This is a genomic window from Aeromonas diversa CDC 2478-85 (genome assembly GCF_000819805.1).
In the GTDB taxonomy this organism is placed as follows: Bacteria; Pseudomonadota; Gammaproteobacteria; order Enterobacterales; family Aeromonadaceae; genus Aeromonas; species Aeromonas diversa.
This window is the reverse complement of sequence record NZ_CDCE01000011.1, coordinates 3028-60114: the sequence shown is the minus strand read 5'-3', so window position 1 is coordinate 60114 and position 57087 is coordinate 3028. Positions and strand designations below refer to the sequence as shown.

Annotated in this window: 56 protein-coding genes; 33 read left to right on the top strand and 23 right to left on the bottom strand. The window is 61.7% G+C overall.

Annotation, left to right across the window (positions count from 1 at the left end; genetic code table 11):
- Positions 1-366: anion permease (locus BN1121_RS02765; RefSeq protein ID WP_043597146.1), on the bottom strand; the 366-nt coding region annotated here is incomplete at its 3' end.
- 66 nt (positions 367-432) lie between these two features.
- Between BN1121_RS02765 and BN1121_RS02760 the strand changes: the two genes are divergently transcribed.
- Positions 433-1236 (top strand): AraC family transcriptional regulator, encoded by an 804-nt coding sequence (locus tag BN1121_RS02760; RefSeq protein ID WP_043157006.1) that lies wholly within the window; start codon positions 433-435, stop codon positions 1234-1236.
- A gap of 29 nt (positions 1237-1265) precedes the next feature.
- Here BN1121_RS02760 and BN1121_RS02755 read toward each other — a convergent pair whose 3' ends face one another.
- From BN1121_RS02755 to BN1121_RS02740, 4 genes are read right to left on the bottom strand one after another with little or no spacing between them, the layout of a single operon-like run.
- Entirely contained in the window at positions 1266-1766 is a 501-nt protein-coding gene (locus BN1121_RS02755; protein WP_005346538.1) for a protein disulfide oxidoreductase, read from the bottom strand.
- Complete coding sequence (locus BN1121_RS02750) at positions 1763-2479, bottom strand: DsbA family protein (protein ID WP_005346535.1); 717 nt, start codon at positions 2477-2479, stop codon at positions 1763-1765. The genes BN1121_RS02755 and BN1121_RS02750 overlap by 4 nt, the downstream gene beginning before the upstream one ends.
- Positions 2476-4464 carry a protein-disulfide reductase DsbD family protein gene (locus BN1121_RS02745; protein ID WP_043597142.1) on the bottom strand — a complete coding sequence of 663 codons (1989 nt, stop codon included), beginning with the start codon at positions 4462-4464 and terminating at the stop codon, positions 2476-2478. The genes BN1121_RS02750 and BN1121_RS02745 overlap by 4 nt, the downstream gene beginning before the upstream one ends.
- Before the next feature lie 47 nt (positions 4465-4511).
- Positions 4512-4892, bottom strand: a complete 381-nt coding sequence (locus BN1121_RS02740; RefSeq protein ID WP_005346527.1) for a hypothetical protein — start codon at positions 4890-4892, stop codon at positions 4512-4514.
- A gap of 143 nt (positions 4893-5035) precedes the next feature.
- Here BN1121_RS02740 and BN1121_RS02735 point away from each other — a divergent pair, with 143 nt between their 5' ends.
- The 4 genes from BN1121_RS02735 to pspG all read left to right on the top strand — a co-directional run bounded on the left by BN1121_RS02735 (position 5036) and on the right by pspG (position 7077).
- On the top strand, positions 5036-5758 hold the full coding sequence (locus BN1121_RS02735; RefSeq protein ID WP_005346524.1) for a 1-acylglycerol-3-phosphate O-acyltransferase: 723 nt from the start codon (positions 5036-5038) through the stop codon (positions 5756-5758).
- Positions 5759-5955: 197 nt separating this feature from the next.
- Positions 5956-6621 carry a PspA/IM30 family protein gene (locus BN1121_RS02730; RefSeq protein WP_005346522.1) on the top strand — a complete coding sequence of 222 codons (666 nt, stop codon included), beginning with the start codon at positions 5956-5958 and terminating at the stop codon, positions 6619-6621.
- Positions 6618-6824 (top strand): PspC domain-containing protein, encoded by a 207-nt coding sequence (locus tag BN1121_RS02725; protein WP_005346519.1) that lies wholly within the window; start codon positions 6618-6620, stop codon positions 6822-6824. The genes BN1121_RS02730 and BN1121_RS02725 overlap by 4 nt, the downstream gene beginning before the upstream one ends.
- A 34-nt stretch (positions 6825-6858) precedes the next feature.
- Entirely contained in the window at positions 6859-7077 is a 219-nt protein-coding gene (gene pspG / locus BN1121_RS02720; RefSeq protein ID WP_005346516.1) for an envelope stress response protein PspG, read from the top strand.
- Positions 7078-7183: 106 nt separating this feature from the next.
- Here pspG and tolC read toward each other — a convergent pair whose 3' ends face one another.
- Positions 7184-8509 (bottom strand): outer membrane channel protein TolC, encoded by a 1326-nt coding sequence (gene tolC, locus BN1121_RS02715; RefSeq protein WP_043157005.1) that lies wholly within the window; start codon positions 8507-8509, stop codon positions 7184-7186.
- Between the two features lie 325 nt (positions 8510-8834).
- On the opposite strand from tolC, the gene nudF reads away from it, so the two are divergent.
- Genes nudF through BN1121_RS02695 form a run of 4 tightly spaced genes read left to right on the top strand, consistent with a single transcriptional unit; the run spans position 8835 to position 11321 of the window.
- Positions 8835-9470 (top strand): ADP-ribose diphosphatase, encoded by a 636-nt coding sequence (gene nudF, locus BN1121_RS02710; RefSeq protein WP_005346508.1) that lies wholly within the window; start codon positions 8835-8837, stop codon positions 9468-9470.
- Between the two features lie 42 nt (positions 9471-9512).
- Positions 9513-9905, top strand: a complete 393-nt coding sequence (locus tag BN1121_RS02705) for a DUF1249 domain-containing protein (RefSeq protein WP_043597180.1) — start codon at positions 9513-9515, stop codon at positions 9903-9905.
- A gap of 21 nt (positions 9906-9926) precedes the next feature.
- The gene (gene cpdA, locus BN1121_RS02700; RefSeq protein ID WP_005346504.1) at positions 9927-10745 is read left to right on the top strand and encodes a 3',5'-cyclic-AMP phosphodiesterase; all 819 of its coding nucleotides are present in this window, start codon (positions 9927-9929) and stop codon (positions 10743-10745) included.
- Positions 10746-11321, top strand: a complete 576-nt coding sequence (locus tag BN1121_RS02695) for a YqiA/YcfP family alpha/beta fold hydrolase (protein WP_005346500.1) — start codon at positions 10746-10748, stop codon at positions 11319-11321.
- A gap of 72 nt (positions 11322-11393) precedes the next feature.
- Here the strand turns inward: BN1121_RS02695 and BN1121_RS02690 are convergent, their stop codons facing one another.
- The gene (locus tag BN1121_RS02690) at positions 11394-12257 is read right to left on the bottom strand and encodes a Tim44 domain-containing protein (protein WP_005346497.1); all 864 of its coding nucleotides are present in this window, start codon (positions 12255-12257) and stop codon (positions 11394-11396) included.
- Between the two features lie 332 nt (positions 12258-12589).
- On the opposite strand from BN1121_RS02690, the gene dnaB reads away from it, so the two are divergent.
- The 4 genes from dnaB (at position 12590) to BN1121_RS02670 (ending at position 16159) form a co-directional block, all read left to right on the top strand.
- A complete protein-coding gene (dnaB, locus tag BN1121_RS02685; RefSeq protein ID WP_005346496.1) occupies positions 12590-13984 on the top strand; it encodes a replicative DNA helicase in 1395 nt (464 codons plus the stop codon).
- Between the two features lie 177 nt (positions 13985-14161).
- On the top strand, positions 14162-15235 hold the full coding sequence (gene alr / locus BN1121_RS02680) for an alanine racemase (protein WP_005346495.1): 1074 nt from the start codon (positions 14162-14164) through the stop codon (positions 15233-15235).
- Complete coding sequence (locus tag BN1121_RS02675) at positions 15235-15654, top strand: secondary thiamine-phosphate synthase enzyme YjbQ (protein ID WP_005346494.1); 420 nt, start codon at positions 15235-15237, stop codon at positions 15652-15654. The genes alr and BN1121_RS02675 overlap by 1 nt, the downstream gene beginning before the upstream one ends.
- Before the next feature lie 70 nt (positions 15655-15724).
- Positions 15725-16159, top strand: coding sequence for a VOC family protein (locus BN1121_RS02670; protein WP_005346493.1), 435 nt, complete (start codon positions 15725-15727; stop codon positions 16157-16159).
- A 36-nt stretch (positions 16160-16195) separates the two neighbouring features.
- On the opposite strand, the gene fumC is transcribed toward BN1121_RS02670, so the two are convergent.
- From fumC to nadB, 4 genes are all read right to left on the bottom strand, one after another.
- The gene (fumC, locus tag BN1121_RS02665; RefSeq protein ID WP_005346492.1) at positions 16196-17590 is read right to left on the bottom strand and encodes a class II fumarate hydratase; all 1395 of its coding nucleotides are present in this window, start codon (positions 17588-17590) and stop codon (positions 16196-16198) included.
- A gap of 154 nt (positions 17591-17744) precedes the next feature.
- Positions 17745-18470, bottom strand: a complete 726-nt coding sequence (pepE, locus tag BN1121_RS02660; RefSeq protein WP_005346491.1) for a dipeptidase PepE — start codon at positions 18468-18470, stop codon at positions 17745-17747.
- Between the two features lie 317 nt (positions 18471-18787).
- Positions 18788-20164: an endonuclease/exonuclease/phosphatase family protein gene (locus BN1121_RS02655; RefSeq protein ID WP_043157003.1), complete on the bottom strand. Its 1377-nt coding sequence runs from the start codon at positions 20162-20164 to the stop codon at positions 18788-18790.
- Positions 20165-20317: 153 nt separating this feature from the next.
- Positions 20318-21925: an L-aspartate oxidase gene (nadB, locus tag BN1121_RS02650; protein ID WP_005346487.1), complete on the bottom strand. Its 1608-nt coding sequence runs from the start codon at positions 21923-21925 to the stop codon at positions 20318-20320.
- 181 nt (positions 21926-22106) lie between these two features.
- Here nadB and rpoE point away from each other — a divergent pair, with 181 nt between their 5' ends.
- The 13 genes from rpoE to BN1121_RS02585 all read left to right on the top strand — a co-directional run bounded on the left by rpoE (position 22107) and on the right by BN1121_RS02585 (position 32793).
- Complete coding sequence (gene rpoE, locus BN1121_RS02645; RefSeq protein ID WP_005346486.1) at positions 22107-22688, top strand: RNA polymerase sigma factor RpoE; 582 nt, start codon at positions 22107-22109, stop codon at positions 22686-22688.
- A 21-nt stretch (positions 22689-22709) separates the two neighbouring features.
- The gene (locus BN1121_RS02640; RefSeq protein WP_005346483.1) at positions 22710-23294 is read left to right on the top strand and encodes a sigma-E factor negative regulatory protein; all 585 of its coding nucleotides are present in this window, start codon (positions 22710-22712) and stop codon (positions 23292-23294) included.
- Positions 23295-23299: 5 nt separating this feature from the next.
- Positions 23300-24280 (top strand): MucB/RseB C-terminal domain-containing protein, encoded by a 981-nt coding sequence (locus BN1121_RS02635; protein WP_005346481.1) that lies wholly within the window; start codon positions 23300-23302, stop codon positions 24278-24280.
- A gap of 5 nt (positions 24281-24285) precedes the next feature.
- Positions 24286-24747 (top strand): SoxR reducing system RseC family protein, encoded by a 462-nt coding sequence (locus BN1121_RS02630; RefSeq protein ID WP_043157020.1) that lies wholly within the window; start codon positions 24286-24288, stop codon positions 24745-24747.
- Positions 24748-24866: 119 nt separating this feature from the next.
- Complete coding sequence (gene lepA / locus BN1121_RS02625; protein ID WP_005346477.1) at positions 24867-26660, top strand: translation elongation factor 4; 1794 nt, start codon at positions 24867-24869, stop codon at positions 26658-26660.
- A gap of 6 nt (positions 26661-26666) precedes the next feature.
- On the top strand, positions 26667-27578 hold the full coding sequence (lepB, locus tag BN1121_RS02620; RefSeq protein ID WP_005346475.1) for a signal peptidase I: 912 nt from the start codon (positions 26667-26669) through the stop codon (positions 27576-27578).
- On the top strand, positions 27578-28249 hold the full coding sequence (gene rnc, locus BN1121_RS02615; protein ID WP_005346473.1) for a ribonuclease III: 672 nt from the start codon (positions 27578-27580) through the stop codon (positions 28247-28249). The genes lepB and rnc overlap by 1 nt, the downstream gene beginning before the upstream one ends.
- Complete coding sequence (era, locus tag BN1121_RS02610) at positions 28246-29151, top strand: GTPase Era (RefSeq protein ID WP_005346469.1); 906 nt, start codon at positions 28246-28248, stop codon at positions 29149-29151. The genes rnc and era overlap by 4 nt, the downstream gene beginning before the upstream one ends.
- A 17-nt stretch (positions 29152-29168) precedes the next feature.
- Positions 29169-29906, top strand: a complete 738-nt coding sequence (recO, locus tag BN1121_RS02605) for a DNA repair protein RecO (protein ID WP_005346466.1) — start codon at positions 29169-29171, stop codon at positions 29904-29906.
- 3 nt (positions 29907-29909) lie between these two features.
- Positions 29910-30647: a pyridoxine 5'-phosphate synthase gene (pdxJ, locus tag BN1121_RS02600; RefSeq protein ID WP_005346463.1), complete on the top strand. Its 738-nt coding sequence runs from the start codon at positions 29910-29912 to the stop codon at positions 30645-30647.
- Between the two features lie 70 nt (positions 30648-30717).
- Entirely contained in the window at positions 30718-30936 is a 219-nt protein-coding gene (locus BN1121_RS02595; protein WP_005346459.1) for a hypothetical protein, read from the top strand.
- A gap of 172 nt (positions 30937-31108) precedes the next feature.
- Positions 31109-32038 carry a sugar ABC transporter substrate-binding protein gene (locus tag BN1121_RS02590; protein ID WP_005346456.1) on the top strand — a complete coding sequence of 310 codons (930 nt, stop codon included), beginning with the start codon at positions 31109-31111 and terminating at the stop codon, positions 32036-32038.
- Positions 32039-32046: 8 nt separating this feature from the next.
- Complete coding sequence (locus BN1121_RS02585; RefSeq protein ID WP_005346453.1) at positions 32047-32793, top strand: transporter substrate-binding domain-containing protein; 747 nt, start codon at positions 32047-32049, stop codon at positions 32791-32793.
- 6 nt (positions 32794-32799) lie between these two features.
- Here the strand turns inward: BN1121_RS02585 and BN1121_RS02580 are convergent, their stop codons facing one another.
- The 3 genes from BN1121_RS02580 to barA form a co-directional block, all read right to left on the bottom strand.
- Positions 32800-33687: an N-acetylmuramoyl-L-alanine amidase gene (locus BN1121_RS02580; protein WP_043156998.1), complete on the bottom strand. Its 888-nt coding sequence runs from the start codon at positions 33685-33687 to the stop codon at positions 32800-32802.
- 3 nt (positions 33688-33690) lie between these two features.
- Positions 33691-34170 (bottom strand): YehS family protein, encoded by a 480-nt coding sequence (locus BN1121_RS02575; RefSeq protein ID WP_005346448.1) that lies wholly within the window; start codon positions 34168-34170, stop codon positions 33691-33693.
- A 71-nt stretch (positions 34171-34241) separates the two neighbouring features.
- On the bottom strand, positions 34242-36947 hold the full coding sequence (barA, locus tag BN1121_RS02570; RefSeq protein WP_005346445.1) for a two-component sensor histidine kinase BarA: 2706 nt from the start codon (positions 36945-36947) through the stop codon (positions 34242-34244).
- Positions 36948-37023: 76 nt separating this feature from the next.
- Between barA and rlmD the strand changes: the two genes are divergently transcribed.
- From rlmD to eno, 5 genes are all read left to right on the top strand, one after another.
- Positions 37024-38346 carry a 23S rRNA (uracil(1939)-C(5))-methyltransferase RlmD gene (rlmD, locus tag BN1121_RS02565; RefSeq protein WP_005346426.1) on the top strand — a complete coding sequence of 441 codons (1323 nt, stop codon included), beginning with the start codon at positions 37024-37026 and terminating at the stop codon, positions 38344-38346.
- Positions 38347-38460: 114 nt separating this feature from the next.
- Entirely contained in the window at positions 38461-40671 is a 2211-nt protein-coding gene (relA, locus tag BN1121_RS02560; protein ID WP_005346424.1) for a GTP diphosphokinase, read from the top strand.
- A gap of 56 nt (positions 40672-40727) precedes the next feature.
- Complete coding sequence (gene mazG, locus BN1121_RS02555) at positions 40728-41525, top strand: nucleoside triphosphate pyrophosphohydrolase (protein ID WP_005346421.1); 798 nt, start codon at positions 40728-40730, stop codon at positions 41523-41525.
- 144 nt (positions 41526-41669) lie between these two features.
- Entirely contained in the window at positions 41670-43307 is a 1638-nt protein-coding gene (gene pyrG, locus BN1121_RS02550; RefSeq protein ID WP_005346419.1) for a CTP synthase, read from the top strand.
- A gap of 83 nt (positions 43308-43390) precedes the next feature.
- On the top strand, positions 43391-44692 hold the full coding sequence (gene eno, locus BN1121_RS02545) for a phosphopyruvate hydratase (RefSeq protein WP_005346417.1): 1302 nt from the start codon (positions 43391-43393) through the stop codon (positions 44690-44692).
- Between the two features lie 1409 nt (positions 44693-46101).
- On the opposite strand, the gene BN1121_RS19175 is transcribed toward eno, so the two are convergent.
- The 9 genes from BN1121_RS19175 to BN1121_RS02520 form a co-directional block, all read right to left on the bottom strand.
- Entirely contained in the window at positions 46102-46845 is a 744-nt protein-coding gene (locus tag BN1121_RS19175; RefSeq protein WP_005346414.1) for an HNH endonuclease, read from the bottom strand.
- Complete coding sequence (locus BN1121_RS02540) at positions 46842-48017, bottom strand: AAA family ATPase (protein ID WP_043156996.1); 1176 nt, start codon at positions 48015-48017, stop codon at positions 46842-46844. Before BN1121_RS02540 ends, BN1121_RS19175 begins: the two co-directional genes overlap by 4 nt.
- Positions 48018-48130: 113 nt before the next feature.
- Positions 48131-48664 carry a DUF2628 domain-containing protein gene (locus BN1121_RS19170; protein WP_005346405.1) on the bottom strand — a complete coding sequence of 178 codons (534 nt, stop codon included), beginning with the start codon at positions 48662-48664 and terminating at the stop codon, positions 48131-48133.
- Between the two features lie 79 nt (positions 48665-48743).
- A complete protein-coding gene (locus tag BN1121_RS19665) occupies positions 48744-49166 on the bottom strand; it encodes a hypothetical protein (RefSeq protein ID WP_005346398.1) in 423 nt (140 codons plus the stop codon).
- A gap of 30 nt (positions 49167-49196) precedes the next feature.
- Positions 49197-50231: a phospholipase D family protein gene (locus tag BN1121_RS19165; RefSeq protein ID WP_326929266.1), complete on the bottom strand. Its 1035-nt coding sequence runs from the start codon at positions 50229-50231 to the stop codon at positions 49197-49199.
- Positions 50232-50339: 108 nt separating this feature from the next.
- Positions 50340-50882 (bottom strand): toll/interleukin-1 receptor domain-containing protein, encoded by a 543-nt coding sequence (locus BN1121_RS19160; protein ID WP_005346396.1) that lies wholly within the window; start codon positions 50880-50882, stop codon positions 50340-50342.
- A gap of 10 nt (positions 50883-50892) precedes the next feature.
- Positions 50893-51348, bottom strand: coding sequence for a hypothetical protein (locus BN1121_RS19155; protein ID WP_081606386.1), 456 nt, complete (start codon positions 51346-51348; stop codon positions 50893-50895).
- Between the two features lie 1287 nt (positions 51349-52635).
- Entirely contained in the window at positions 52636-53751 is a 1116-nt protein-coding gene (gene chrA, locus BN1121_RS02525) for a chromate efflux transporter (protein WP_005346394.1), read from the bottom strand.
- A 53-nt stretch (positions 53752-53804) separates the two neighbouring features.
- Positions 53805-54227, bottom strand: coding sequence for a nucleotide triphosphate diphosphatase NUDT15 (locus BN1121_RS02520; protein ID WP_043156993.1), 423 nt, complete (start codon positions 54225-54227; stop codon positions 53805-53807).
- Between the two features lie 228 nt (positions 54228-54455).
- Between BN1121_RS02520 and BN1121_RS02515 the strand changes: the two genes are divergently transcribed.
- Both BN1121_RS02515 and BN1121_RS02510 read left to right on the top strand, forming a co-directional pair.
- Entirely contained in the window at positions 54456-54995 is a 540-nt protein-coding gene (locus BN1121_RS02515; RefSeq protein ID WP_005346389.1) for a DUF4157 domain-containing protein, read from the top strand.
- A gap of 219 nt (positions 54996-55214) precedes the next feature.
- Entirely contained in the window at positions 55215-56888 is a 1674-nt protein-coding gene (locus tag BN1121_RS02510; protein ID WP_005346387.1) for a methyl-accepting chemotaxis protein, read from the top strand.
- The last annotated feature ends 199 nt before the right edge of the window (positions 56889-57087 follow it).

Below are 57087 nucleotides of genomic sequence, written 5' to 3'. Positions count from 1 at the left end.
GCCACCGATGAGGCGGGGATAGCTGCCGGCGAGGCGGGGCTCGAGCAGGGCGGCCAGCCGCTGGCCGAGGCCGGAGAGGGTGATGGCTGCCCCGATGACGAAGCCCGAGATGATGAGCCAGACCGCGGTGGAGCCAAACCCGGCGAAGATGAGGGCCGGCTCGGCCAGCCCCAGGGTCAGCACCAGGGCGAAGAAGATGAGGCTGGTGAGAAACGGCGGCAGGCTACCCGTTCCCCACAGGGCCAGGGTCAGCAGCACCACGGCGCCGGCGCGATAGACCAGGGGATCTCCCTGGGGCAGCAGGGCCAACCAGGCGCAGAGGACTATGGTCAGGGTCAGCAGAAGGGGTTTCAGGACGGCGTTCATGAGCGGGCTCCATAAGAAGACCGGAGCAGCATAGCGCAGGACGCGATGACGCGTTAGACTGCTATCATGCCAAACCATATCGCCAATACGCCAATGCTGCCCCCCTCCCATGTCGCCTTCGTGGAGGACCCGGTGCGCCCGGTGCTCAGCCACGGGCGCGATCTCGGGGCCGAGGCGAGCATAGAGCCCCACCGCCACCCGCGCGGCCAGCTGCTGTGGGCCGCCGAGGGGGTGCTGCGGGTTACCTCGGAGCGCGCGGTCTGGATCGTCCCCTCGAGCCACGCGGTCTGGATCCCGGGCGGGGTCGATCATCACGTGGTCACCGAGACCGCCGCCCGCACCCGCAACCTCTACATCGACGCCGCCTACCCGGTGCGCCCGGAGGGGAGTGGCCTGATGCTGCTGCTCACCCCCCTGATGCGCGAGGTGATCCTGCGCCTGGCCGAGCCCGCCGCACCTGGCGACGCCACGGCCCGCAAGCACCTGGGGCTGGTGGCCATCGACGAGATCGGCCGCCTGCGCGCCGCCCCCCTCGAGCTGCCCGCCGGGCGCGATGCGCGCCTGCGCCGCCTGGTGGGGCTGCTGGTCAACCATCCCCATGAGGCGCGAACCTTGGGAGAGCTGGCCCCCCTGTGCGGCGCCAGCCTGCGCACCATGGAGCGACTGTTTCGCGCCGAGACCGGCATGACCTTTCGCCAGTGGCGCAGCCGACTGCGCCTGCTCGGCGCCATCGATCTGCTGGCCCAGGGCCAGAGCAGCACCACGGTCGCCCACTCCCTCGGCTATGGCAGCGCCAGCGCCTTCGTGGCGGCGTTTCGCCAGCAGTTCGGGGCGCCGCCCCAGACCTTCGCCCGCGCCGTGTGCGCCTGAAAAAACGCCCGGCGGTTGCCGGGCGTGGGTTATCGGGTGAGGCGGGCCAGCCACAGGCGCAGCCGTAGCCCTGGGCCTGAACTCCACCCCGTGGTGCTCCCCACCACCTTGCCCTCACTGACGATGAGGAAGCTGGGGGTGACCGCGATCCCGAGGCGCGCCGAGAGGGCGCCGCGCTCGTCGTTGACGTTGGCAAAGTCATACCCCTGGCGGGCCAGATAACGGGTGAGGGTCGGATCGTCCCCCGAGCGCAGGGCGATGCCGAGCACAGGCACCCCGTCCTCGTGCAGGGACTGCACCGCGCCGCCGGTGAAGCGGCACACTCCGCACCAGCTGGCCCAGGCGTAGACGAGCAGCGGCCGGTCGCGGCTCAGTGCGGCGAGATCGACCCGTTCCCCGGTGAGGGTGGTGAGGGGCTCACCGGAGAGCGCCGCCCCGTTGGGGGCGCGCAGCCAGTCGGCGAGGGTCACGAAGGCGGCCAGCACCAGCAGCGCCAGCGCCCCCTCGCGCAGCCAGCGACGAGCCCTCACGAGGCGTCTTCCCGCGCGTCCTGCAAGGTCTGCTCGAGCTGCTCATAGCTGACCGCCCCCGGCAGCAGCCGGTTGCCGATGAGCAGGGCCGGGGTGCCCTGCACCCCGAGCTCGCGCGCCAGCTGCAGGTTGATGTTCACCTCGCGGGCGCTCTCGTCGCTCATGCTCAGCGCCCTGTTGCCGGTCGCCTTGAGAGCGGCCCGGATCGAGGTCTCATCGAGCATGCCGCGCTTGCCCATCAGGGTCTGGTGCAGGGGCAGGAAGGCGTCGGGCTGGCGCTGCCACTGGCTGATGGCCAGCCGGGCGGCGGCGGTCGCGCTCTCCCCCTTGAAGGGCAGGAACTTGATGATCAGCGCCAGATCCGGGTGGTTGCCCAGAAGCTTCATCACCTCGGGGTCGAGGCGCTTGCAGTAGGGGCAGTTGTAGTCGGTGAAGAGCACCAGGGTGAGGGCCGGTGCCTTGGCCCCGAGCCGCGGGCTGGTGGGGCTCTCGAACAGGAGCTGGTGCTGGCGCTTGATGAGCTGGTTGAGATTGCTCTGGTAGTCGGCCTCTTGCTGGCGCTGCCAGCTCTCGGCGGCCTCGTCGAGGATGGCGGGATCTTGCACCAGGGTCTCGCGGATCAGCTCGCGGATGCGCGCCTCCTGCTCCGGGGTGAAGGGGGCGGCGCTCACGCCGGCGCTGGCCAGCAGCAGGGCCATCAGTATGGGTTTCATGGGGTCTCTCCTCTCGCCTCGGCCAGGGTGGCCAGGGTGGATGGGGTGTCGAGCAGGGGCGGCAGCGTCTTGCCCTGGGGCAGGCCCGGCCCGTAGATCTGGTTAAAGGGGATGGCGGCGGCGCCGCGACGCTTGAGGAAGGCGCTGATGGTGTCGCTCGGGGTGCTCCAGTCACCGCGCAGGGCCACCACATCGCCGGCCGACAGGGCCGCCTGCACGGCAGGATCGGTCAACACGTTGAACTTGTTGGCCTTACAGGTGATGCACCAGTCGGCGGTCACGTCCACGAAGACCCGCTTGCCGTCGCCGATCGCCGCCTGGATGGCCGCTTCGCTGAGCGGCTGCCAGGTCACGTCGTCAGTGCGTACTGCGGCGCTGGCACCGCGTAGCGCCAACAGGGCCGGGGGCAGTATCAGCACCAGGGCGAGCAGGGCCAACACCCCGTGGCGGCGGCTGACTCGGGCCAGGGCCGCGCACGGCAGCAGCAACAGCAGAGCCCCGAGGGCCAGCACCAGGTAGCGCGGCAGGTGATGCTCGAGCAGGCTCACCAACCACAGGCTCGAGCCCAGCATCATGACCCCCAGCAGGGGGCGCAGCCATCGCAGCCAGGGACCGGGTTTGGGCAGGGCGCGAGCCAGCCTCGGGCAGAGCGCCGGCAGCAGCCAGGGGAGCGCCATGCCGATCCCGAGGGCGGTGAACACCAGCCACAGCAGGGGCAGGGGGGCGCCCAGAGCAAACGCCACTGCGGTGCCGAGGAAGGGCGCCGAGCAGGGGGTGGCGAGCAGGGTGGCAAACATCCCCTGCAGGAAGTGACCGAGGCGCCCCTGACCGCCGGCCACCCCCAACCGGGTGGCGAGAGCGCTGGGCAGGCGCAGCTCAAACAGCCCGAGCAGGTTGGCGGTGAAGAGGCCGGTGACCAGCACCATCAGGCCGATAAACCAGGTGCTCTGGAACTGGATGCCCCAGCCGAGCGCTGCCCCGGTGAGGCGCAGCGCCGTGCTCATCAGGGCCAGCAGCCAGAACGAGACCAGGATGCCGAGGCTAGAGGCGGCAAAGCCGGCGCGCACCGTGCGGGGATCCTCGCCCTGATGGGTGAGGCTACCGACCTTGAGCGCCAGCACCGGTAGCACGCAGGGCATCAGGTTGAGGATGAGGCCGCCGGCGAGGGCCAGCAGGAGCAGGCTCCACAGGGGCGTCGTGGCGGTCTCGCCCAGCGCAGGGCCCGGGCGGCTATCGAGGCGCCAGCCCTGGCCGTCGTTGACCAGCACCAGGGGCAGCGGGCGCCCCAGCAGATCCGGGGCGGCCTTGCCCCACTCATCTTCTACCGGCAGCACGGCGAGCAGGCGATCCCCCTCCAGGGTGAAACGCGGTGCGCCAAACAGGGCGCCCTCGACGCTATCGACGAGGAGCTCGGGGCTCTGCCAACCGCCGGGGCGGGTCGCCTCAATCTGCAACTCGCCGGGGCGGTATCCGCTTCGCACCTGGACCGTCTTGGGCAGGGGGCGCGGCACCTGGCTCAGGGCTTGGGCATAGCGGCGATCGAAGTCGGCGTCGGTGGGGCCGCCCTCGCCCAGGGTGAAGGGAAAATCGGTCAGCACGCAGACGTTGCTGCAGCTGGGCAGGCGCAGGGTGCCGCCGAGTTCGCCCGGACTGGTCACCGTGAGGGGGAAGGTCACATCCCCCGGGTAGCCCTGGGCCGGTAGACCGGCTACCTCGAAGCGGGTCGGTGTGGGCCAGTGCCACTGCACCCGTGGGTCGCCCTGCCAGGCGATGGCAGGGGCAATGCCGCCCTCGCCCGGACTCTTCCAGTAGGTCTTCCAGCCCTCGGCCAGCTGAACTCGCAGCAGGGCGCGCTCGCCGTCGCGCTCGAGGCGCACTTTGACGTGGGGATGGCTGGTCTCGCTCAGCCAGCCGGTGTCGGCCGCCCGCGCGGGCAGCCAGAGTGACCCGATCAGCAGGATCAGGGCCGTCAACAATCGAAACATGGTGTTCTCCAGAAACAGACAAATAACAGACCGGATGGGTCGGCTCTCTATTCCCGGAAGTTGCACAAGGTCAGGTGTAATCGCCGCTCGGGGGGCGAGATGGGGATGAGGGGCAGCCTGGCGCGCAGGCGCGGCGGCGCGAACAGGGCCAGCCAGGAGAGCGCCCACAAGGCCAGCAGCAGCGGCGTTATGGCGCTCCACGGGGCGGCCGAGAGCAGCTTGCCGATGAGGGAGCAGGGGCTCGGCGTCGCCTCCCTGATTTGTGCCGACCGGACATCGTCCGAGGCGACGTCGCTTGCCCATGGCCCGGGCGAGGGGACGGCCGCGTCAAACTGGGCCGCCATGCGCAGGGCCGGCTGCAGGGTGCAGTGCAGCACCAGCAGGGCGGTCAGCAGCATGAAGAGGCGGGCCAGGCGAGGGCGGTTCATCGGCGCTCCGGGTCGAACAGGGGGCTTCATCCTAACGGCCTGGCCCGAATGGGGCAAGGCGCGTGGTCGGCTCTGTTTGGCTAACGCTTGTTCGCCAAAATCCACGCCAGTATACTGCGCCCAGTTTTATTCCGAGGTGTTCGATGCTCAAACTCGCCCGCGTGCTGCTGCTTGGTCTGCTGCTCGTCTTCTGGTTTATCTTCGGCCTGCTGCTCTGTCTGGTGCGGCCGCGCCATCCCAATAACGTCTTTGTCTTTGCCCGCATGTATCACGCGGTCTGCCCCGTGATTGGTCTCAAGGCCAGGGTGATCTTTCCCGAAGGGGCCGAGCGGATCGGGCCTGCCGTCTATGTGTGCAATCACCAGAGCAACTACGACATCTTCACCGTGACCGGTGCCGTCATGCCCGGCGTGGTGGCGGTGGGCAAGAAGAGCCTGGTCTGGTTGCCCCTCTTCGGTCTGCTGTTCTGGCTGTCGGGTAACGTGCTGATCGATCGCTCCAACCGCAGCCGTGCCATCGGCACCATCGGCCAGGTGGTCGCGCGCATCAAGCAGCGCGGCACCTCCATCTGGATGTTCCCGGAGGGGACCCGCTCCCAGGGCCGCGGCCTGCTGCCGTTCAAGGCCGGCGCCTTCCACACCGCGGTGCAGGCCGAGGTGCCCGTGGTGCCGATCATCTGCTCCAGCTACTTCGGTCAGGTCGATCTCAATCGCTGGGACAACGGCGAGGTGATCATCGAGATGCTGCCCCCCGTCTGCCCCAATGAGCACGGTGCCGCCGGCATTCGCGAGCTCTCCGAGATGTGCCGCATCAAGATGGAAGAGAAGCTGGTCGAGCTCGATAGTCGGGTCAAGCGTCCGGCGTGATCGGCATGGTCATGAGAGGGAGCCTGTGGCTCCCTTTTTTTATGGTTTTTTTCACCGCGATAGTTGGTGAATTTCACCATCTTTAGCGGCGTATCACCATCGAACTGCTGCTAACAAATTGAAATGGTTGATGTTATGGCTTATGGCACGCTCCTTGTAATTAGAGAGTGTTCATCACAGTCCACAAGGAGAAGACCATGAGCCTGTTTCGCCGATTGACCGACGTCCTTAACGCCAACCTGCACGCCCTGCTCGACAAGAGCGAGGAGCCCGAGAAGCTGCTGGGACTGGTGATCGAAGAGATGGAGGAGGCCCAGGTCGAGATGCGTACCCAGGAGGCCCGCCTCATCGCCGAAGGCAAGCAGATTGAGCGCCATCAGGCGAATCTGGAGCGCCAGATAGCCCAATGGGAGGAGAAGGCGGCTCTGGCGCTGGAGAAGGGGCGTGAGGAGCTGGCTCGCGCCGCCCTGGCCGAGAAGTTGGCCGAGCAGGAGAAGCTGCGTCTCTTGGCTGAGGAGCAGGGGCGCCTGAACGAACTCAAGGCCCGCTTGACCAGCGATGGCGAGCGGCTTAGCGCCAAGCTGGCCGAGGCCAGAGAGAAGCGCAAGAGCCTGACCCTGCGTGAGGAGACGGCGCGCAGCCGTCTCAGGGTGCAGGCCCAGCTCGACACGGGCAGGATGCAGGCCCTGATGGATCGCTTCGATGGCATGCAGGGGAAGGTCGAGCAGCTCGAGGCCCAGCTTGAGGCCGCCACCTGGGGGCAGAATGCCTCCCTCGCCGCCCAGTTCCGCGAGCTGGAGCAGGCCGACGAGATTGAGCGCGAGCTGGCCCGCCTGCGTGAGCGCCAGGGGAGCCGGGTATGACCCGCTGGCGCCGGGATCCCCTGCATGCCCGGCTGGGCGGCGTCTGCGCCGGCGTTGCCCGGGGGTTGGGGGTCTCGCGAGTGGCGGTGCGTCTGGTGGCGCTCTTCGCCCTGCTGTTGATGCCGCCCCTGGCGCTGGCCCTCTACCTGGCCGGCATGGTGCTGATGTCGCCACGTGCCGAGGTGCGGCGCTGGCTGGATTGAGAGAGGGCCGTCTGGCCCGTGGGAGGTAACCCTGATGGTCGAGTTTCTGGTTCTGCTGGTGGTCCTGATCGGGATGGGGCTGGCGGGGTTTACCCTGCTGGCCATGGTGGTGGTGACGGGGCTCTTCGTCCTGTTTGGCATAGTGGGCGGCATGCTGGCGCTCATCGTCGACCTCGCCCCCTGGATCCTGCTGGTGCTGCTGGCCTGCTGGTTGTTGAGTTGGCGCCGTAACCGGCGCCCCCGTTACTACTGACAGAGAGGGGCGGCCTGGGCTGCCCCTCTTTGTCGATGCCACCGCGTGGTAAACAAGGAAATGAAAAAGGCGCCTCGCGGCGCCTTTTTCATTGGGTCATCACCATTTAGGTGCTGCTCTTCTTCTCGGAGGCCGGCATCAGCCCCTGGTTCACCTCGACCAGATCCTGCTCTTGCAGTGTCCCGGCCGCCTGCTTGAGCTGCAGTATGCTCAGGATGTAGTTGTAGCGAGCCTCGGAGAGCTTCTGCTTGGCCTGATAGAGTTTGCGGGTGGAGTCGAGCACGTCGACTATGGTACGGGTACCCACCTCGTAGCCGGCCTCGGTCGCCTTGAGGGAACTCTCGGCAGAGACCACGTACTGGGCATAGGCACGGACGGCGCCGATGCTGGAGTTGACGTTGTTGTAGGAGGAGCGAACCGTGCTCTGCACCGAGCGGAAGTTCTTCTCGAGCAGCTCGCTGGCGGCCACATAGGCGTGTTGGGCCTGCTTGACGCGAGAAGTGGTTGCACCGCCGCTATAGAGGGGGAGCTTGAGGGTCAGGCCAACACTCGCCTGATCCATGGTGCCATCCTGGGGACTGTTGTCGATCTTGTAGTCGCTGTTGGAGGTACCCAGACCGGCGCCCAGATCCAGGGTCGGCTCATGGCCGGTCTTGGCCAGATCGATCTGCTCCTTGGCGATGTCCTTGCCGATGCGCGCGCTGTGCAGGGCCAGGTTCTTGTCTAGGGCGGTCTCGAGCCACTGATCCGAGTTGAGGGGGCTCTTGACCGGGCTGAAGCGCTCGGTGTTGAGCACGTCCAGGCTGCGGTAGTCGACACCGGTCAGCTCGCGCAGGGTCTCGTAGCTGTTGGCCAGGGTATTCTCGGCCTGGATCTCGTCGGCCAGGGCCTGATCCAGCTCGGCCTGGGCTTCGTTGACGTCGGTGATGGCGGTAAGGCCCACTTCGAAACGCTGCTGGGTCTGCTCGAGCTGGCGCTCTACCGCGGCCTTGTTGGCACGGACAAACTCCAGGGTATCCTGGGCCTTGAGCACGGTGAAATAGGCCTGGGAGGTACGCAGCATCAGGCCCTGTTGTTCCAGGTTGTAGCTGACGTCGCTCTGGGTCGCCCCCTTCTCGGTCAGGCTCAGATTCACCCAGTTGCTGCGGCGATAGATGGATTGATCCAGGCTCAGTTGGGCACCCAGCTGGGTACGGGTGGCCATATCATTTGTGGTGTTCTGGTAATCGGCGGTGCCGGCCAGGTTGATCTGGGGCAGCAGGGCGGCGCGGGATTCGTTGATCTTCTCGAAGGCGGCATCACGCTTGGCCTTGGACTCCAGCAGCTGAGGATCCTTGACCTGGGCTTGTTGGTAGATGTCGATGAGGTTCTCCGCATGGGCCGCGGTGCTGACACCCAGCATGACAAGCACGGACAGAAGAGTTCGTTTCATAGATTCCATAACCTTATTGGTAGATCCTGAGCGGTTGCCGGACGGTAAGGGGCGATCAAGTATGCCCCCATGGGCTTTATCTGAGCTTAATGACCCTACTATAAGCAAAAATTCTTTCGTTTCATCCATTTCTGCAGATAACCGGGGGGCAAGGTCAATCGGTCGCAGCCTCTGTGGGGGCGTTTTACAAACTGACACTTAGTCATCCCGCGCCATCCTGCTAGAATCCGCCACTCTGAAGTGGGCGCAGAGAAAATGAATGAGCGTTCATTCACGCCCCGTGATTCTAGATTCATCAGGGTTCAAGTCAAGCCAGGAGGCCTAGATGGTGGAGAAACACCCGGTTGTGACCTTTGGTCCGGCCGATGTGGAAGTGCTGGAGAAACGCAGCGGGTACGACGGTTTCTTCAAGATCAACAGCTATCGGCTGCGCCATCGCCTGTTCGCCGGCGGCTGGTCCGAACCCATGGTGCGCGAGCTGTTCGAGCGCGGCCACGCCGCCGCCCTGCTCGCCTATGATCCGCACCGGGATCAGGTGGTGATGGTGGAGCAGTTCCGTATCGGTGCCCTCACCACCAGCCAGACGCCCTGGTTGCTGGAGCTGATCGCCGGCATCATCGAAGAGGGCGAGCCCGCCGATGAGGTGGCCCGGCGGGAGGCCGAAGAGGAGGCTGGCGTCACCATCGCGCGCATCGAGCATGCCCTCAGCTATCTGGTGAGCCCGGGGGGCACTTCGGAGCGCATCGAGGTGTTTGTCGGCGAGGTTGATGCCAGCTCGGCACAAGGGCTGCATGGTTTGGCCGAGGAGGGGGAGGATATCCGGGTTCATGTTCTGGACAGGGAGACCGCCTATGCTCTGGTAGAGTCGGGACGCATCGACAATGCCGCCTCGGTCATCGCGCTGCAGTGGTTGCAGCTTCATCATGAGCAGTTGAAGGCCCGTTGGGCAGGAGCAAACTGAGTGTTACAGGCACAGCGAAAATATGTGCCGGATCTGCGGACCATGCAGCGCACCTGCGAGGTGAACTACATGACCCTGATGCGGTTGTTGCCCGGGGATCTCGTCCCCGGGGCCGAGCGCCGCTATCAGGCCGGCGGGCTCTTCTTTCACCTCGAGGTGTTGGAAGAGAGCCGCTTCACCACCCGGGTCGCCTTGAGTCAGTGCAACCCCGATTTACCGTCCTGGCTACAGAGTCAGGCAGAGATTCGTTTGTATCATGATGTGCGCATGGCGGAAGTGTGTGCGGCCCAACAGATTTCCCGCCTGCAACCGCGATATGATTACCCGAATGACGGCATGCACCAGCCCGACGAGAAGGCACAGGTGAACCAGTTTCTGGCTGAGTGGCTCAATTTCTGCCTCAGGCATGGCACCACTCTTGCCAAGATTATCTAATCCATTAGAAGAAGCGTGATTTTGGAAACAGAGCGACTTCAGGCGCCCGACGGGTGTGTGCGCCTGCTGCAAATAACCGACACCCATCTCTTTGCCAACGCCGACAGCCAACTGCTCGGTGTGCGTACGGCCGACAGCCTGGCGGCCGTACTCGAACGCGTTCAGTCCAACGCTCATCCCTTCGACTGCATCCTCGCCACAGGGGATCTCTCGCAGGATCACACGGCAGAGTCTTATCAGCGATTCGCGACCATGATGGCGCCCCTTGGCAAGCCGATCTACTGGTTGCCCGGTAACCACGACGACGCCCCCCTGATGACCCAGCAGCTCTACGAGGCGGGGATCAGCGAGGCCAAGTGGCTGGTCGGCGAACATTGGCAGATCATACTGCTCGATACCCAGGTGCGTACCAAGCCCCACGGCGTGCTGGCCGATCACCAGTTGGCGGCGCTCGATCATGCCCTGCGCACCCATCCGGACAAGCATGCCCTGATCGCCTTGCATCATCAGGGGGTGCCGGTCGGGTGTGCCTGGCTCGATCAGCACAACCTCAAGAACGCCGATGATATGTTCGCCGTGCTGGCCCGTTATCCCCAGACCCGGACCCTATTATTTGGCCATGTGCATCAGGAATTTGACGAGGTGCACCGAGGGATTCGCCTCATCGCCTCTCCGTCCACCTGCATTCAGTTCAAGCCCCTGTGCGACGACTTCACCCTGGACGAGTCTGGCCCGGGCTGGCGCTATCTGACCCTGCATCCGGACGGGCGCATCGATACCCAGGTGTGGCGCCTGCCGGCCGGCAGCTTCATCCCTGACTCCCAGGCGCGGGGGTACTAGGTGGCCTCGGCACTGCTGTATCTGCATGGTTTCAACTCTTCCCCCGCCTCCCTCAAGGCAACCCAGATAGCAGAGTGGGTGGCCGCCCGGCGCCCCGACATCCGGGTGGTTATCCCGGCTCAACCCTCGACCCCTGCGGCGGCCTGGGCCTGTATCGAGCAGGCCATCGAGGCCCTGCCCGAGGGGACCCTGCTCGGTGTGGTGGGCAGCTCTCTCGGTGGCTTCATGGCGACCCGGGTGGCCGAACGCTACGGCTGTCGCGCCGTGCTGGTCAATCCGGCGGTGCGCCCCCATGAGTTGCTCGCCGATTACCTGGGCCCTCAGCAGAATCCCTACACAGGCGAGCGTTACGACCTCACGGTGGCACACATGGCCGAGCTCGAGGCGTTGGCCGTGCCGGTGACGGCACCCGAGCGTCTCTGGGTGCTGCAACAGGAGGCCGACGAAGTACTCGACAGCCGTCAGGCGTTGGCCGAATACCGCTTCGCCCGCTTCACCATGGAGTGTGAGGGCAACCACGCCTTCGTCGGCTTCGAGCGTTACTGTGCCCAGATAGTGCGCTTCCTCGGGCTCTGAGCCCGAGCGCTGAAAACGGTGCACCATGAAAAAAGGCGACCCAGTGGTCGCCTTTTGCGTGCGGGGGAGGGATCAGGCCTCCTCGATCCCCACGATGTGCCAGGGGGCGCCGGCCTTGGTCAGGTCGCGCTCCAGGTGCCACACCTCCTTGATGTCCGCCTCGACGTTCTCGGTGCGGTCCATGTAACGGCCGGTGAAGAGCACGCTCACCTGAGCCCAGTCGCTGCCGTGGTCGGCGCGCACCAGCTGGGTGTCGACGTACATCACCTCGGTGTGCTGCTCGCCGGAGAGCTCGGCGCGCTGGGCCTTGAGCTGGTCGAACAGCTCGGGGCTCACATACTCGCGGATCTTCTCCAGATCGTTTTTGTTCCAGGCTTCCTGCAGGGTGCGGTAGTGATCGCGCGCGCCGGCCAGGAAGGCGTTCATGTCAAAGCCCGGGGGCAGACGGAACGGCACGTCGCTGTCGGTGAAACCGCTCGCCTGGGGGGCGGCCGCATTGGCCTGGAAGGCTTGCGGGGCCGGTTGCTGCGGGGCGCTCTGGTAGCCGGCATAGGCAGGCTGTTGGGACGCCTGGGGAGCACCGCCCTTGCGCAGGGTGCGCAGCAGGAACATGACGCCGAGTGCCAGGGCGGCGATCAGGACGAAGTCCATCGCCTGCAGCCCTTCGAAGGCGCCGCTGCCGAGCAACCAGGCGAACAGGCCGCCGGCCAGCAGGCCGCCGAGCAGGCCGCCCATCAGACCGCTCTTCTTCGGAGCCCCTTGTTGGGCACCCAGGGTCGGATTCTTGCTATCGACCGGTTTGGCGGCCGGCTGGGCCGGTGCCGTCTTGTAGCTCTTGCCAAAGGACTTGCCACCACCCAGCTTCTTGGCTTCGGCGATCGGTGCCCCCAGGCCAATGGCCAGGATCACGGCAAACAGGGTCAACATTCTCTTCATGTCGGCTCTTTTTCACTCTCGTTTGTTCAAGGGGGCGATGCGCCTCGCATCGCAGGCTGCGAATCATCCCATGAATCGCCAGCATGACCCATTGTTAACTGAACTGGCATGAATTATTCATGAATGGAAAGGGGTGTCGGAATCGTAAAGAGGGCCGTAAATCATGAAAATTCGCCGAGCCAGCCGCCGTGAGCGCAAGCAGCGCAACAAGCAGAAGTCGCGTCAGGCCTCAGTGCCTGCCATCTGGTTGATCTGTCCGATCTGATTGGGCCTCGCGGTGGAGGGGGATATTTTGTAGAATTCATCCTCCTTTCGAGCAATTCAGATCCCCTATGGCAGAACAAGCGGCGGCGAAGAAAGACGCCAAGACACAACAGCTGAAGGTTCCCCCTCACTCGTTCGAGGCCGAGCAGTCCGTGCTGGGCGGTCTCATGCTCGATAACGATGCCTGGGACCGGGTTGCCGAGCGGGTGATCGACAAGGATTTCTACAGTCGTCCCCATCGCCTCATCTTCCAGGCCATGTCTCGCCTCTCCAACGCGGGCAGCCCCATCGACCTCATCACGGTGCAGGAGGAGCTCGAGCGCTCGGAGCAGCTCGAGGATGTGGGGGGCTTCGCCTATCTGGTTGAGATCGCCAAGAACACCCCGAGTGCCGCCAACATAGGCGCCTATGCCGAGATCGTGCGCGAGCGTGCCGTGGTGCGCGAGATGATCGCGGTGGCCAACGAGATCGTCGAGGCCGGTTACGAGCCCCAGGGGCGCACCTCCAACGATCTGCTGGACTTGGCTGAGACCAAGGTGTTCCAGATCGCCGAGCAGCGCACCAGCGCCAACGAGGGCCCCCAGCCGCTCAAGCTCATCCTCGAGCAGACCGTCGACAAGATTGAAGAGCTGTTCAAGACCCCTCACAACGGGGTCACCGGGGTTTCGTCGGGTTACAACGATCTCGACAAGATGACCGCCGGCCTGCAGCGCTCGGACCTGGTCATCGTCGCGGCCCGTCCCTCCATGGGCAAGACCACCTTTGCCATGAACCTGTGCGAGCACGCGGCCCTCACCGCCGACAAGCCGGTGCTGATCTTCTCCCTCGAGATGCCCTCCGAGCAGATCATCATGCGTATGCTCGCCTCGGTGGGGCGCATCGATCAGACCAAGGTGCGGACCGGTCAGCTCGACGACGAGGATTGGGCTCGCCTCTCCTCGACCATGGGCCTCCTGCTCGAGAAGGGCAAGATGTACATCGACGACTCCTCGGGTCTGACCCCGACCGAAGTGCGCTCGCGCGCCCGCCGGGTGGCGCGGGACAACGGCGGCATCAGCATGATCATGGTGGACTACCTGCAGCTGATGCGGGTGCCCAGCCTCTCCGATAACCGGACCCTGGAAATCGGTGAAATCTCCCGCTCTCTCAAGGCGTTGGCGAAAGAGTTGCAGTGCCCCGTGGTGGCGCTCTCCCAGCTCAACCGAAGCCTGGAGCAGCGCGCCGACAAGCGCCCGGTCAACTCGGATCTTCGTGAGTCCGGCTCCATCGAGCAGGATGCGGACTTGATCATGTTCATCTACCGCGACGAGGTCTATCACGACGACAGCCCCGACAAGGGGATCGCCGAGATCATCATCGGCAAGCAGCGTAACGGCCCCATTGGCCGCGTGCGGCTTACCTTCCAGGGCCAGTTCTCGCGCTTTGACAACTACGCGGGCCCGGCGTTTGATGACGACTATTAAGGCTAAGGCGAGCATCCCCTAAGGCTCGCCACCACCGCCCTGGCGCGGGGTCTGTGCCCCCACCCGGGTCTGTTTTCCCGGTTCGACAATTCTGCCGGTCCGGCCACGACTACTGAGCGGTGGCCTCCGGCCTCCCGTCGGGGGGCTGCGCCATTTGTGCTCTCGTAAGGGAAAACCATGAAAGCGGCAACTGCCCAAATCAATACCGAGGCCCTGCGCCACAACCTCGCCGTGGTTAAACGCCACGCTCCTCAGTGCAAGATCATCGCCGTGGTCAAGGCCAACGCCTATGGCCATGGTCTGTTGCCGGTTGCCCGCACCCTGGCGGCGGCGGACGCCTACGCGGTGGCGCGCATCGAGGAGGCGCTGATGCTGCGCTCCTGCGCCGTGGTCAAACCGATAGTGCTGCTGGAAGGCTTCTTCAGTGCCGACGACCTGCCGGTGCTGGCGGCCAACAACCTGCAGACCGCGGTGCACACCTGGGAGCAGCTCGAGGCGCTGGAGCAGGCCGAACTGCCGGCCCCCGTGGTGGCCTGGCTCAAGCTCGACACCGGCATGCACCGGCTCGGGGTACGTGCCGAGGAGATGCCCGCCTTTATCGAGCGCCTCGGCAAGTGCAAGAACGTGGTGCAGCCGTTCAACGTCATGACCCACTTCAGCCGCTCCGATGAGCTGGACCAATCCACCACCCGCGAGCAGATCGATCTCTTCAGCCAGCTGACCGCGCCGCTTTTGGGCGAGCGCGCCATGGCCAACTCGGCCGGCATTTTGGCCTGGCCGGATTCCCACTGCGACTGGGTGCGCCCCGGTGTCATCCTCTACGGCGTCTCGCCGTTCCCGGACACGGTGGCGGCAGACTACGACCTGAAACCCGTGATGACCCTGCGCACTCAGCTCATCGCGGTGCGTGAGCACAAGGCGGGCGAGCCGGTGGGGTATGGGGCCAACTGGGTGTCGGAGCGAGACACCCGCCTCGGGGTGGTGGCCATCGGCTACGGCGACGGCTATCCGCGCATGGCCCCCAATGGCACGCCTGTGCTGGTCAACGGTCGCATCGTGCCTTTGGTCGGTCGCGTCTCCATGGACATGACCACGATCGATCTGGGGCCTGGCGCCACCGACAAGGCGGGGGATGAGGTGGTGCTGTGGGGCGAGTGGCTGCCGGTGGAGCGGGTGGCCGAGGCCATCGGCACCATCCCCTACGAGCTCATCACCAAGCTCACCTCCCGGGTCTTCATGGAGTATGTCTGATGTGGTGCCAGCGTCTGATCACCCTGAAACCCTGTTCGCGGGGCTTTCACCTGGTGACCGACGAGCTGCTGGCCCAACTGCCTGAGCTTGCCGGGTACCGGGTGGGCCTGGTGCATCTGCTGCTGCAGCACACCTCGGCCTCTCTCACCCTCAACGAGAACTGCGACCCGAGCGTGCGCGCCGACATGGAGGCGCATTTGCATAGGCTGGCGCCGGAGGATGCCCCCTACTATCGCCACACCGCTGAAGGGCCGGACGACATGCCGGCCCACATCAAGTCCTCCCTGCTCGGGGTGAGCCTCACCCTGCCGCTGCAAGAGGGGCGGCTGGCCCTCGGCACCTGGCAGGGGATCTGGCTCGGCGAGCACCGCAACGACGGCGGCCGCCGCCGCATCCTGGTGACCATTCAGGGGGCATGACCCCCGCTCGCCCTGCGCCCTGGCGCAGGGCCGCTATGCTTGAGGCCGGTTCATTGGCAAGGAGGCCACCATGGCCAGAGTCAGCACCTACCTCAACTTCGATCGCCAGACCGAGGCGGCATTCACCTTCTACCGCGACGTGTTCGGCACCGAGTTCTCCATGCCCCTGATGCGCTTTGGCGACGGCCCACCCTGCCCGGAACAGCCCCTGGCGCCGGAGGATGCCCGGCTGGTGATGCACGTGGAGCTGCCGATCCTCGGCGGCCACGTCTTGATGGGCACCGACGCCGCCGCTTCCATGGGCTTCACCTTGCGTCAGGGCAACCATAGCTACCTCAATCTGGAGCCGGACAGCCGGGGCGAGACCGATCGCCTGTTCGCGGCACTGGCCGAGGGCGGGGTGGTGGAGACGCCGCTGCAGGAGATGTTCTGGGGCGGCTACTACGGCAGCCTGAAGGATCGCTTTGGGGTGCAGTGGATGTTCAACTGCATGAGCCCAGCGTAGGGCACATGAAAAGGGGCGCCGCGGCGCCCCTTGTTGTTAGCCGGCGTTGGGGCCCGTCATCTCGGCTGGCACCACCCAGGCGTCGAACTGCTCGGCGCTGAGGTGGCCCGAGGCGATGGCCGCCTCGCGCAGGCTCAACCCCTCATGGTGGGCGCGCTTGGCGATCTCGGCGGCCTTGTCGTAGCCGATGTGCGGGTTGAGAGCGGTCACCAGCATCAGGGAGCGGCTCACCAGCTCGGCGATGCGGGCGCGATCCGGCTCGATGCCGACCGCGCAGTGGCGGTTGAAACTCCCCATGCCGTCGGCCAGCAGGCGCACGCTCTGCAGGAAGTTATGGGCCACCAGGGGGCGGAATACATTGAGCTCGAAGTTGCCGCTGGCGCCGCCAACGTTGATGGCCACGTCGTTGCCGAACACCTGGGCGCACAGCATGGTGAGCGCCTCGCACTGGGTCGGGTTGACCTTGCCAGGCATGATAGAAGAGCCCGGCTCGTTCTCGGGGATGGTGATCTCCCCGAGGCCGCTGCGCGGGCCGCTCGCCAGCCAGCGCACGTCGTTGGCGATCTTCATCAGGGATGCCGCCAGGGTCTTGAGGGCGCCATGGGCGTGCACCAGGCCGTCGCAGCTGGCCAGCGCCTCGAACTTGTTCGGCGCCGTGATGAGCGGCAGACCGGTCTGCTCGGCCAACTCACGGGCGACCGCCTCGGCGAAGCCCGGCGGGGTGTTGAGGCCGGTGCCGACGGCGGTGCCGCCGAGGGCCAGCTCGCACAGGTGGGGCAGGGCGGCGCGCAGGTGGCGCTCACCGTGCTCGAGCTGGGCGACCCAGCCGGAGATCTCCTGGCCCAGGGTCAAGGGGGTGGCATCCTGCAGGTGGGTGCGGCCAATCTTGACGATGTCGGCGTAGGCCACGGCCTTGGCGGCCAGGGTCTCGCGCAGGGCCATCAGGGCCGGCAACAGGTGCCGTTCGATGGCGGTGACCGCGGCCAGGTTCATGGCGGTGGGGAAGACGTCGTTGCTCGACTGGCTCTTGTTCACGTCGTCGTTGGGGTGCACCAGGCGCCCCTCACCACGCGGGCCGCCGAGCAGTTCGCTGGCGCGGTTGGCCAGCACCTCGTTGACGTTCATGTTGGTCTGGGTGCCGGAGCCGGTCTGCCACACCGAGAGGGGGAACTCCTCGATGTGCTGGCCGGCCAGCACCTCGTCGGCGGCGGCGACGATGGCGCAGGCACGTGCACCGTCCAGCTTGCCGAGTGACTGGTTGACCCGGGCGCAGGCGCGTTTGATGGCGGCCAGCGCCGCGATGATCTCGGGGCTCTGGCGCTCGCTGGAGATGGCGAAGTGGTGCAGGGAGCGCGCGGTCTGGGCGCCCCACAGGCGATCGGCGGGCACCTCGATGGGGCCGAAGCTGTCGCGTTCCTGACGGGTATGCATGGTGAATCCTCTGGCGGATGGGATGACTCGAGTAAACACCCAAACCAAATGAAAGTCATTATCATTTGCCGGCGAATGTGACTCCCGGCAGAGAACCCGGCGCCCCCGGACCACTCAGCGCAGGGTGGCCAGGGGGCCACCCTCGGCCGCAGGATCAGGCGGGCATGAAGGGGGTGAGGGCCGCCAACGGGGTGACGTCGTTATGCTCGGTCGTCGCTTCGCCATGGCGGAACAGCTTGTAGCTCTGGCCGCGCACGCTCCAGTAGTCGATGCGATCGTCGCTCACCTGCACCAGGCTTGCCTCACGCAGGGCCAGCACGGTTTCGCTTGGGTTGATGGCGCAGAACTCGGCGAGGCGCTCGTCACGGGTCTCCCCCATGTGGCCGCTGATGCTGGCATCGAGATAGTGGGGATTAATCTGCAACGGGAACAGCCCCAGTGCCGGCAGCACGGCGGCGCTGCACACCGGCATGTCGTTGGTGGTGCGGATCGAAGGGGTGGCCACGTTACACCCGGCGCTCCAGCCCACATAGGGGACGCCACGCTCGCGTACCGCCCGCGCAATCGGCACCACCAGCCCCAGCTCATGGAGCTGTTGGTTCAGGCGCCAGGTGTTGCCACCGCTCACGAAGATGGCCTGGGCCTGTTGCACGGCGGCCACCGGATCGGCAGCGTGGTGAATGCTTTGCACCTGGACGCCCAGACTCTCGGCCAGATCGGCCGCCCTCTGATCCCAGTCTCCCCGGATCACGGCATAGGGGATCAGCAAGATGCGCTCTACATGGTGGCGAGCCAACAGGGCTTGTACCCGCTCCCGGGCCCAGCCGAGCAGGCCGGGGTGTTCGTCGGTTTTTCCGTTGCTCAGCAGTAGTAGCTCCATGTTGAACTCCTCGATAGAAGACGCGCCCAGAGGGCGAAAAGGGAGTGCAGACCATAGCGCGTGTGGCGCACAAAAACTGTGATCGAGGGGTCATCGCCGGGTGGGTAAGGCGGGAATCACATGGGGATTGTGGCGCTCGATCATCGGGTGCCAACCCGAGCCGACGCCGAGTGGCTAGAGGCTTGCCGGGTGATGCGTGGGTATGGGGGACGGGCTCCCCATCGCATCGGGGCCGGTGACACCATACGGGTGTCACCGGCCCCTGCTTTCACTTCAGATGTGCGATCCGCACTCGGGCTCATCGAGCCTGACGTCGGTTACTTCACCTTGAGGTCGACCCACACCAGGCGGTGATCCGAGGAGACCTTCTTGGCGATGTCCGGCTTGCCGTCGAACTCCCCGTAGACCAGGTGATAGCCGCTCTGGCTGCTCGAGGGCCAGAACACGCCGGCGGCGCTCGCCTCCAGGTTGGCCGAGGGGAGCACGTGGTCAAGCTGCAGACCGCTGCTGCTGGTGATGCGCTCCGGAGTCGGGCGGCTGTTGTTGCGTTGGCACACCTTGCTTGCCAGGCACTCGGGGCCCCCCTCGCTGGTGGGGATGAGATGGCCGTTGCTCACCGCCTGATTGACCAGGGCGTTGTTGTGCAGATCCTGGATGGCGGTGAGATCACCATCACCTATCTGCGGATCGGCGTTGAGATCCCCGGCGATGACGAAGCGCGCACCGCTGGCGAGCCCGCCCGTCTTGCCCTGGTCATCGACCATGTAGCTCTCGCCCGCCACATAGTCATTCCAGAAATCCACCTCGGCGCGGTTGTGTTTGCGGTTGTGCTGCGCCGCGTTGCCGAAGATGGGGGGCGTCGGGTGGGAGAGCAGGAAGTGGATCACCGTCTCGCCGTTACCGGTCTTCACCCGAACCGGTACATCGACGTGGTTCTTGGAGGAGAGGGGGAAGCCATTCCAGGCATCATCGCTGTACCAGCGATCGCCGCATTGGCGATTGGCCGGGATCGGGGCCTTGGCGTTATTGCAGTCGTCGATGATGGGGTTCTGCTCACCCGGCATGTCTTTCCACTTGAACTTCTGGAAGGTGCGGATCTGCTTGCTGTCCACCGGATACTTGGAGAGCAGGGCGAAGGCGTACTGGCCGTGATAGTTGCCAAAACCCCAGGCATCGTCAGGACCCGAGTTCACCTTGCCATCGTTGTTGAGATCGAAGCCGCTCATCAGACCTGTGTTGGTGGCGAAGCTCTCCATCACCGGATAGGTGATGGCCTTGACCTCGGCGTGCTGGGCATGAGCCAGATAGTTGTCGTTGAAGGCCTTCAGATCCCGGGTGTCTTCGCCTTTGCCGTCGTTGTCGAACTCGTCGAGCACGAAGACATCCGGGCGGGTGCGCTGGATGATCTCGGCCACGTTGCGGATCTGCTGGACGTTGAGGGCGCGGGTCTTCTCGGCGCCGGCGAGGCTACCCTCTGCCAGACGGGCCAGCAGGGTGTCTTGCGCCGAACGGGTCAGGGCCAGCTCGCCGGAGAGCATGCCTGCCGCGGTGCGGTCAAAGGAGAGGTTGAAGGTGGCAAAGCGGACCGTGCTGGCCGCGGTGTCAGTATCGTCGCTATTGAAAGAGAAGTCGCAGCCAGCTAGCAAGGCGAGCGACACTGAGGCTGCGATGGCATGTTTCATCATTGTTTTCATTATGGTTTTCCGTAGCGTAGACAGATGATGCTCCGGTGGAGCGCAAGCATTATAGAGACTTGTGTTGCCACAAATGGGTCGGAGTGGGGGAAGTGTGAACTCATTCACACCCGAATGAGGGAAACGAGAAGGGGCCCATGATGGGCCCCTTGGTTACTCCGGCTTGGGAGTGAGTATGGTCGGCTTGGGATTGGGCAGCTGATCCGGGTAGTCGAGGTTATAGTGCAGGCCGCGGGACTCCTTGCGGCGGATGGCGCACTCGACGATGAGCTCGGCCACCTGCAGCAGGTTGCGCAGCTCCAGCAGGTTGTTGGAGACGCGGAAGTTGGCGTAGTACTCCTGCACCTCCTGCTTGAGCAGCTCGATGCGGCGCTTGGCGCGCTCGAGGCGCTTGTTGGTGCGCACGATCCCCACGTAGTCCCACATCATCAGGCGCAGCTCGTGCCAGTTGTGCTGGATCACCACCCGCTCGTCCGAGTCGTCCACCTGGCTCTCGTCCCAGGCGGGCAGGGCGGGCGGCTCTTCGCTCGCCGGCAGCTTGGCCAGGATGTCCTCGGCGGCGAAGCGGGCGTAGACCACGCACTCGAGCAGGGAGTTGGAGGCCATGCGGTTGGCGCCGTGCAGCCCGGTGTAGGTCACCTCGCCGATGGCGTAGAGACCCGGAATGTCGGTCTGACCGTGCTTGTCGACCATGACACCGCCACAGGTGTAGTGGGCGGCCGGCACCACGGGCATGGGCTCCCTGGTGATGTCGATCCCCACCGCCATGCAGCGCTCATAGATGGTCGGGAAGTGCTTGATGATGAAATCGCTCGGCTTGTGGCTGATGTCCAGATACATGCAGTCCACCCCGAGGCGTTTCATCTCGTGGTCGATGGCGCGCGCGACGATATCGCGTGGCGCCAGCTCGGCACGCTCGTCGAAATCGGGCATGAAGCGGCTGCCGTCGGGGCGGCGCAGGTAGGCGCCCTCACCGCGCAGTGCCTCGGTCAGCAGGAAGTTGCGATCGTCCGGGTGGAACAGGCTGGTGGGGTGGAACTGGTTGAACTCCAGATTCGCCACCCGGCAGCCGGCACGCCACGCCATGGCGATGCCATCGCCCGAGCTCACGTCCGGGTTGGAGGTGTATTGATACACCTTGGAGGCGCCGCCGGTGGCCAGGGCCACGAAGCGGGCGCGCACCACCTCCACCTCTTCGCTGTTGCGGTTCCAGACATAGGCGCCGAGCACCTTGTTGCCGGGCAGGCCGAGCTTGCGGGTGGTGAGGAGATCGACGGCGTTGAAGCGCTCCATCAGCTGGATATTGGGGTGCTGGCGCACCTGATCGACCAGGGTGGTCTGCACCGCCTTGCCGGTGGCATCGGCGGCGTGGAAGATGCGGCGGTGGCTGTGGCCCCCCTCGCGGGTGAGGTGATAGTGCTCCTCCCCCTCTTCTCCTTCTTCCTTGTCAAACGGTACCCCCTGGCCGATCAGCCACTGGATCGAGTCGCGGGCGTGGCGGGCGGTGAATTCGACCGCACGCGCGTCGCACAATCCGGCGCCGGCGTTGAGGGTGTCATTGACGTGGGATTCGATGCTGTCGGTCTCGTCGAACACGGCAGCGATGCCTCCTTGCGCATAGAAAGTGGCCCCTTCACTGATGGGCCCCTTGCTCAGTACGAGGACTTTTGCCGAGTCTGCCAGGCGCAGGGCGAGAGAGAGACCGGCGGCACCGCTACCAATGATGAGTACGTCGCAAAGGTATTCAACACTTGCTTTCATAAGTATCATTGGCCTGAGTTAAAACTGGCCCTATGGTAGCCCAAGGGGCCGGCAGGATGCAGCCTGCATCACATTTTTTTGCGCCCGAGCGAACTTTCCTTGCTGAACCCTGTCTGAACTAGTGCGCTTAGGAAGGGCCGGAAGAGAAGAACAATAACCTGATGGGGGTTTTACGGCTCCAATGAGCGACCAGAATCTACTGGACGAACAACTGGTTGAGCGCGTTCAACGCGGTGACAAGAACGCGTTCAACCTGCTGGTACGCAAGTATCAGCACAAGGTGGTCAACCTGGTATCACGCTATGTCAGCAATCCCGGCGACGTACCCGATGTGGCACAGGAGGCCTTTATCAAGGCTTATCGCTCCATCGGCTCGTTTCGCGGCGAGAGTGCCTTCTATACCTGGTTGTACCGAATCGCCGTGAACACGGCCAAGAATTACCTGACCTCCCAGGGGCGCCGTCCCCCCAGCAGTGACGTGGAGGCAGACGAGGCAGAGTACTACGACGGGGGAGAGGCCTTGACCGAGGTCTCGACACCGGAAAACCTGGCGTTGACCGACGAGATCAAACGGACCGTCTTCGCCACCATAGAGTCGCTGCCCGAAGACTTGCGGACGGCAATCACCCTTCGCGAACTGGAAGGGCTGAGTTATGAAGAGATTGCAGAGATCATGGAGTGCCCGGTCGGTACCGTGCGTTCCAGAATCTTTCGGGCGCGGGAAGCGATCGACAAGAAGCTGCAACCTCTGATTGCACATTAACTTGGGGATACAGGTTTTCTTATGGCGAACAAAGAGCAACTTTCCGCCCTGATGGATGGGGTGCTGGACGGTGAGCAGGGTCGGCAGGCGATTGATGAGGTCATGAGCGATGCCGAGCAGCAAGCCAGCTGGTCACGCTATCATCTCATCGGTGATGCCATGCGGGGCGAGCTGCCTGACACCATGCAGTTCGATCTGTGTGACAAGATTGCCTTGGCTCTCGAGGCAGAGCCGACTGTGCTGGCGCCCCAGCCGACACCGGCTGCCCCGCGTCATGGCGGCAAGGTGATTCCGCTGGTGCGTCGCTTCGGCCAGCAGATGGGCCAATATGCTATCGCCGCCTCTGTCGCTGCCGCCGTTATCTTCGGGGTGCAGCACTATCAGGTGCAGGATCCGGTGGCACCGGTTAATCCCGTGCTCAACACCATACCCGTGGGAGGAAATGCCGCCCCGGTGAGTGTTCACTATCCCAAGGATGACAGCCGTGCTCGTCAGCAGGCGCTGACCGAGCAGCAGATGAACGAGCAGCGTGAGCGTATCAACGCCTTCCTGCGCGATCATCAGCTCCAGCAACGTCTCCATCAGGCACAACAGGTTCAGGAATAGTCTTCGTGCGCAAGAGTCGCCTCGCAGTACCGGCCGCTCTGCTCCTGATTTGCTCCCAGGCCTCGGCCGACCCTGCGTCGGCCGAGGCCTTGCTGCAACAGATGCAGAGTGCCGCCCACACCCACAACTTCGAACTCTCCATGGTCAAGGTCCGCCAGGGTCGTATCGAATCCCTTCGTTACAGTCATGCCGTCATCAAGGGGCAGCAGGTGGCCCACCTGACCCATCTGGATGGTCAAAACATCGAGTTTCTGCAGCGGGCCGATGATTACACCTTCTTCGAATATGGCCACTCACCCTATACCCTGAAAGGGGCTCGTTTCCCCGGTATCTGGAGCTCACTGCAACGGGTGCCGCTCGATCAGCTGATCCACTCCTATGACGTGGTGCTGGCCGGGCGCAGCCGCGTCGCCGGCCAGGTCTCCCAGGTGGTGCGGCTGGTGCCCCGTGACGGAGATAAATATGGCTTTGTGGTCTGGATCGACGAAGAGAGCCAGCTCCTGCTGCGTGTCGATATGCTCGATCGCGAGGGCAATCTGGTGGAGCAGGTGTTGGGGGTCGATCTCGATCTGTTCACGGCCCCGCCGGCCTGGCTCAGTAAACTGGCCGCCGCCCCCCAGCCTCCGGCGTTGGCGCTGGAAGAGGCCTATCAGGCGCCCCAGCAAGATCTGGGTTGGCGCATCACCTGGCTGCCGGACGGCTTCACCCTCAAGTCGCGGGATCGTCACCGGTTGGTGGCAACCAATGTCCCTGTGGATTACATGATGGCCTCCGACGGCCTGGTGGATCTCTCCGTCTACGTCGCTCGCGCCGACCCGAAACAGAGTGTGCGCCAGCAGTTGATCCGCCAGGGGGCAACCACCCTGGTGAGCTTCGTCAACGAGGTGGGGGTTGAGATTACTGTGGTCGGGGAGGTGCCTGCCGAAACCGCCAAGCGCATCGCCGAGTCGATCAAGCCCATCTCACGCAACGAGGCGGTGCAATGAATCCCATGAGCGAGGAGTTGGCCACCGTGGTTGAACTCGACGGCGACCACGCCTGGGTCAGCTGCGAGCGGCGCAGCGCCTGCAACAGCTGTCAGCAGCAGAGTGACTGCGGCACAGGCACCGTCGCCAAGGCCATGGCCAATCGCGCCCAACGGGTGCGGGTGCGCCTGTGCGCCGAGGTGAGGGTGGGCCAGCAGATCCGCATCGGCATCCCCCAGCACAGCCTGATCCAGGGGGCCCTGCTGGTCTATCTGCTTCCCCTGCTCTGCCTGGTGGGGGGCGGACTGCTCGGCCAACTCTGGCTGCGTCCCCTGCTTCAGGCCGGCGAAGGGGTCAGCATCCTCACCACAGCGCTCGGCGGCGCTGCTGGTTTTTTACTGGTTCGTTACCTTTCCCGTCGCCTCGGCGAGGGGGAGTATGCCCCCCGTATGCTGGGTGGCGTCATCCCCACCCGTTTCCATCCTTAAGCCCCGCAGGAGGCGATTTTACTGGGGTGGCCGACTAAAGAATGGCCGAGCGTGCGCTTATCCAGTAAAATCCTGCCTCCATATCCGGACACAACCCTTTTTTGAGTGATTATTGCTCGATGAAACACATTCGTAACTTTTCCATTATCGCCCACATTGACCACGGCAAGTCGACGCTGTCCGACCGCCTGATCCAGACCTGTGGCGGACTCTCCGACCGTGAGATGCAGGCTCAGGTGCTTGACTCCATGGACCTGGAGCGTGAGCGCGGCATTACCATCAAGGCACAGAGTGTGACCCTGAACTACCAGGCCAAAGACGGTAACACCTATCAGCTGAACTTTATCGACACCCCGGGCCACGTGGACTTCTCCTACGAGGTATCCCGTTCCCTGGCTGCCTGTGAAGGGGCGCTGTTGGTGGTCGACGCCGGTCAGGGGGTTGAGGCACAGACTCTGGCCAACTGCTACACCGCCATGGAAATGGACCTGGAAGTGGTGCCGGTACTCAACAAGATCGATCTGCCGGCGGCCGAGCCCGAACGCGTGGCCGAAGAGATTGAGGACATCGTCGGCATCGACGCGATCGACGCGGTGCGCTGCTCCGCCAAGACCGGCCTCGGCGTCGATCTGGTGCTGGAAGAGATAGTGGCCAAGATCCCGTCTCCGGAAGGGGATCCCGAGGCGCCGCTGCAGGCGCTGATCATCGACTCCTGGTTCGACTCCTATCTGGGCGTCGTCTCCCTGGTGCGCATCAAGAACGGTTCTCTGAAGAAGAACGACAAGATCAAAGTCATGAGCACAGGCCAGACCTGGGGCGTCGATCGCATCGGTATCTTCACCCCCAAGCAGGTGGACACCGACGGCCTGGGCTGTGGCGAGGTAGGTTGGGTTGTCTGCGGCATCAAGGACATCCACGGTGCGCCGGTGGGCGATACCCTGACCCTGGCCAAGCATGGCGCCGACAAGCCGCTGGCGGGCTTCAAGAAGGTTAAGCCCCAGGTCTATGCGGGCCTGTTCCCCATCTCCAGCGACGACTATGAGGCGTTCCGTGACGCGCTCGAGAAGCTCTCCTTGAACGATGCCTCCCTGTTCTACGAGCCGGAGAACTCCACCGCCCTGGGCTTTGGCTTCCGCTGTGGCTTCCTTGGCATGCTGCACATGGAGATCATCCAGGAGCGTCTGGAGCGTGAATACGACCTGGATCTCATCACCACGGCACCGACCGTGGTCTATGAGGTGCTCACCACCGACGGTGAGACCGTCTACATCGACAGCCCGGCCCAGCTGCCGGCGGTGACCAGCATCGCAGAGGTGCGTGAGCCCATCGCCGAGTGCAACATCCTGCTGCCGCAGGAGTACATGGGCAACGTCATCACCCTGTGTATCGAGAAGCGCGGCGTGCAGACCAACATGGTCTACCACGGCAACCAGGTGGCGCTCACCTATGAGATCCCGATGGCGGAAGTGGTGCTCGACTTCTTCGATCGCCTCAAGTCCACCAGCCGCGGTTACGCCTCCCTGGACTACGGCTTCAAGCGCTTCGAGACCTCCGACATGGTGCGCCTCGACATCCTGATCAACGGCGAGCGGATCGACGCTCTGGCCATTATCACCCACAAGGAGAACTCCCAATACCGGGGTCGCCAGGTGGTGGAGAAGATGCGCGAGCTGATCCCGCGCCAGATGTTCGACATCGCCATTCAGGCCGCCATTGGCAACCACGTCATCGCCCGCAGCACCGTCAAGGCCCTGCGTAAAGACGTCACCGCCAAGTGCTACGGTGGCGACGTGAGCCGTAAGAAGAAGCTGCTGCAGAAGCAGAAAGAGGGTAAGAAACGGATGAAGTCCCTGGGCCGTGTCGACGTGCCGCAGGAGGCTTTCCTGGCCATTCTCCACGTAGGTAAGGACTAATCTCTCATGGCGAGCACCTTTTCCCTGATCCTGGTCGTCGTCACCGTACTGACGGGCATCATCTGGACCGTCGACAAGCTGGTATGGGCCAAGCAGCGCGCCGCCAAGGTGGCCGTTGCCCGTGCCAACGGCGCCGAGGATGCCAAGAGCCTGGCCAAGCTGGCCGAGCGCCCGGTCTGGGTTGAGCAGACCGGTGGCGTCTTCCCGGTGATCGCCCTGGTGCTGATCCTGCGCTCCTTCGTCTACGAGCCGTTCCAGATTCCGTCCGGCTCCATGATGCCGACCCTGCTGGTGGGCGACTTCATCCTGGTGGAGAAGTTCGCCTACGGCCTGCGCGATCCGGTGACCAACACCAAGTTCCTCGAGACCGGCGCCCCTCAGCGCGGTGATGCCGTGGTCTTCAAGTATCCGCTGGATCCACGCGTCGACTACATCAAGCGAGTGGTGGGCTTGCCCGGAGATCGTATCCTCTATCGCAACAAGGAGCTGATGATTCGCCCCCGTTGTGAGGAAGGGCAGACCTGCGAAGGGTTCAAGAAGCTGGACGTGAAGTTTGAGCAGCGCGGTGAATTTACCCAGATGGGGATCCCGCTCGATCGCTACACCGAGCAGCTGGGAGCGGTGAGCCATGAGACCCTGCGTAACCCCGTGATGCCCGATCTGGTGGACCGCTACTACCGTCAGAGCGGGACCTACCCGGATGAGTGGGTGGTGCCGGAGGGGCACTACTTCGTGATGGGTGACAACCGTGACAACAGTACCGACAGCCGTTTCTGGGGCTTCGTGCCCGAGCAGAACCTGGTCGGCAAGGCGGTCGCCATCTGGATCAGTTTTGAATTTGAACGGGAAGAGGGATCGTCGCTGCCGGGTTGGATCCCGACCGGCGTCCGCTTCAACCGTATTGGCGCAATCAAGTGATGACCATCAAGCGTAATCGGCTGCAGTCCCGTCTGGGCTACAGCTTCAACGACGACGAGCTGCTGACTCGGTCCCTGACCCACCGCAGCGCCGGCTCCCGTCACAACGAGCGCCTGGAATTTCTGGGCGACTCCATCCTCAGCCTGGTGATCGCGGAGGAGCTGTTCCACCGCTTCCCCCAGGTGGCGGAAGGTGACATGAGCCGCATGCGCGCCACCCTGGTACGCGAGAAAACCCTGGCCGAGCTGGCCCGGGAGTTCGAGCTCGGCGATCACCTGATCCTGGGGCCGGGTGAGCTCAAGAGCGGTGGTTTCCGCCGCGAGTCGATCCTGGCCGACACGGTCGAGGCGATCATCGGCGCCATCTATCTCGACAGCGGCATGGATACCACCCGTACCCTGCTGCTGGGCTGGTACGCCAGCCGCCTGGAGGAGATCAAGCCCGGCGTCGAGCAGAAAGATCCCAAGACCCGTCTGCAGGAGATCCTGCAAGGCAATCGCAAACCGTTGCCGACCTATACCGTCATCAACGTCAAGGGTGAGGCCCACAATCAGGAGTTCACCGTCCAGTGTGACGTGGACGGCCTGGGGGCTCCCCTGGTTGGCATAGGCTCGAGCCGTCGCAAGGCCGAGCAGGCCGCCGCCCAACAAGCCCTGGAGCAGCTGCTATGAGCGAACACGAGATGACTTACTGCGGCTTCGTCGCCATCGTCGGCCGCCCCAACGTGGGCAAGTCGACCCTGCTCAACCAGCTGCTCGGGCAGAAGGTGAGCATCACCTCGAAAAAACCCCAGACGACCCGGCACCGCATCCTGGGCATCGACACCGAAGGCGCCTACCAGACCGTCTACGTCGACACCCCTGGTCTGCACATCGAGGAGAAGCGGGCCATCAACCGCCTGATGAACCGCGCCGCCACCAGCTCGCTGGGCGACGTGGCCATGGTGGTGTTCGTGGTCGACGGCACCCACTGGACCAAGGATGACGAGATGGTGCTGGGCAAGCTGCGCGGCCTCAAGTGTCCCATCGTGCTGGCGATCAACAAGGTCGATCAGATCAAGGACAAGGAGGCGCTGCTGCCGCACCTGGAGTTCCTTGGCAGCCAGATGAAGTTCACCCATGTCCTGCCCATCTCGGCGCGCAAGGGTGACAACGTGGAGAAGATCCGCGAGTGGGCCAAGGAGTGGCTGCCCGAGAACGATCACTTCTTCCCGGAAGACTACATCACGGATCGCTCGTCGCGCTTCATGGCCGCCGAGATCATCCGCGAGAAGCTGATGCGCTTCACCGGTGAGGAGCTGCCCTATTCCGTGACCGTGGAGATCGAACGCTTCAAGGTCGAGGATAACGGCATCTTCCACATCAACGGTCTGATCCTGGTCGAGCGGGAAGGGCAGAAGAAGATGGTGATCGGCAACAAGGGCGAGAAGATCAAGACCATCGGCATCGAGGCGCGCATGGACATGGAGCGGCTGTTCCAGAACCAGGTGCACCTTGAGCTGTGGGTCAAGGTGAAGGCCGGTTGGGCCGATGACGAGCGCGCCCTGCGCAGTCTCGGTTACGGTGACGACTGACGTGCGGCGGGATGCCCATGCAGCCCCGCGTCCGTGACGGCGGCGACCAGGTCGCCGCCTTCGTCATTCACACCCGCCCCTATCGGGAGACCAGCCAGCTGGTCGAGGTGTTCAGCGCCGAGCTGGGCCGCCTCACCCTGGTGGCCAAGGGCTCCCGCGCCGCCCGCTCCCCTCTCAAGGGGGTGCTGCAGCCATTCGCCCGCCTCGCATTGAGCTGGCGTGGACGCGGCGATCTCAAGACACTGACCCGCGCCGAACCCCTCGGCCTGCCGCGCCGTCTGGCCGGCGATCGCCTCTTCTACGGCCTCTATCTCAATGAGCTGGTCTATTACCTGCTGGAGTCCGGCAGCCCCTTTCCCGAGGTATTCGAGGCCTATGCCGAGGCGCTGACCCTGCTGGTCGACACCCCGGTGCCCGAGTTGCCCCTGCGCCGCTTCGAGTTCCTGCTGCTGGAGGCGCTCGGCTACGCGGTCGATTTCGAGATCACCGCCGACGAGGAGGCGCCCGTCCTCCCCGATTGCCTGTACGGGTTCGAGCGCGAGCTGGGCTTTGTCGCCCGCGAGCGCACACCCGATCCCGCCAACCTCTTTCTCGGTGCTCATCTGCACGCCTTTGCCGAGCACCGTTTCGATAGCCCGGCCATCTTGCAGGCCGCCAAGCGATTCAGCCGGCTGGCCCTGCAACCCTATCTGGGGCATCGCCGCCTCAGGAGCCGGGAGTTGTTTCTCAAACGCAAGGTTTCATCCAAGGAGTAGTCAATGAGCGAGATCTATCTGGGGGTCAACATCGACCACATCGCCACCCTGCGCAACGCCCGCGGCACCCAGTACCCGGATCCGGTACAGGCCGCCTTCGTGGCCGAGCAGGCCGGTGCCGACGGGATCACCGTGCACCTGCGCGAAGATCGCCGCCACATCACCGACCGTGACGTAGAGATCCTGCGCCAGACCATCCAGACCAGAATGAATCTGGAGATGGCGGTCACCGAGGAGATGATCGGCATCGCCTGCCGTCTTAAGCCCCACTTCGTCTGCCTGGTGCCGGAGAAGCGCACCGAGGTGACCACCGAGGGTGGCCTGGACGTGGCCGGCCAGCTCGACAAGATCAAGGACGCTGTGGCGCGTCTGGCCGCCGTTGGTAGCCAGGTGTCGCTGTTTATCGATGCCGATCCGGTGCAGATCGACGCCGCCGCCGAGAGCGGAGCCCCCTTCATCGAGATCCACACCGGCCGCTATGCCGATGCGGTGAGCGAGGCCGAGCAGAACGCCGAACTCAAGCGCATCAAGGCGGGTGCCTCCTACGCGGCGGGCAAGGGGCTCAAGGTCAATGCCGGCCACGGCCTGCACTACCACAACGTCAAGCCGATCGCCGCCATCCCCGAGATGATCGAGCTCAACATCGGTCACGCCATCATAGGCCGCGCCGCCTTCGACGGCTTGGCCAAGGCGGTCAGCGACATGCGAGCCCTGATGCAAGAGGCGCGCGCCGGTCTGTGAGTCTGCGCAGGGTTTGCTCTGTGACGCCCTGATACCATGAGCTTCGTATGGGTTTCTTTTGAGGTTCAAGATGCGAGTCACGGAATCGAAGTGGCGTCTCGGGGTGATCCTGTTGGCGGCCCTGCTTACCCCGCTACTGTATCAGTCGGTGGGGCTGACTGACCTGAATGAGCCACAGCGCTGGTTGGTGCTGCTGACCATTCCCCTCGGCCTGGTGCAGTTGCTGGGCTGGCTTGCCGAGGGGCTCCGCTGGTGTGTCACGCGCGGGCTCACCGGCGAGCATCGTTAAACCGGTTAACGGGACGCATGAAGAGAGGCCATCGGCCTCTCTTTTCTTATGGGCGCCGCGGCCATCTTCTGGCATGAGCGGCGCCGGTCCACGGGCATCCCCCGCTTCGGTTGGCATACACTTGAGCTGTGTCATGGCCCTCGTGGGGGCGGTCAACTGGGCAGGAGGACGCATGATCAAGCGCTGGCACCGAGTCTTGTTCTGGGGGATGGTCACACTAACGGCCTGGGGAGCATGGGGGGCGCCGTCCGTCGGCATGGTGCTCAAGTCGGTTCGCAACGAGTTCTTCGTGGAGATGGCGAAGGGGGCCGAGGCGTATGCCGCCGCCCACCCGGACGATCTGACGCTGATCGTCGAGGGCATACAACAGGAGGTGGATGTGACGGGGCAGGAGGCTATCATCCGGCGGATGATAGCCCAGAAGGTGAATGCCCTCATCGTTGTGCCCACCGACTCGGTGGCCATGCTGCCAGTGCTGATGGAGGCGATCCGGGCCGGCATCCTGGTCATCAACATGGATAACAAGCTGGATGACAGGGCTCTGGTGCTCGAGGGGGTCAACATCCCCTTCGTTGGCCCCAGCAACTTCGCCGGGGCGCGCAGCGTCGGCGAGCAGGTGGCCAAGGCCCTCCCGCCGGGCAGCAAGGTCGGGCTGATCGAGGGGCCTCCCGGTGCCATCAACAGCCGCGCCCGCAGCGACGGGTTTCGCGCCGCCCTGCGCGCCGCCGGCATGCTGGTGGCAGGGATCCGCAGCGGTTACTGGGATACGGAGCAGGGCTATGCCGCGTCCCTCGACCTGCTCAGGGCCGTGCCGGAGGTGAAGGCCCTGCTGTGCAGCAACGACAACATGGCGATCGGCGCCGCCCGGGCCGTGGCCGAGCTCGGATTGCAGGGCAAGGTGCTGATCGGCGGCTATGACCACATCCCCGGGGTCCAGCCCTATATCGACGACGGTCGCGTGTTGGCGACGGCCGATCAATATCCGGGCAAGCAGGCGCAATACGCCCTCGATCTGGCCCTCAAGGCCCTCGCCGGCAAGATGGCCCAGGCCGATCTGCCCGGCATAGTGCAGACCCCGGTGGAGCTGGTGACACATCGTTAGGAGGGGTGGTGAAGGTCTGGTGCTTTCTCTTGGCGCTGTGGTGCCCGCTCGCGCTCGCGGCGCCCGTACTGAACATCTATGCCGATGCCTATCCCCCCTTCATCCAGCTACAGAAGGGGGTGCTGAGCGGCCCCTATGTCGACGCCTTCACCCGCCTGGCCCAGCAGCGCGGCATACGGGTGCGCTTCCTGCCGATGCCGGTACGGCGCCTGCTCAAGGTGCTGGCCACCGATCCCGACAGCTGCGGGCTGGCGGTGCACTTCTCTGCCGAGAACGCCGAGATCCTGCGCTACGTGGCCCGCATCGCCCCCATTACCCTGGCCGTGTACGCCCAATCGGGCACGATCGGCAGCCTGAGCAACATAGAGGCGCTGCGCGGCTACAGCATAGGGGCCATCGATGTGGCCGAGTTGAGGGAGCTGCTCGACAATGCGGCGATCCACTACGAGCCCCTGGCCAAGGCGGGGAGCGGGATTGCCATGCTGCAGGCAGGTCGCTTCGATCTGCTGATCAGCGACGTGCTGCCCGAGCTGATGGTTGCGCCGCAGGAGCGCAAGATCCGCCGCGTCATGGTGTTGGCACGGGTCGAGCGCTGGCTGGCCTGCAACCCTCAGCTGCCGCCTGCCACCCTGAAGGCGCTGCGCGAGTCGCTCTCCCTGGGGGTGTTTGCCGATTCGGTGGCGGATATCTGGCAGGGTTATGGACTGAGCTCGGTATATCAGGAGGTGAGGCGGGAGTGGATCGCCTTGCCCTGACGGGCGTTACGGCGCGTAACGCTCGAGCAGCGCGTTCAGGCGGGCCCAGCTCTCCGCATCAGGCTCCCCATCAGGCCGGGCCGGACGAAAATGGAGCTGGAAGGCGCGCAGCACGAGCCGGGTCGCCTCGTCCCACTCGCCGCTCCGGGGTACCCCGTAACCGTAGCGCGCCAGCGCCGTTTGCCAGGGGAGGGCGTCGCTCGGGAAGGGCTCCTTGAGTCGCTCGGTGACCCGCTGCTCGTCGGGCCAGGCGCCGAGCCCGAACTCCTCATGCAGCCGTTGCCAGGGGAAGCGGGGGCCGGGATCGACCTTGCGCTCCGGCGCCACGTCGCTGTGCCCCAGCAGCCGGGTCGGCCCTATGCCATAACGTCTCACCTTCTCTTGCAGCAACGTCGCCAGGGCGCCGATCTGCGCCTCTTCGAAGGGTTGCCACCGGCGTGCCTGAAGCGGGAGCTGTGCCTGCTCGGGCGGGTAGCCGAGGTTGACTATCTCGATGCCGAGGGAGGCGGCATTGAGACCGGCCTGACTCTGCCAGCGGCTCTTGCCCGCGTGCCAGGCGCGCTGGCTGTCGGGCACCTGCTGGTAGACAGGCAAGGGATGCTGATTGGTATCGCGCGGGATCAGGTAGTGGGCGCTCACCTGATGGGCCGGCTCGGTGAGCAGCCGCAGGGAGAGTTCGTCGCCCTCGTCGGTGTAGTGCAGGATGATGAACTGGATCCGCTCATCCTGGTTGGCACTCGCGTGGCGAGTGTCGAGCCGATAGGGGGCGGGTTGGCAGGCGGCCAGCACCCAGATGAGGCACCAGACACAGCCAAAGCGAGGCGTGCTTGCCTCCCATCGCCACCCACATACTGCCCACAGACGGGCTGCCAGTGAGTGACGAGGGGGGCTCATGGGTTAGCCGCGGTACTTGGCGGTGAGGCCGATGAGGAAGTTGCGCAGGATCTGATCCCCGCAGTCCTGATAGTGCTTGTGGTCGCGGGAACGGAACAGGGCGCTCAGCTCCGACTTGGAGAGCTTGAAGTCGGCCAGCTTGAGGGTGCCCAGCATATCTTCTTCCTTGAAGTTGAGGCCGATCCTCAGCTTGCGCAGGATCAGGTTGTTGTTGATCCGGTTGGGGATCTCCTGGGGGGGCGCATCCTCTCTTACCCCGCGGCGCACGGCGATGAAGCCGTCGAGGAACTGGCTCAGTGCCGCATCGGGGCAGGGGGAGAAGCCCGCATCTTGCTCTTCACCCTCTTCGGCCTCTTTCATCAGCCAGCCGTGCAGCTGGGTATGGTCGATGGCGAGGTTGCCCTTGGCAAACATCTCGACCATCTGGTCGTTGCCAAGGCTGAGGGCATAGCGCAGGCGGCGCAAAATATCGTTGTTGGTCAAGGTCGACTCCTGTGAATAGGGTGCAACTTTACCATCTGCCGGGGCCTGAGTCAGAAAAACAGGGCTCCCGGTCAGGCCAGATAGCGGGGCGCCTCCTGGCGCACCTGCTCCATCGCATCTTGCAGCTCCAGCAGCTCGGGCTCCAGCTCGTCGACGCCCACCCCGTCGCGCAGTTGTTGCTCGAGCTGGGCCAGCAGCCGTTGCAGGGCCGGCACGCCGCAGTAGGCGCTGCCTCCGTGCAGCTTGTGCAACCGGCGCATCAGCTCGTCGGCATCGACCGCTTCCTCCAGCGCCTGATCCAGCACGGGGGCCGTCTCGTCGAAGCTGGTGAGCAGCATGGCCAGCATCTCGCGGGCCAGCGGCTCCTTGCCGGCGGCCTGGCGCAGAGCCAGCGACCAGTCGATGAGGTGGCTCTGGGTACGCGGGTGGCGCTGGCTCGAGAAGGTGGTGATGAGCTGCTCCAGCACCTCCTCGTCGATGGGTTTGGCCAGATAGTCGTCCATCCCCTGACGGATCAGGCGTTCGCGCTCGCCGGCGATGGCGTGGGCCGTGACCGCGACTATGGGGGTGTCGAGGTTGCGCGACTGACGACGGATCTCCTGAGTGGCGCTGATCCCGTCCATGATCGGCATTTGGATATCCATGAAGATGATGTCGAAGGGCTGCTCCTGGGCCAGCTTCACCGCCTCCTTGCCGTTATGGCACACCACTACCTCCTGCACCATCTCCTCGAGCATGGCGGCGATGAGCTTGAGGTTGGCCGGGTTGTCGTCCACCGCCAGCACCCGGATCTCGTGCCGGCGCCTGGGCGGTTGCAGCAGCAGGGGCGTGCCGGTGTCGATGGATTCGCCGCTCAGCAGTGCGTGCAGCAGCTTGCGGTGATGCACCGGCTTGGAGAGGCAGTGCAGGGCGCCGTGCTCCTGCATCAGCTCGTAAAGCGCGGGGTCGTGGCTGCTCAGCAGCACGATCACCGGATGCGAGCCGGCCAGCTGATCGAGGCGCAGCAGCACCTGCTCGGGGGGAAGCTGGCTGCCGCTGCCGATGATGACCAGCTCCTGGGGCGGAATCGTCTCGTCACCCAGCAGGGGACGGCTCTGGACACCCCAGGTCGCGAGCTGGGCGCTGAGGGCGGCGAGGGCGCAGGGGTCCGGCTCGAGCAGCCAGATACGCTGCTGGCGCAGGCTCTCCAGGGGCAGGCTGTCGTCGAAGGGCAGCGGCGAGACCTCGAGATCCATGCTGAAGGAGAAGGTCGAGCCCTCTCCCTGGCGCGATTCGATCTGGATCTGCCCCCCCATCTGCTGCACCAGCTTCTGGGTGATGACCAGACCCAAGCCGGTGCCGCCGTAGCGGCGCGAGATGGAGGAGTCGGCCTGATTGAAGGCCTGGAACAGTTGGCGCTGCTGCTCGGGGGAGATGCCGATGCCTGTATCGCGGATCCGCACCTGCAGGCGCACCACGCCGTTGTGGGCATGGGGCTGGGGCTCGATGCGCACGTCCACGTTGCCGTGCTCGGTGAACTTGATGGCGTTGCCGGTGAGGTTGGTGATCACCTGCTGCAGGCGCAGCGGGTCACCGGTGAGGTGATCCGGCACCTCGGGGGCGACCAGCAAGGAGAGCTCGAGCCCCTTGTCGTGGGCGCTGGGGCCGAGCAGGTGCATCACCTCGGCGACGGTGTCGCGCAGGCTGAAGGGGATGTGTTCGAGCTGCAGCTTGCCGGCCTCGAGTTTCGAGAAGTCGAGGATGTCGTTGATGATGCCAAGCAGGTTGCGCGCCGACTTCTCTATGGTCTGCATGTAGTCGGTCTGGCTCGGGGTCAGGCTGGTCTTGAGCAGCTGGCGGGTGAAGCCGATGACGCCGTTGAGCGGGGTGCGCAGCTCGTGAGACATGTTGGCGAGGAACTCGGACTTGACCCGTGCCGCCTCCTGGGCGCGCTTCTTGGCCATGTCGAGTTCGACGTTCTGGATCTCGATCTGCTCGAGGGTCTCGCGAAGATCAGAAGTGGCCTGGTCGATGTTTTGCTGCATCTCCTCGTGGTATTCCGAGAGCGCCTTGGCCATGGCGTTGATACCGTTTTTCAGCATCTCCAGCTCGCCGGTGAGCTGGCCACTGACCCGGGTATCGAGGCGCCCCTCCCGGATCCGGTGCACCGCTTGCACCATCTCGGTGATGGGCTGGGTCACGCTCTTGACCAGTCGGAAGCCAAACAACACGCTGACCGCCAGGCCGCAGATGAGCATCATGATGGCGAAGAAGGTGTCGCGGTATTGCAGCACCAAGGCGCCGTCGGTGGTGATCTGCATGGCGATGTAGCCGATGACCGGGGGCTCGCTCTCGCTCGGCAGGGGGAAGCCATCCAGGCTGGTCTCGGCCTGGATGGGGGCGCGCAGTATGATGTCATCTCCGTGCCGCTCCACGCTGGCCAGTTGCGGGATCGTCTCTCCCTTGGGCAGACGCATCAGGGCGAAGTCCCTGTGGTAGTTGGAGGTGACGAACAGCTGGTGGTCCTGAGTGAAGACAGCGATGGACTTGATGAGCGGCGAGTTCTTGCGATGGGTCAAGCCGATCAGTCGCTTGAGGGATTCGCGGCTGTGCTGGGTCATGCCGTACTCACTGGCGATGGCCAGGGGCTCTATGATGTTGATGCCCTGATTGATGAGGTTATTTTCCAGCTGCTGGTAGCGGTGGAAGGAGAAATAACCGGCCATCATGCCCCCGATCAGCAGGGTAGGCAGGATGGTGAATGCCAGAACGCGGGCTCTCAGGCCGTATTTGGTCATACAATGGTACTTGTGGGACAATGCCCGGCTGTAGGTTCCCACATGATGACATAGCCACCTATAGGCACCAAGTTTTATGGCCCAGTTTTTCACCCCCAAGAAGACCCACAAGCAACCCCAACACATTGAATGCATTATAGATACGCTCGACCACCACTGTGTGGGTGTGGGCCGTCATGAGGGCAAAGCCGTGTTTGTCGAGGGTGCCCTGCCCGGCGAGCGGGTCAAGGTCCGCCTGACCGAGCAGAAGAAGCAGTACGCCCACGGGCAGCTGCAAAAGCTGATCACCCCGGCTCCCGAGCGCATCGATCCCTTCTGCCCCCACTATCGCGAGTGCGGCGGTTGCAGCACCCAGCACATGACGCTGGCGCACCAGCACGAGGCCAAGCAGCAGGGGCTGCGCTCCCTCTTCAGTCGCCTGGGGGGCATAGCGACCCCCGAGCTCGAGCCCGTGATGACGGGGCCGGATCGCGCCTATCGCCGGGTCTGCCGGCTGGCCATCAAGTTTGACAAGGCCAGTCGCCGCGTGCAGCTGGGCTTTCGCCGTCGCCAGTCGAGCGAGCTGGTCGAGATTGCCGCCTGTCCCGTGCTCGAGGCGACGCTCTCGGATCTCATCGCGCCCCTGCGCGATCTGCTCAGTCGCCTCAAGAATCAGCGGGATCTCGGCCATGTGGAGCTGCTCCAGGCCGACGATGGCCTGCTGATGCTGCTGCGCCACACCGGCAAGCCCAATGAGCAGGATCGGGTCCTGCTGGTGGCGTTCGCCGGGCAGCACAAGCTGGATCTCTATTTGCAAGACGGCAGCGACCGCTGCGAGCCCCTGCGTCAGACCATGACCCCGGGCTATCGCCTGGGTGAGCTCTCCCTGACCTTCGCGCCGGGGGACTTTATCCAGGTCAACCGCACCATCAACGACGCCATGGTGGCGCGGGCCATCGAGTGGCTCGCGGTGCAACCGGGCGACAAGGTGCTGGATCTCTTCTGTGGAGTCGGTAACTTTACCCTGCCGCTTGCGGCCCAGGCCCGCGAGGTCGTGGGGGTCGAGGGGGAGATGGCCATGGTGGAGCGGGCCCAGCACAACGCGGCGCGCAACGGCATCGACAATGTGCGAATCTTCAAGGCGGATCTGGCGGCGGATATCACGGATCTGCCCTGGGCCCGGGAGGGCTTCGATCTGGTGCTGCTCGACCCGGCGCGCCCCGGCGCCCTCGAGGTAATGCCACACGTGGCGAAACTTGCGCCCCGTCGCGTTGTCTATGTCTCCTGTAATCCCGTCTCCCTGGCTCGGGATAGCAAGGTGTTGACCCAGGCCGGCTATCGTCTCGAGCGCCTCGGCATGCTGGACATGTTCCCCCATACCGGCCATCTGGAGTCGATCGCCCTGTTTGTCAGGGAATAGTCGGGTAGGCCCTGATGCCGTCAGGCAAGTCTTGAATCAGGGCCGTCGCGCCCCCAGAGAGGGGAGTGTCGTTAGAGAGGGGTCACGCTGACCCCCTAAAGAAGGATGCAAAAGATGGTTTCGGTTCGCGATATACACCTCAAAGAGAACTTCACTCTGGAAGAGTGGCTCTCCTCCCTCTCTCTGAAGGAGAACGAGCGTGATCAGTTGCGAACCCTCTATCAATACTGTCTGGGCCTCGCCGATGAGGCGGTAGCCGCACGCCTGCTGGTGCGTGGCGTCGAGATGGTGGGCATCCTGCTGATGCTCAGCATGGACATCGCCACCCTCAAGGCGGCCATCCTCTATCCCTTCGCCGAGGCGGGGCTGCTGGAGCGCCACAAGCTCGATGAGGAGTTTGGCGCCAAGATTGCCCGCCTGGTGGAAGGGGTGCTGGAGATGGAGGCGATCCGCTCCCTGCAGACCGCCCAGCGCACCGAGACCTCGCCGGAGCAGGTGGACAACGTGCGCCGCATGCTGCTCGCCATGGTCGAGGACGTGCGCGCCGTGGTCATCAAGCTGGCCGAGCGCATCGCCTGCCTGCGTGAGGCGAAGAAGGCGGACGAGGAGACCCGGGTGCTGATGGCCCAGGAAATCTCCAACATCTATGCGCCGCTCGCCAACCGCCTCGGCATCGGTCAGCTCAAGTGGGAGCTCGAGGATCTCGCCTTCCGCTACCTGCATCCGGAGACCTACAAGCAGATCGCCAAGCAGCTCGACGAGAAGCGTCTCGATCGGGAGCGCTATATTCGCGAGTTTGTGACCAATCTGCGCGCCGCACTGAAAGAGGCGGGGATCGAGGCCGAGGTCTACGGCCGCCCGAAACACATCTACAGCATCTGGCGCAAGATGCAAAAGAAACACCTGGAGTTCACCGAGCTGTTCGACGTGCGCGCGGTGCGGGTGGTGACCCACCGTCTGCAAGACTGCTATGCGGCGCTCGGCATCGTCCATACCCATTTCCACCACATACCGCGCGAGTTCGACGACTACGTGGCCAACCCCAAACCCAACGGCTATCAGTCCATCCACACCGTGGTGGTGGGGCCCGAGGGCAAGACGGTGGAGATCCAGATCCGCACCGATCAGATGCACCAGGATGCCGAACTCGGGGTCGCCGCCCACTGGCGCTACAAGGAAGGGGCGCAGGCGGGCGGTAAGGCCAACAACTTCGAAGACAAAATCGAGTGGCTGCGCAAGCTGCTCGCCTGGCAGGAGGACATGTCCGAGAGCGGATCCCTGCTCGAGGATCTGCGCAGCCAGGTGTTCGAGGACAGGGTCTACGTCTTCACCCCCAAGGGGGATGTCATCGACTTGCCGGCCGGAGCCACGCCGCTCGACTTTGCCTACCACGTCCACAGCATGATCGGCCACCGCTGCATCGGCGCCAAGATTGACGGGCGTATCGTGCCCTTCACCTATGCCCTGCAGACCGGCGATCAGGTGGAGGTGATCACCCAGAAAGAGCCCAACCCGAGCCGCGACTGGATGAACCCCAACGCCGGCTTCTTGCGGTCGAGCCGGGCCCGCGCCAAGGTGGCCACCTGGTTTAGAAAGCTGGATCGCGACAAGAACATCGCCGCCGGCCGCGAGCTGCTCGACAAGGAGCTCGACCGCCACAATCTCACCCTCTCCAAGATCGACAAGCTGACCCTGGAGCGCTTCAACGCCGAGGAGCTCGACGATCTGCTGGCGGGGGTGGGCAGCGGTGACGTGCGCATCAACCAGCTGCTCAACTACCTCGATACCCGCTACAACAAGCCGAGTGTCGAGGAGGAGGAGCGGCGCCTGCTCGAGAAGCTCGAGCAGAAGGCCAACACCCCGTTCCGCCCCAAGGCGCGTGACCACATAGTGGTGGAAGGGGTCGGCAACCTGATGACCCATATCGCCCGCTGCTGCCAGCCCATACCGGGGGACAGCATAGTCGGCTTCATCACCCAGGGACGCGGCGTCTCCATCCACCGGGAGGATTGCGAGCAGCTCAAAGAGTTGTCGCGGCGCAACCCGGAGCGGATCATCGACGCCATCTGGGGTGAGAACTACTCGGGCGGCTACGGGCTCACCATCCGCATCGAGTCCAACGATCGCTCCGGCCTGCTGCGCGACATCACCACTGTGCTGGCCAACGAGAAGATCAACGTGATGGGGGTGCGCTCGCGCTCCAACGTCAAGTTGCAGACCGCCCAGATCGACATGGAGCTGGAGATCTACAACATCGATGCCTTCAACCGGGCCCTGGCCAAGCTAAGCCAGCTACCGGATATGATCAGCGTCAAACGCCTCTAACCCCAGTGACCGGCCAAGCGCCGGTCACTCTCTATCGGATAGCCGTCGAGGAGCCCATGAAACCGCCTTACCAACTTGCCGACCTGCTCGCCATCATGGCCCGCCTGCGCGACCCCGAGCAGGGTTGCCCCTGGGATCGGCAGCAGAGCTTCGCCACCATAGTTCCCTACACCCTGGAGGAGGCCTACGAGGTGGCCGATGCCATCGAGACCCAGGATTGGCAGGGGCTGCAAGGGGAGCTCGGGGATCTGCTGTTCCAGGTGATCTTCTACGCCCAGATGGGCAAGGAGCAGGCGCTGTTTGACTTCGATGCCATCGTCGATACGGTGTGCGAGAAGCTGATTCGCCGTCACCCCCACGTCTTCTCCGATGCCCATCTCGGCGACGAGCTGGCGGTCAAGGCCAACTGGGAGGCCGAGAAGGCCAAAGAGCGGGCGCAGAAGGATAAACCGAGCGTGCTCGACGACATCCCCCTCTCGCTGCCGGCCCTGACCCGGGCTGCCAAGATCCAGAAGCGCTGCGCCAGCGTCGGCTTCGACTGGAAGACCCTGGGCCCGGTGGTGGACAAGGTGCACGAGGAGATCGACGAGGTGATGGAAGAGGCCCTGATGGCCGACGTGAACCCGGATCGGGTGGCCGACGAGCTCGGCGATCTGCTGTTTGCCACCGTCAATCTGGTGCGCCATCTGGGCCATGACCCCGAGCAGGTGCTGCGCGGCGCCAATGCCAAGTTTGAGCGGCGCTTTCGCAAGGTAGAGGATCTGATCGAGCAAGAGGGGCTGGCGGTGAAGGATTGCACCCTGGAAAAACTCGATGCCGCCTGGAACCAGGTGAAGGAAATTTACGAAAGTTGATTTGGCGCAAGACAGCCCGTCGCTCGGGCTGTTAGATTTTTGCACATTGTTTGGGAGTGGGGGGTTTGGTATACTGTTTCCCCGTCCTGCTTCATCTCCCCGAAGCACCTTTAAACATTCCCTAAACTTTCTTTCAGGTTCAGCATGACGACCAAATATATTTTTGTTACTGGTGGCGTTGTTTCATCCCTCGGCAAAGGCATTGCCGCAGCTTCTCTGGCAGCCATTCTGGAAGCCCGTGGTCTGGATGTGACCATCATGAAACTGGACCCGTATATCAACGTGGACCCGGGCACCATGAGCCCGACTCAGCACGGTGAAGTGTTCGTCACCGAGGACGGGGCTGAGACCGATCTGGACCTGGGCCACTACGAGCGCTTCATCCGCACCAAGATGACTCGCCGCAACAACTTCACCACCGGCCGTATCTATGCCGACGTGCTGCGCAAAGAGCGCCGTGGTGACTACCTGGGTGCCACCATCCAGGTGATCCCGCACATCACCAACGCCATCAAGGAACGTGTCATCGCCGGCGGCGAAGGCCACCAGGTCGCCATCGTCGAGATCGGCGGTACCGTGGGCGATATCGAATCCCTGCCGTTCCTCGAGGCAATCCGCCAGCTGGCCGCCGAAGTGGGCCGCAACAACGCCATGTTCATGCACCTGACCCTGGTGCCTTACCTGGCCGCCGCCGGTGAAGTGAAGACCAAGCCGACCCAGCACTCCGTCAAAGAGCTGCTCTCCATCGGTATCCAGCCGGATGTGCTGATCTGCCGCTCCGACCGCGCCATTCCGGCCAACGAGCGTGCCAAGATCGCCCTGTTCTGTAACGTTCCCGAGCGCGCCGTCATCTCCATGAAGGACGTCGACTCCATCTACAAGATCCCGGCACTGCTCAAATCCCAGGGCCTCGACGGCTACATCACCGAGCGCTTCGGCATCGAGTGCAAGGACGCCGACCTCTCCGAGTGGGAGCAGGTGATCTATGAAGAGGCCAACCCGACCGCCGAAGTGACCATCGGCATGGTGGGCAAGTACGTCTCCCTGCCGGACGCCTACAAGTCCGTCAACGAGGCGCTCAAGCACGGCGGCCTGAAGAACCGTCTCTCCGTACACATCAAGTACATCGACTCTCAGGACATCGAGACCCGCGGCATCGAGATGCTGGAAGGTCTGGACGCCATCCTGGTGCCGGGCGGCTTCGGCGAGCGCGGCGTGGAAGGCAAGATCCTGGCCGCCAAGTATGCCCGTGAGCAGAAGATCCCCTATCTGGGCATCTGCCTCGGCATGCAGGTCGCCCTGATCGAGTACGCCCGTAACGTGGCGGGCATGGAAGGGGCTCACTCCTCCGAGTTCAAGAAAGACAGCCCGTTCCCCGTGGTCGGTCTCATCACCGAGTGGGTCGACGAAGAGGGCAAGGTCGAGACCCGTACCGAGAAGTCTGATCTCGGCGGCACCATGCGTCTGGGCTCCCAGCTCTGCCACCTGATCGACGGCTCCAAGGTCCGCGAGCTGTACGGCTCTGCTACCATCTATGAGCGCCATCGCCACCGCTATGAAGTGAACAACACCCTGCTGCCGAAGATCGAGGCTGCGGGTCTGAAGGTGACCGGTCTCTCCGCCGACAAGAAGCTGGTGGAAATCATCGAGATCCCGGATCACCCCTGGTTTGTGGCCGCCCAGTTCCACCCGGAGTTCACCTCGACTCCCCGTGATGGCCACGCCCTGTTTGCCGGCTTTGTCAAGGCGGCGGGTGAGTACCAGAAGCGTAATTTGAAGTAATCGGGAGCGGTTGGGGCATTGTGCCTCAGCCGCTTTTCCTTAATAATTTCTGTTGTTTTTTTACGAAACCTGAGGAAAGAAACATGTCCAAGATCGTTAAAGTGATCGGTCGTGAAATCATCGACTCCCGTGGTAACCCGACCGTTGAGGCCGAAGTTCATCTGGAAGGTGGTTTTGTGGGTATGGCTGCCGCTCCGTCCGGCGCCTCCACCGGCTCCCGCGAAGCCCTGGAACTGCGTGACGGCGACAAGAGCCGTTTCCTGGGCAAGGGTGTGCTGAAGGCGCTGGAAGCCGTTAACGGCCCGATCGCTCAAGCTCTGCTGGGCAAAGACGCCAAGGACCAGGCCACCGTTGACCAGATCATGATCGATCTGGACGGTACCGAGAACAAGTCCAAGTTCGGCGCCAACGCCATCCTGGCTGTTTCCCTGGCTAACGCCAAGGCTGCCGCCGCTGCCAAGGGCATGCCCCTGTACGCTCACATCGCCGAGCTGAACGGCACCGCCGGTGTCTACTCCATGCCGCTGCCCATGATGAACATCATCAATGGTGGTGAGCACGCCGACAACAACGTCGACATCCAGGAGTTCATGATCCAGCCGGTTGGCGCCAAGACCCTGAAAGAAGCCGTCCGCATGGGCGCCGAAGTGTTCCACAACCTGGCCAAGGTACTGAAGTCCAAGGGCTACAACACCGCCGTGGGTGACGAAGGTGGTTTCGCACCGAACCTGAAGTCCAACGCCGAAGCGCTGGAAGTGATCGCCGAGGCCGTTGCCGCTGCCGGTTACAAGCTGGGCACCGACATCACCCTGGCCATGGACTGCGCCGCTTCCGAGTTCTACGACGCCGAGAAGAAAGAGTACAACCTGAAGGGCGAAGGTCGTATCTTCTCCTCCAACGGTTTCTCCGACTTCCTGGAAGAGCTGACTGCCAAGTTCCCGATCGTCTCCATCGAAGACGGCCTGGACGAATCTGACTGGGAAGGCTTCGCCTACCAGACCCAGAAGCTGGGCAAGAAGATCCAGATCGTGGGTGACGACCTGTTCGTAACCAACACCAAGATCCTCAAGCGCGGTATCGACAACGGCATCGCCAACTCCATCCTGATCAAGTTCAACCAGATCGGTTCCCTGACCGAGACTCTGGCTGCCATCAAGATGGCCAAAGACGCCGGCTACACCGCCGTCATCTCCCACCGCTCCGGTGAGACCGAAGACGCGACCATCGCCGACCTGGCCGTTGGTACCGCCGCTGGCCAGATCAAGACCGGCTCCATGAGCCGTTCTGACCGTGTTGCCAAGTACAACCAGCTGATCCGTATCGAGGAAGCGCTGGGTGAGAAGGCTCCGTTCCGCGGTCTGAAAGAAGTGAAGAACCAGGCCTAATCGCCTCGTTCTGCCAGCCCGACTGGCGTGACGAAAACCGGAACCCTTGGGTTCCGGTTTTTTTATGTCTGGTTTGGGGGGATGTGCGTTGACCCGTGACGGGCAACGAGGGGGGGCAGCGAGGACTTTGTCCTCGACGGGGTTTCGCCCGCCATCCTGGAGGAGCTCAGTCAAGCTCCTGGCCTATGGCAAGCATCACAATCCCTGCGGGATTGCCGCTATGCGGGGTTTCGTCCGCCCTTCCGAGGGCGCTCAGCCAAGCTCCTTGGCCTATGGCAAGCGTCACAATCCCTGCGGGATTGCCGCTATGCGGGGTTTCGCCCGCCCTGCGGGCTGTGGCGAGTGACTTTGGAAAGACCCAAAGTCACCAAAGGTCTTCTCCCCCGGCAAGCCGTCCGCTGCGCGGATGCCCTCGGCTCGTTGAGCTGGTCGGACGTACCGCCGCACACGGCACGTTCATGTGCCGCCTGCGGCTGCGCCGTCGTCCATGACGGCGCTACTGACCCGCTCCACTCACCTCGGCGGCTTGCAGGGGGTCAACAACACCGTGCCCGGCAGTGGCTAAGTGGGCTCGCTACGCGGCGCTCAAAATGGTGGTGTCCTAATTGCTAATCCCTGGGGGATTGCCGCTATGCGGGGTTTCGCCCGCCCTTCCGAGGGCGCTCAGCCAAGCTCCAGGGCCTATGGCAAGTACCTTGATGCGGCTGCGCCGCATAGGACGCGAGGACTTTGTCCTCGAAGGCCCACCATTCAGGGGGCGCTCAGCCAAGTTCCTGGCCTATGGCAAGTACTTGATGCGGCTGCGCCGCATAGGATGCGAGGACTTTGTCCTCGAAGGGGTTTCGCCCGCCCTGCGGGCTGTGGCGAGTGACTTTGGAAAGACCCAAAGTCACCAAAGGTCTTCTCCCCCGGCAAGCCGTCCGCTGCGCGGATGCCCTCGGCTCGTTGAGCGGGTCGGACGTACCGCCGCACACGGCACGTTCATGTGCCGCCTGCGGCTGCGCCGTCATCCCTGACGGCGCTACTGACCCGCTCCACTCACCTCGGCGGCTTGCAGGGGGTCAACAATACCGTGCCCGGCAGTGGCTAAGTGGGCTCGCTACGCGGCGCTCAAAATGGTGGGTGTCCCGATTTTACTGGTAACCGTTGGATATTACCAGAATGGACACCATAGGGATCAGAATGAATATAGCTCGATTCACCGACATATAGAATTACATGTGAAAAATCTGATTTAGTAATTTTACAAATTAGCGAACTGTTCTTTTCATTAGAACGAGTGAGAATGATATCTCCAAGCTTCAGCTTTGTTCTGTCAAGTAGGTACATAATACTCTCAATAAACCTAACGCCCGCATTTGCGGCTGGTTTGGAGCGCAGCGGAAAACCAGTCCGACAACATGCGCTTGTTAAGCGCAATCAAGCACAATAGGCAAAGCATTCTGCAGCAGGTTTTCTAAATCTTCCGACCACACTGAAGCTGCTTTCATTTCATCAATTAGCTCTAGAAAACTACTATCCGTCAATAACATTGTAGCTGTTGATGCTGCATAACTTGCCTGTGGTACGCACTCCTTTAACAAACCTTCAACCACACCCAGAAGTCTGTTCTTTGATCTTGTATCACCGGCCTCTTGATATACTTGCCACCGATCAAATGCCGTTTCAATAAGCTCGCTGATTTTTTCTCCGATTTTATAGCGACTAAATACCAAACGATCTGAATGATTAAGGTTTGTTACCTGAATTGTACATACTCCAATTTCTGAAATACCCCTCAATCTGTATAGACGAAGAGCCAAGTGTTCTTTTGGGTCATCTCGATAGGGGTTCACAATTGGGTCAGCCACCACATCATGAGCCCCCTTAGAACCGTTACACTTTTTGCACGATGGCAATAGGTTTTCCCAATCCACGACTTTTTCTGGATTGTTTTTTTTATCTTCGAAATGCTCAACCTCCATATAATTGCTTTCCGTTTCAAGTGGACATTCACAATATGCACACTTGCCAAAACTAGAAGCGAGTAGAGGCTCTTTGATATGGTGCTGGTTCCACACAGACTTTCCGCTACTTTTGAACTCAGCGGTTAATTCAGCGACTTTTTCTGCACTTAGGTATGGGGGGGCGGGGGCTCTTTGCAACTTAATCACTCGCCAACCTCCCTGATGGAAATCAATTCAAGCTTAAGGAGCTTCCTAAGATAATTTTCAGAATGAAGCAATTTGTCTAGCTCCTGATAGGCTGCTTCAGCTGCAGAATAGTTTTCTTCTGTTATAGCCCTCTCGAATTCGGAAAGCTTGTCTTTATACGTATCGGTTCTTGTATCCTCCATACCCATTACATCAATGAGAACTTCTTCTACGGTCCAGCCTTGGAAGCCATATGAACCTCCACTCAACTGCCTTCTATAAACACCATCTTCATTCGCAGCTAAAGCAATAATTTCATTAGGCTTCGCATTCTGCAAAATATGAGGGCTATGTGTTGACGTAATGAACTTAATTTGTGGAAAAACATCAACCAATATCCCAGCTATTTTTGACTGCCACTCGGGGTGCAAATGAAGCTCAAGCTCATCTATTAGTATAATTCCATCGAACTCATCAGCTTTGATGCAAGGAGATTTAAAGCGAAGTTCAATGTCTTTAATAATTCCGAAAATAATCGAAAGGCAAGATTTAAACCCAGATGATAAATACTCGTAATAGATTTCGCCGCTTGGAGAATCGATCATTATTTCATTAGATGAAGCGAGTACTTTTTTAAAGCTAAACCCTTCGCTTAGTAATGAAAAGGCCTTTTTGGCTATTTCTAGGTTGTGCAACTGTTCTTCAGTCAACGCTCCTTCATGTGCTGAGTATAAGTACCGGTTAACAAACCAATTCTTGACTTCGCTAATGTTAACGCCGTATTTAGCCTCTTCAAAAGACGTGTTTATATTTTTATTTGTGTCCTTCGCAACTGCTTGAAGGGGTTGATATTGAAATGTTCTAGTGACTTTTAGAGAAAGTAGTTTTTCCGAGTACTGGTGCAAACCTCTAATGCTAGAGTGTTTATCTGGGTCAAAGTCAGCGATTTGAACATTTGATTGTTGATCACCGTTTTCTGTTTCGATAATCGATTTGAATGTTCCTTGATCACTTGAGACGTTTCTCTTAAGAATATTCGTATTGTTCGCTGAAAACGAATGAGCAACGCATTCTAGAATTGTAGTCTTTCCTATACCATTGGGACCACAAATAAAGTTCATATGATCATCAAAATCGATGTGTAGATTTTTGATTCCACCAATGCCTTCGATATCTATCGATTTTATTTTCATGCTAATTCCATTATTCGGCTACTGTACGCTTAACGTCCCGCATAAACGGCGAGCGAGTTTTGCGAGTCCAGCCCCCACAGGGGGCGATGTTTAATGCGATTGTTATAGGATAACTAGCCAGCGTTCAGCATTGAGTAAACTACACCACTAACAAAGACGGAGAGCAGAAAGTTACCTAAACTAGTGCCACCATCAGACCGCAAGGCCTCTCCAAAGTATTCATCCGGAACTCTTGAAGAGATGTAGCTTTCTATAACCTTTCTTGCTTGATTGAAATAAACTCGATTTGCAACCAAACCGCTAAAAAGCATTAATATTACAAGGCTTCCTGCTACAATGATTAAAGCATATTCATGACTAACTCTAAAGTGGCTCACTGCTAAATTGCCGCCAACTGTCGCAGCAATTTCTAACAACATAAGAACAACACCAAATACAGGCATTTTCCTGAAAAAGAACCATTTATACGTAAGCAAAAATGCGTAGAAGTTGAAACCTGCATTGCTGCTCTCATTTTTCATTAGTGACTTCCAACGCTTGGGATAGTAATCCCCCCAAGTATACGCTTTGTACGCCTCGACTGACGTTTCCTTAGCTATTACTATCCTTTTTCTTTCTTGCGTTGATTCAACATTCGTAGGAATCATCCTTCCCTCCTATAACGTTTGGTTAAGGGGCGGGCTTTAGCCCGTCCCAGTGAGCGAAGCGAGCAATTTGAACCAGTTGTTAGCCGGTGATGATGAAGGGTAGCTTTTCGCATAAATACGCAACTTCTCTTTCGATGAACTCCTCAGGGCTTTCATTGCAAGAATATGCTTCGAAAATATGGTTAATGATGTTTTTTACCTGCTCCAAAGTAAGATGCTCTGCATCGATTAATTCAAGAAGAGTTTCGGCAATTTCATTAAGACTGAAGCAATATTCTGCGGCGGCAATGCTTAGTTCTGCGTGGGCCATCTCATGGTTGGTTTCTGATTTTTTGTGCTGGCCTAAATACGCAAGCGGTTTGTCTAAAATTTCAAAAGGATAAGTTTCTTGATGCTTTTCGCAGTACTCTATTAAGACTCGTCTGACTTGCACGTAATCCAAATTATGAGAATCATCGTCTAGTAGAGCATTGAGTTTTGTATTGGCTATCCAGTTTTTCATAGCGGATAAACGCCTAGGCTAACGCCGCATTCAGCGGCTTGTCCGCTGCAATGCTTTGTTAGCACTTTTTATCAAATCTTGGATTTCGGTTCTACCAAGCTCTGTAACCTCTCGTTTAAACCAATCGTTAACTCTATTTTTAATCTCTCTCTTGATTTCGTTGCTTAATCGGAATGGACGCGTATAACGTTTTTGCTTATATGAATAAATATAGTTAAGTCCATCTTCATAGAGGATTCTATCGAACGAATAGAAATCTGCGTATGACCCATTACTATTCATACAAAGCACAAGATCACCTTGGCTATATGGGAGATTTGACTCATTGCAGGCGTAAGTAAAGAAATCCCGTAACATGGAGGCTGACCCTTCATCTGAGTCCTCTTTCAATAGCTCATGTGCTTCCTCAATAGTGGCTTTGGTATGCCTAGAATCCCAAATAAAAACAGGTATTAGCTGATTTTCTTCTTCGGAAAGCCACTCATCTCCATTGCTCGCCTGTACAGATCTAGCTCGTCCAGCCTGTATGCGGCGATGGTTTTCTCTGTACTTTTGGAGATCGTTATGAAAACGCCTTTGATTGCAACTAACGACATCGCTTGACGATTTCATTGTGGCCAATTCTTCCATATAGTTTTCCAGTAGAGCCTTATTCTCTATCACGACACACGTATCTCTCTTCAGACTCAATCCGGTATTAGTAAAATTGGCGCTTCCTATTATTACCGTTGCCGGCTTAATCAAATATAGCTTCCAATGAACGCTGTTTTGATATCTAAAATCAACAGAAAGAGAAAAATTATCATTTTCAATGTTTTTACAATATTCAAAGAAGTCTGGAGATGAAAATGAGTTTATGGTTCCAACCAATAATTCCAACCTATTTCCGCAATCTAGGAGTAAGTCAACAATGTTTTCTGTACCGCTAGCGAAAGCAGAGACAATGATAACTTCTCGCTCACGAATACCCTTAAGGAAAGTGGCTAGATTATTTTCGTTATTAAGGATTTTCATATGGCATCCAGAATGGCTGGCTTTGAGTGCTAACGCCCGCTTAAGGGGCAGACAACGCTACTACCAAGCTTCAGCATAACACCGTAATCATACAAGCCGACGCATAATGGAAATGCCGCGCGTTGGCTGTCCCTCTTGAAGCGTTTGTTAGGTGAGCGGTTATCTAAGCCAATCACGTAACCTTGTCGCTGTATTGTCATGATAGTTATAAACTAACCATGAAAATTTGGCGTCACCTTGCATCTGTCCCCACACAATATGACGATAAATACCTAAATACTCTTGCTTTGCCCAAGTTTGTTCGTAACTCGTAGTTGCAGCCGGCAATAACGCAACATTAGACATTGATAAACTCGCATCACCAATACCTAGCTCCCAAGGAACCCACTTGGAGTCTTTGCTATTGGTGGTAACAAATACGACTAGCTTTCGACTTTCTTTAATCTGATTTTTTATTATCAAAGCTGTTTCAGGGTTAGGTGTTTCAGGCATTCTGTCATCACCTAAATCACAATAAACAGAAGCCCCATGATTTTCTAGTAGCTCGATAACCCCTGGCAAATACTCTGCATCTTTTGATGAGTGAGATAAGAATGTATCTTTATTGCTTTTAGTTCTAGAGGCTTTCAATATGGCCTGAGAGTTAGACCGGAGGTTTGTATTAAACCGTCTGAGGTCATCAAATGTTGTAAATTGAACCATAATAAATACCTTAACCTATAGCTATTATTTTTGTTATATAAATCAATACAACAATGGATATATAAAATCCCCATACAGAAAAGGATTTTAATGATTGAATTTGCAAACTAGATAGATTGCCTTTAGGCACCACTGAATACAAATCTTCTTGAGTCAGCTTGCTTTCATGCAATTTTTTTATGAAGTCATTATATGATTGTCTAAATGCTTTTTCTAAAGATAGATAATAAGCATCCAATGCAAGAAAGACTACCGTTGGAAGAAATGCAATATAAGTGAAATCAGGTTTCCCTTTATCCGCAACTATCACCAATATCGCCGAGACCAAAGTAACACACCAAGCTTTGCAAGCAGAACTATTTGCAGCCATCCTTTGAATGACATTTTGTATTATACCCAAATGAGTTTGAATGGGCGCAGACTCAACCCCGACATTTAGATATTGAATACTTTCTTGCTCTGTCATAAATACAATCAACCTTATAATAAAGAGCCAAAACTGATGCAAGCTCACCTAACAGTGATTAGATGGAAGGCGGTACTAATCCGTTAGCAGAGAATTCCATCTAACTCCGTAACATTTCAATCGCCGCCAAGTAAAAATTATTATGAAATCATAACATTGCAGATTACATCAGGTGTCCGAGCGTATTCGCTTGACGTCCTCTTTTTGCGCCACTGTTACTACTATGTGAAAAACAGTGCGCAGTCGCCAAAGCACGCCTGCGTGAACAGGTCAGAAATTAAAATGAGGCCGTCACCATGTTGAGTGAGCGCTCCACTTGCTTATCCATGCCATCCGGCATGGCTACCGCCCCTGAATTTCAGCCTCCAGCCTGCTGTTTTTTACCGGCGAGGTTGCACTGGCTTGGTCCATGGGTGACTCCGGTGAGACGGTTGCCAAACGGCTATGTTAGCGAGTGATACGGGGGAGGGAAGAGGGAAACGATGGTTTCCTGAGCAAGCTCAATAAATTGATAGAGATTGGGTCGTGCTGGAACACTGCAACCCGTGCAAAGCATCAGAGGGGCAGGGTATTGGCTTCCCCTTCAGTCCGCCGAGAGATATTGGGACACCCCCCATTTTGAGCGCCGCGTAGCGGCCAATAGAGCAGCAACCTACCAACCCAGTTGCAGTCGGGCACGGTATTGGTTTCCCCTCTGATTCGCTGAGAGGAGGTGGCAGGTCCAGGCCGCGAGACAAGGATGTCGAGCGAGTGGCGGCGGGCCATGGAAGGCCCGTCGGCGCGTGCCGTCGGACCTGACGGCGAGTCGAAGGGACTCGACGAAGGAGAGCGAATCGGCGGGGTTGGCCTTTCTTTTGGTGACTTTTCTTTGGCCACGCAAAGAAAAGTCACTCGCCATAGCCCGCAGGGCGGGCGAAACCCCTATGCGGCGTAGCCGCATCAAGATGCCTGACACAGGCGAAGGAGCTTGGCCGAGCTCCGCTTTTGCTCGGCGGTCCGTCCGACCTTGTGACTGACCCGAGGGAAACCGCATCGCGGTCGGATTGGCTGGGGGTGGCCTTTCTTTTGGTGACTTTTCTTTGGCCACGCAAAGAAAAGTCACTCGCCAAAGCCCGCAGGGCGGGCGAAACCCCTATGCGGCTTAGCCGCATCAACATCGCCGTCACAGCAGGTTCGGCGCTTGACCAAGCGGTGACCCCCTTCGGGGGCCGCGCCCTCGCGCTCTAAGGGGCAGCGCCGCATCAAGATGCCAGCAGGAGCCTGGCCGAGCGCCTCCCGATTGGGAGGCTAAATCAGGGCGTTCAGCCCCACCATCAGGGTCGCCAGCGGCAAGATCGGCAGCTTGAGCACCCGCAGGGCAAACAGCCCCATGGCGGCCAGGGCGAGCTGGGCCGGCCCCTGCACCGCGCTGGTGAAGACCGGCTGGTAGAGGGCTGCCAGCAGCAGCCCCACCACGGCGGCATTGAGACCGGCCGCCGCCGCCTGCCAGCGGGGGCGGGCCAGCAGGGCCTGCCACAGGGGGGCGAGGGCCAGCAGCAGCAAGAAGCCGGGCAGGAAGACGCCCAGGGTGGCGAGCAGGGCCCCCGGCAGCGGCGCCTCGGGCAGGCTTAACGCGCCGAGATAGCTGGCCAGGGTAAACATGGGGCCGGGCACCAACTGGGCCAGGGCATAGCCGCCGAGGAACTGGCTCTCCCCCAGGCTCGCGCCCACCGTCTGTTGCAGCAGGGGCAGCACCACATGGCCGCCGCCAAACACCAGGGATCCGGCCAGATAGAAGTCGGCGAAGAGTTGCATGCCGAGCAGGGGAGGGGCGATCAGCAGCAGCAAGAAGGCGGTCAGCCAGCCCCAGCCCGGCCGGGCCAGGGGGGCGCGCCCTTGAGTCGGCTCCTTGCGCCAGGCGGCGATGGCGGCGGCCAGCAGCAGCACGGCGAACTGGGTGGCCAGATGGGGTAGCAGCCAGAGGGCGGCGGCACTGCCCACCATCAGCCCCTGACGCAGGGCCGTGGTGCAGAACTGGCGTCCCATAGCGAGCACGGCGTCGGCCACCACCACCAGGGCCAGCAGTTTGAGCCCCTGTAGCAAGAGTGGAAACCAGGCCCGATCCAGCAGGTGGCCACCGAGCAGGGCCAGGGCCGTCATCAGCGCAAACGAGGGGAGGGTGAAGCCGACAAAGGCGGCCAGGGCCCCCGGCAGTCCGGCCCTGTGATGGCCGATGGCAAAGCCGAGCTGACTCGAGGCCGGGCCGGGCAGCAGCTGGCACAGGGCCAGTCGCTCGGCAAACTCGCCCTGGCTCAGCCAGCCCAGGCGTTCGACGAAGGTCTGGCGAAACAGGCCGATATGGGCGGCCGGTCCGCCGAAGCCGAGACAGCCCAGGGTGAGAAAACGGATAAAGATGGTCAGCATGGCACCCCCTATGATTGGTGGCGCCATCATATGACAAATTGATGACAATCAGGTTACGCATCAGGCAGATAGAGAGCCCCGGCCAGCCAGGCGGCCACCCCCTGGCGGCAGGCGTCGAACAGGGGCTCGGGCAGGGCGTGCGGATCGCACCAGTGCCACCCCTCGCACTTGTCCGGCTCGCGCAGCTCGGGCTCACCCTGCACCCTGGCGTGCAGGATCACCGACACATAGTGCAGGCCGCTCTCGCGCCAGGTCTCCAGGTTGTTGGTCAGCGCCACCACCCGGGGGGCCTCGATGCGAAACCCGGTCTCTTCTTCTATTTCGCGCGCTGCCGCCGTCTCAAAGGTCTCGCCGAACTCCAGATGACCGCCGGGGATCGACCAATAGGGGGCGTGGCCTCCCTTGCGTCGCCCCATCAGGATCAATCCTGACGGGCTCTCCAGGATCACCCCGACCCCGACTCTTGGGTACTCCATCTTCTTCTCCTCTGTGGTGGGAGGCCTATGCTACTGCGCCGGCGCGGGTGAGGCCAGGTGAGCGCCCCGGCCTTGGCGCGATCGTCGGTCACCGAGCGATTCGCAATAGTTTGATTAGCCAATCATTTTTGCTATTTAAGCGTATCAAGTGCGGCTCGAACGGGTACTCTACATGAGCCTCGCAAGAGGCCTTTGTGTCATGGGCGAGTGAGCAAGAGGAGTGGAGTCATGAAGAGAGTCTGGCTGGCGGCGATCGCCCTGATGGCCTTGTCCGGGTGTATTAACCGTGATGCTATCTATGCCAATCCTCCCCCCGAGCTGCTCAAGCAGCTCGACCTGCTGCTGCCTGCGGCCAACCGCTTTGTCGAAGAGAGCGAGGCTGCGGCCATGGCCAACGGCGTGGCGCTCGATGACCAGCAGCAGGCGTTGGCCAGATCGCTTGGGATCCGCGAGGTGGAGCGGGTGCGGGTCTATTACGTGGATGCGCTGCCCTCGCCGACGGATCCGCAGCTCCTGCCTCTGGCGAAGCGGTATGGCTACAGCTCGCCGGCCATGGGCGCCTACACCTATGGCTACGGCATCTGGATAAAGACCCCCTATCGCCACGATCGCGAGCTGCTGGCGCACGAGCTGGTCCATGTGCATCAGGGGGAGAGGTTGGGCCGAGAGGCGCTGACCCGGCAATACCTGATGCAGCTCTTTATCTACGGCTACAACAACGCGCCTCTGGAGCTCGAGGCCTATCGGATCGCCGGCTCGCTGCGATAGGGCCGCCGAAGCACCCTGTTGGGGCGCAAACCCCTTCCCCTCGGCGCTCTCGTGACCACCCTGAGCGCCCCCCCCCACTCTCGTTCTGCCCGGCGGCGCCACCACCGAATGGGGGGCCGTCGGCGCGCTTGTGTCAAAGGCTTGAGCTTGTTAACAGTCAGGGTTCAGATGGTCTCGTATGATAACCATCAGATGTTCAATCAAGGATGTGATAGCGAAATGAATCGTGTCTCTATTCGTGCAAAGACCCTGACGCTGGCCATAGTCCCCATCCTGCTGATGGCGCTGCTGCTTAATATCGAACTCTGGCGGCGTGAGCAGCAGGATCTGAGTGCCCAGCTCGAGCGTTATCGCGAGAGTGCCCTGGCCCAGAAGAAGGCGGTGCTGGCCGAGCACGTGCTGATGGCCAAGACCGCCATCGCCCCCCTGCTCGCCCAAGACACCCCGGAGGCGCGTGAGCAGGCCAAGGCCATACTGCGAACCCTGCGTTACGCCGAAGACGGCTACTTCTATGTCTATGATACCAAGGGGATCAACCTGGCCCACGGCGTCAAGCCGGAGCTGGAGGGCAAGGATCTCTCTGGCCTGACCGACAGCGAAGGCAATCGGGTGCTGCTCGATATCATCAAGGCGGCCCAGAGCGGCGACGGCTACTCGCAATTTATCTGGGACAAGCCCTCCAAGGGGAGCCCGCAACCCAAGCTCGGCTATGCGGTCATGTTGCCCCAGTGGGGCTGGGTGCTCGGCACCGGCTTCTATATCGATGACATCGACGATGCGGTGGCCAAGGCCCGGGAAGAGGGGGAGGCCGCGCTCGCCATCACGCTGCGCGATACCCTGCTCACCTCGCTGCTGCTCACCCTGTTCGCCATCGTCGGCAGCCTCTGGGTGTCGCGCTCCATAACCCGGCCGATCCAGACCCTGGTGGCGAACTTTCACGATCTCGCCCACGGCGAGGGGGACCTGACCCGTCGCCTGCGCCTCGACCAGGGCGATGAGCTCGGCGATCTCGCCCGCAGCTTCAACGGCTTTATCGAGAAGATCCACCAGCTGGTCGAGCAGGTGAGCTCGGCCTCGGATCGGGTCTATCAGTCGGTTGAGACCCTGCAACGCCAGTCCGGCGACTACCTCTCGCGCATGAGCTCGCACCACAAGGAGACGGAGCAGGTGGTGGCCGCCATGACAGAGATGAGCTCCACCGCCCACAGCGTGGCGGGCAACGCCGGGGATGCGGCCGCCGCCACCGGCAATGCCGACCACCTCTCGCGTCAGACCCGGGTGGTGATCACCCGCGCCATGGACGGCATCGACAACCTGATCACCGATCTCAACGCCATCCACGATCAGATAGGCACCCTGACCCGGGAGACGGATCAGATCCAGAACGTGGTGGGGGTCATCTCGGGGATCGCCGATCAGACCAACCTGCTGGCGCTCAATGCCGCCATCGAAGCGGCCCGAGCCGGAGAGCAGGGGCGCGGATTTGCGGTGGTGGCCGACGAGGTTCGCCAGCTTGCGTTTCGCACCCAGCAGAGCACGGTGGAGATAGGCACCATGTTGCAGCGGTTGCAGCAGATAGTGGCCACCGCCGGCACCCTGATGAGCGAGAGCCAGGCCCGCCACAGCGGCACCCTGGCCGAAACCGGCGCCCTGGTGACCAACCTCGACGAGATGAGCGGGGCCATCACCACCATCAACGACATGAACCTGCAGATCGCCAGCGCCGCCGAGCAGCAGCACGCGGTGACCGAGGAGATCAACCGCAACCTGGTGGCGATCCAGCATATCGTGGGTGAGCTGAGCCAGGGGGCCGATGCGACCCGTCACACCTGTGAGGAGCTGGCCGATTCCGGCAGGACCCTGCATCGGTTGGTGGAGCGGTTTCAGATCTAGGGGCCCGGCCTTGCGGGGGCGCTCGGCCGAGCGCCTGGCCTACGACGTGGCTTTTGATGCGGCGTTGCCGCATGGGACTTGCGGGGGAGCTCAGCCAAGCTCCTTGGCCTATGGCAAGTTTTGATGCGGCGTTGCCACATAGGATGCGAGGGCGTTGCCGCATGGGATGCGAGGACTTTGTCCTCGAAGGGGTTTCGCC

Bases quoted from the DNA above. Each gene is read 5' to 3' on its own strand.
- BN1121_RS02760 (WP_043157006.1), top strand. From the start codon at position 433: ATGCCAAACCATATCGCCAATACGCCAATGCTGCCCCCCTCCCATGTC.
- BN1121_RS02750 (WP_005346535.1), bottom strand. From the start codon at position 2,479: ATGAAACCCATACTGATGGCCCTGCTGCTGGCCAGCGCCGGCGTGAGC.
- BN1121_RS02745 (WP_043597142.1), bottom strand. From the start codon at position 4,464: ATGTTTCGATTGTTGACGGCCCTGATCCTGCTGATCGGGTCACTCTGG.
- BN1121_RS02740 (WP_005346527.1), bottom strand. From the start codon at position 4,892: ATGAACCGCCCTCGCCTGGCCCGCCTCTTCATGCTGCTGACCGCCCTG.
- BN1121_RS02735 (WP_005346524.1), top strand. From the start codon at position 5,036: ATGCTCAAACTCGCCCGCGTGCTGCTGCTTGGTCTGCTGCTCGTCTTC.
- BN1121_RS02730 (WP_005346522.1), top strand. From the start codon at position 5,956: ATGAGCCTGTTTCGCCGATTGACCGACGTCCTTAACGCCAACCTGCAC.
- BN1121_RS02725 (WP_005346519.1), top strand. From the start codon at position 6,618: ATGACCCGCTGGCGCCGGGATCCCCTGCATGCCCGGCTGGGCGGCGTC.
- pspG (WP_005346516.1), top strand. From the start codon at position 6,859: ATGGTCGAGTTTCTGGTTCTGCTGGTGGTCCTGATCGGGATGGGGCTG.
- tolC (WP_043157005.1), bottom strand. From the start codon at position 8,509: ATGAAACGAACTCTTCTGTCCGTGCTTGTCATGCTGGGTGTCAGCACC.
- nudF (WP_005346508.1), top strand. From the start codon at position 8,835: ATGGTGGAGAAACACCCGGTTGTGACCTTTGGTCCGGCCGATGTGGAA.
- BN1121_RS02705 (WP_043597180.1), top strand. From the start codon at position 9,513: ATGCAGCGCACCTGCGAGGTGAACTACATGACCCTGATGCGGTTGTTG.
- BN1121_RS02690 (WP_005346497.1), bottom strand. From the start codon at position 12,257: ATGAAGAGAATGTTGACCCTGTTTGCCGTGATCCTGGCCATTGGCCTG.
- dnaB (WP_005346496.1), top strand. From the start codon at position 12,590: ATGGCAGAACAAGCGGCGGCGAAGAAAGACGCCAAGACACAACAGCTG.
- alr (WP_005346495.1), top strand. From the start codon at position 14,162: ATGAAAGCGGCAACTGCCCAAATCAATACCGAGGCCCTGCGCCACAAC.
- BN1121_RS02675 (WP_005346494.1), top strand. From the start codon at position 15,235: ATGTGGTGCCAGCGTCTGATCACCCTGAAACCCTGTTCGCGGGGCTTT.
- BN1121_RS02670 (WP_005346493.1), top strand. From the start codon at position 15,725: ATGGCCAGAGTCAGCACCTACCTCAACTTCGATCGCCAGACCGAGGCG.
- fumC (WP_005346492.1), bottom strand. From the start codon at position 17,590: ATGCATACCCGTCAGGAACGCGACAGCTTCGGCCCCATCGAGGTGCCC.
- pepE (WP_005346491.1), bottom strand. From the start codon at position 18,470: ATGGAGCTACTACTGCTGAGCAACGGAAAAACCGACGAACACCCCGGC.
- BN1121_RS02655 (WP_043157003.1), bottom strand. From the start codon at position 20,164: ATGAAAACAATGATGAAACATGCCATCGCAGCCTCAGTGTCGCTCGCC.
- nadB (WP_005346487.1), bottom strand. From the start codon at position 21,925: ATGAAAGCAAGTGTTGAATACCTTTGCGACGTACTCATCATTGGTAGC.
- rpoE (WP_005346486.1), top strand. From the start codon at position 22,107: ATGAGCGACCAGAATCTACTGGACGAACAACTGGTTGAGCGCGTTCAA.
- BN1121_RS02640 (WP_005346483.1), top strand. From the start codon at position 22,710: ATGGCGAACAAAGAGCAACTTTCCGCCCTGATGGATGGGGTGCTGGAC.
- BN1121_RS02630 (WP_043157020.1), top strand. From the start codon at position 24,286: ATGAGCGAGGAGTTGGCCACCGTGGTTGAACTCGACGGCGACCACGCC.
- lepA (WP_005346477.1), top strand. From the start codon at position 24,867: ATGAAACACATTCGTAACTTTTCCATTATCGCCCACATTGACCACGGC.
- lepB (WP_005346475.1), top strand. From the start codon at position 26,667: ATGGCGAGCACCTTTTCCCTGATCCTGGTCGTCGTCACCGTACTGACG.
- rnc (WP_005346473.1), top strand. From the start codon at position 27,578: ATGACCATCAAGCGTAATCGGCTGCAGTCCCGTCTGGGCTACAGCTTC.
- era (WP_005346469.1), top strand. From the start codon at position 28,246: ATGAGCGAACACGAGATGACTTACTGCGGCTTCGTCGCCATCGTCGGC.
- recO (WP_005346466.1), top strand. From the start codon at position 29,169: ATGCAGCCCCGCGTCCGTGACGGCGGCGACCAGGTCGCCGCCTTCGTC.
- pdxJ (WP_005346463.1), top strand. From the start codon at position 29,910: ATGAGCGAGATCTATCTGGGGGTCAACATCGACCACATCGCCACCCTG.
- BN1121_RS02595 (WP_005346459.1), top strand. From the start codon at position 30,718: ATGCGAGTCACGGAATCGAAGTGGCGTCTCGGGGTGATCCTGTTGGCG.
- BN1121_RS02590 (WP_005346456.1), top strand. From the start codon at position 31,109: ATGATCAAGCGCTGGCACCGAGTCTTGTTCTGGGGGATGGTCACACTA.
- BN1121_RS02580 (WP_043156998.1), bottom strand. From the start codon at position 33,687: ATGAGCCCCCCTCGTCACTCACTGGCAGCCCGTCTGTGGGCAGTATGT.
- barA (WP_005346445.1), bottom strand. From the start codon at position 36,947: ATGACCAAATACGGCCTGAGAGCCCGCGTTCTGGCATTCACCATCCTG.
- rlmD (WP_005346426.1), top strand. From the start codon at position 37,024: ATGGCCCAGTTTTTCACCCCCAAGAAGACCCACAAGCAACCCCAACAC.
- relA (WP_005346424.1), top strand. From the start codon at position 38,461: ATGGTTTCGGTTCGCGATATACACCTCAAAGAGAACTTCACTCTGGAA.
- mazG (WP_005346421.1), top strand. From the start codon at position 40,728: ATGAAACCGCCTTACCAACTTGCCGACCTGCTCGCCATCATGGCCCGC.
- pyrG (WP_005346419.1), top strand. From the start codon at position 41,670: ATGACGACCAAATATATTTTTGTTACTGGTGGCGTTGTTTCATCCCTC.
- eno (WP_005346417.1), top strand. From the start codon at position 43,391: ATGTCCAAGATCGTTAAAGTGATCGGTCGTGAAATCATCGACTCCCGT.
- BN1121_RS02540 (WP_043156996.1), bottom strand. From the start codon at position 48,017: ATGAAAATAAAATCGATAGATATCGAAGGCATTGGTGGAATCAAAAAT.
- BN1121_RS19170 (WP_005346405.1), bottom strand. From the start codon at position 48,664: ATGATTCCTACGAATGTTGAATCAACGCAAGAAAGAAAAAGGATAGTA.
- BN1121_RS19665 (WP_005346398.1), bottom strand. From the start codon at position 49,166: ATGAAAAACTGGATAGCCAATACAAAACTCAATGCTCTACTAGACGAT.
- BN1121_RS19160 (WP_005346396.1), bottom strand. From the start codon at position 50,882: ATGGTTCAATTTACAACATTTGATGACCTCAGACGGTTTAATACAAAC.
- BN1121_RS19155 (WP_081606386.1), bottom strand. From the start codon at position 51,348: ATGACAGAGCAAGAAAGTATTCAATATCTAAATGTCGGGGTTGAGTCT.
- chrA (WP_005346394.1), bottom strand. From the start codon at position 53,751: ATGCTGACCATCTTTATCCGTTTTCTCACCCTGGGCTGTCTCGGCTTC.
- BN1121_RS02520 (WP_043156993.1), bottom strand. From the start codon at position 54,227: ATGGAGTACCCAAGAGTCGGGGTCGGGGTGATCCTGGAGAGCCCGTCA.
- BN1121_RS02515 (WP_005346389.1), top strand. From the start codon at position 54,456: ATGAAGAGAGTCTGGCTGGCGGCGATCGCCCTGATGGCCTTGTCCGGG.
- BN1121_RS02510 (WP_005346387.1), top strand. From the start codon at position 55,215: ATGAATCGTGTCTCTATTCGTGCAAAGACCCTGACGCTGGCCATAGTC.